Raw genomic sequence first — 57,671 nt, 5'->3', positions numbered from 1 at the left:
ATCGCCGACAAGCCAACTTCAAAGCGTTGTTTTGTTTGCTCTAATTGGCGGCCTACTGCTGCTTTTTCTGCACGCACGAATTCTAAATTATCTTGTGCACGTAGCACTTCGAAATACGCTTTCGATACGCGCAAAATCAAGCCTTGTTGTGTCGCTGCGTATTGTGAGTCTGCTTGACGAGCTTTTTTCTCCGCTGTATCTAGGCTAACCCAGCTTGAGCGTTGGTAGAGTTCTTGTGAAAAGTTAACGCCTGCAGAGAAGATATCACTTTCGCGTGGATCTTGATCACTACGGTTTACATTGTAGCCAGCCGTCAGATTAATCTGCGGTAAAAGGGTACTGCGGCTTGAGGTAACCGCTTCAAACGCAGCATCACGTTGAGCAGCTACGCTGAGCAATTGGGGATCATTGTCTTTCGCTTGGTTATAAATCTCTGCCAGGTTTTCTGCCCAAACGGCAGAACTTAGTGTGCCTAGCGCAGCACTAACAAATAATGGAAGCAGTTTTTTCATCGGTCCTATTTCCTGACGTGATGTGAAAGGATTTATGCCTCAAGAGTTTAACTCAAATTGGTGCTAATTCACTCGAAACTTTGCACTTTTTTACACTTAGCTGTCCATCTGTGCAATAAAAATCATGAGCCACTTAAAAAATACGATAAATTTTGTATAAAAAATTGAGCCTTAGCTTGGTAGTCGGCAAATTCCACGAGTAAACTATTAAGTTCGTCAATAGGAGGTGCGAATGCAACACTCGAAACCCAAAACAATCTCTTTTAATAAGAAAGATGTCGAAATCCTTAATAAAGAGACACTGTTTAAAGGCTTTTTCCGTATGGTGAAGTACCGCTTTAAGCATAAGCGTTTTGCGGGAGGCTGGAGTGAGCCTATAGAACGAGAAATGTTTGAACGTGGTCATGCTGCTGCCATGTTGCCGTACGATCCTATTCGTGACCAAGTGGTGATCATCGAGCAGATCCGCGTGGGAGCATTAGAACATGAACAGCCTTGGCAACTGGAAATTGTGGCTGGGGTGATTGATACCGCAGAAAGCTCAGAGCAAGTGGTACGCCGCGAAGCGGTGGAAGAAGCCGGGTTGAAAGTTGGAAGAATAGAGAAAATTACATCCTATTACCCCTCTTCCGGAGGATGTTCTGAAAAATTGGATGTTTTCATCGGTGAAGTCGATTGCTCTCAAGCGGGTGGCATTCATGGTTTAGACTGTGAAGGAGAGGACATTAAAGTGCATGTGATGAGTCGGGCAGACGCTTACCAATTGGTCAAACAAGGCCAGATTGAAAATGGCGCATCAATTATTGCACTGCAATGGTTAGAGTTAAATTATCAGCAACTGCTGCAACAGTGGCAGCCCAGCCATAAGTGATGAGTCAATTGACAGTAAAAAAACCGTATCACGTCGATCTTCGTGAGTTGATGCGCGTGTATGAAACCAACTATGCCAAACTGAATGCTCTGCTGCCCACACAGCCGGAGGTCGGTGATATGCGTTGTTATCAAGCTGCTCAAATGACTTATCAGTTGCAAGTGCTAGAGGTCACAAAGTACACAACTTTGTTGGAGATCTGTCAAAGTGATGACTTGTCAGTATTTCCATTACCTACCATGTCTGTCAGGCTGTACCACGATGCTCGCGTGGCCGAAGTTTGTGCCAGTGAGTTATCAGGGCGAGTGCAGCCGCGTTATGACTATCCGAATGAAAACATGGTGCAACCGGATGAAAAAGCGCAACTGAATCGCTTTTTAGGTGATTGGCTGACCTTTTGTTTAAAACATGGCATTAGCCGTAGTCCAATCCCATTATCACAATAGAGAACAGAGTTAGGTTTACCGATTTTGAAAGTGTCGTCTCAATCAGCGGGTTCATCCATCAAACTTATTCAGATCACGGATACCCATTTGTTCGCGCCTGAAGAAGGCAGTTTGCTGAGCGTGAATACGTCTGACAGTTTTGCAGCTGTAGTTGCGGCTATTGGCGAAGAAATGGTGGAGTTTGATGCCGTACTCGCCACGGGCGATATTTCGCAAGATCATACGCCAGAGTCCTATCAGCGTTTTGTCGCTGGTATTCAGCCGTTGCACAAAGCGTGTTTCTGGCTGCCCGGTAACCACGATTACAAACCGAGTATGGATAGCGTATTCCCCGCGAGCCAAATACATGCGACAGAGCATGTGTTATTGGGTGAGCATTGGCAGATGGTTTTACTCGACTCACAAGTTGTGGGCGTTCCCCACGGTAAACTGAGCCAACAACAACTTGAGCTACTGGACAGTAAGCTCGCCGAATACTCTGGACGTCACACATTAGTGTTGCTTCATCATCACCCACTTCTCGTTGGGAGTGCTTGGCTTGATCAACACTCACTCAAAGAGAGTGAGCGTTTTTGGGATGTCGTTGCGCAGCACTGTAATGTGAAAGCCATTTTGTGCGGGCATGTTCATCAGGAGATGGATCGCCTTCACCTGGGAGCGCGAGTGATGGCAACACCTTCTACTTGTGTGCAGTTTAAGCCCAATTCACAAGATTTCGCGTTAGATAACTGCTCACCCGGTTGGCGTGAATTAACATTACACGCGGATGGTCAAGTGAGCACCCAAGTGAAACGGCTCAAGCAAGGCCGATTCTTACCTGATTTTAACTCGAACGGATACTGATATGACTGCCCGCCCTGCATTGCTGCTTTACATCCACGGTTTTAACAGCTCACCTTTGTCACACAAAGCGCAAGTGATGCAGCAGTATTGCCAGCAATATCGGCCCGATATCAAAGTCGTGGTGCCTAAGTTACCGAGCTTTCCGGCGCAAGCGGCGCAGCATCTGTTGTCTGTCGTGGAGCAATATCGCGCGCAATATCGGATCGGGTTGGTCGGTAGTTCATTAGGTGGTTATCTCTCCACTTGGCTAAATGCCCAATTTGGCTTGCGTGCAGTGCTGATTAATCCCGCAGTGAAGCCATATGAACTGCTAGCCAATTTCCTCGGTGAACAGGTTAACCCTTACACTCAAGAGCGTTACGTGCTCGAAGCGTGTCATATTGATGAGTTGAAATCGCTCGATACACCAGTGCTGAAGCAGCCAAGCGATTTTTGGCTACTGCAGCAAAAAGGCGATGAAGTGCTGGATTACCGACAAGCAGTCGATAAATACCAAGCCGCTAAACAGACGGTGGAAGAGGATGGTGACCACAGTTTTGTGGATTTTGAGCGTTATCCAGCACAGATTATTCAATTCTTAGAGCTGTAAGTTTCGGCTGGCTTCGGCGGTTTTCTGCCCTGCGCAGTGTTTTGCTGCGCAAAGCCTCATAAATTTACCTGATCCTTGCGCTGTATCCTTGACATAAAGGGGCAGCTTCCAGACTATGTTCCCCTTATACTTTGGCGTAAAAGCAGCAACCAGTTTGAAAAGTGTGAGGCGAGATTAAATGGCTCGTATCACTCCAATTCTGTGGCTTAACTTGCTTAAGTGAACACCTGAAATAATGCGATTATTCGCACAAATTATGCACAAAAAAACAGGTTTTCATTTAGCGCTGATAAAGTTACCAATCATGAGCAAATAAAGCATTCCGTATTATGACTGAACAATATAATGCTGGCGCCATTGAGGTTCTCAATGGCTTAGAACCAGTGCGTCGCAGACCGGGAATGTATACCGACACCACGCGTCCCAACCACCTTGGGCAAGAAGTGATCGACAACTCTGTCGATGAAGCGCTGGCCGGATACGCCTCGAAAATTCAGGTAATTCTCCATGCCGATCAATCACTTGAAGTAATTGATGATGGGCGAGGCATGCCTGTCGATATTCACCCAGAAGAAAAAGTCTCTGGGGTGGAGCTTATTCTGTGCAAACTGCACGCCGGTGGTAAGTTCTCCAACAAAAACTACCAATTCTCCGGTGGCTTGCACGGGGTAGGTATTTCGGTGGTGAATGCTCTGTCGAAACGCGTGGAAGTCGCCGTGCGCCGTGATGGTCAAGTGTATGAAATTGCCTTTGAACATGGCGATAAAGTGACTGAACTGGCCGTTACTGGCACGTGTGGCCGCCGCAATACCGGTACTAGCGTCCATTTCTGGCCAGACACCAAATACTTCGACTCACCGAATTTCTCCGTATCGCGCCTAGTGAATAACTTGCGCGCCAAGGCCGTGCTTTGCCCTGGCTTAGAAATCATCTTTACCGATAAGGTCAACAACAACGAGCATCGTTGGCTGTACGAAGATGGCCTAAAAGATTATCTGGCCGAAGGGGTGAAAGGTTATACCTTACTGCCGGAAGAGCCGTTTACTGGCGAATTTACCGCGCAAACCGAAGCAGCAACGTGGGCTGTGATTTGGTTACCCGAAGGTGGCGAGTTGATCACCGAAAGCTACGTTAACCTGATCCCGACCGCGCAAGGCGGTACCCATGTCAACGGCTTACGCCAAGGCTTGTTGGATGCGATGCGCGAGTTTTGTGAGTTCCGCAATCTGCTGCCACGCGGTGTGAAATTGACAGGCGAAGATGTGTTTGACCGTTGTGCTTATGTACTGTCGATCAAGATGCAAGATCCGCAGTTTGCAGGCCAAACCAAAGAGCGCCTCTCTTCACGTCAATCGGCGGCGTTTGTGTCTGGCGTGGTGAAAGACGCGTTCAGTTTGTGGCTTAACGAAAAACCGCAACTGGCAGAGCAGTTAGCCGAAGTCTGTATTGCCAACGCGCACAGCCGGATGCGAGCTAGCAAGAAAGTGGTGCGTAAGAAGATCGCTTCAGGTCCTGCCTTACCAGGTAAATTGACTGACTGTACAGTGCAAGACCTTAACCGCACTGAACTCTTCTTGGTGGAAGGGGATTCGGCGGGCGGCTCGGCAAAGCAAGCGCGTGATCGTGAATTCCAAGCGGTAATGCCACTGCGCGGTAAAATCCTCAACACGTGGGAAGTTTCTGCCGATCAGGTACTGGCTTCACAAGAAGTGCACGACATCTCGGTGGCTCTGGGGATTGATCCGGACAACGACAACCTCGAAGCACTGCGCTACGGCAAAGTGTGTATTCTTGCGGATGCGGACTCCGATGGTCTGCACATCGCCACGCTATTGTGTGCGCTGTTTACCCGTCATTTCCGCGCGCTAGTGAAAGCGGGTCACGTTTATGTTGCCATGCCGCCACTCTACCGCATCGACTGTGGTAAAGAAGTGTTCTACGCACTGGATGATCAGGAAAAAGAGGGCGTGTTAGAGCGCCTGAGCCAGAAAAAAGCCAAAGTGAACGTGCAACGCTTTAAAGGGTTGGGTGAAATGAACCCGCTGCAACTGCGTGAAACCACGATGGATCCCAACACTCGCCGCTTGGTGCAACTGACCATTGATGATGCCGAAGCGACCGACGAGATGATGGATATGCTGCTGGGTAAGAAACGTGCGGATGACCGCCGTACTTGGCTGCAACGCAACGGCGATATGGCAGAGGTGTAACAAATGTCTACAGAAATCAGCTTTGATGGCGTTGAACAGCTGCCGCTGCGCAAGTTTACCGAAGACGCTTATCTCAACTATTCGATGTACGTCATCATGGACCGTGCGTTGCCTTACATTGGCGATGGTTTAAAACCGGTTCAACGACGTATTATCTATGCGATGTCCGAGCTGGGCCTTTCCGCATCGGCTAAATACAAAAAATCGGCACGTACCGTGGGTGACGTGCTTGGTAAATATCATCCACATGGCGATTCAGCCTGTTATGAAGCCATGGTGTTGATGGCGCAGCCATTCTCCTATCGCTATCCGTTGGTGGATGGTCAAGGTAACTGGGGTGCGCCGGATGATCCGAAATCATTCGCGGCCATGCGTTATACCGAAGCCAAACTGTCAAAGTTTGCCGAGATTTTGCTTAGCGAATTAGGCCAAGGCACGGTGGATTGGCAACCAAACTTTGACGGCACCATGCAAGAGCCGAAAATGTTGCCTGCGCGTTTACCGCACATTCTGCTCAACGGTGTCACCGGTATCGCGGTAGGTATGGCGACCGACATTCCACCGCACAATGTGCGTGAAGTGGCGGAGGCAACTATTCACCTCATTGATAATCCAAACGCGCCGCTGACCGATTTAATGCAATACGTCAAAGGCCCAGATTTCCCGACCGAAGCAGAAATTATCACCCCAACGGTTGAGCTAGAGAAGATCTACCGTTCGGGGCGTGGCAGCGTAAGAATGCGTGCTGTGTGGTGCAAAGAAGGTTCGGACATCGTGATCACCGCGCTGCCGCATCAGGTCTCGGGTGCGAAGCTGCTGGAGCAGATCGCCGCGCAAATGCGCGCCAAGAAGCTGCCGATGGTGGAAGACTTGCGCGATGAATCGGATCATGAAAACCCAACGCGTATCGTGATCGTGCCGCGTTCAAATCGAGTCGATTGCGATCTGCTGATGAACCACTTGTTCGCCTCAACGGATCTGGAAAAAAGTTTCCGCGTTAACCTGAACATGATTGGTCTCGACAATCGTCCTCAGGTTAAAGGTTTAGTGCAAATTCTGAGCGAGTGGATCAGCTTCCGCCGCGAAACGGTACGCTCACGTTTGCAATACCGCCTCGATAAAGTGCTGGCTCGTTTGCACATTTTGCAAGGTTTGTTGATCGCATATCTCAACCTTGATGAAGTGATTGAGATCATCCGCAACGAAGACGATCCGAAAGCGGTGCTGATGGCGCGTTTCGATCTGACCGATATTCAAGCTGACGCGATCTTAGATACCAAGTTACGCCACTTGGCGAAACTGGAAGAGATGAAGATCCGCGGTGAGCAAGATGAGCTGGAAAAAGAGCGTAAAAAGCTGGAAGAGTTACTCGGCTCGGAACGTCGCCTCAATAATCTGCTCAAAAAAGAGATCAAAGCGGATGCCGACAAGTTTGGCGATGATCGCCGCTCACCACTAGTCGAACGCGAAGAAGCTAAAGCGCTAACCGAGCGTGACTTGATGCCAAGTGAAGCGATCACCGTAGTGCTGTCTGAAAAAGGCTGGATCCGTCACGCCAAAGGTCATGATGTGGATTGCCAAAGCCTGAACTACAAAGCAGGTGATAACTACCTGACCCATGCCTGTGGTAAGAGTAGTCAGCAAGCGGTGTTCTTGGGTAGCGATGGCCGTAGTTACTCGCTCGAATCCCACACGCTACCATCGGCGCGTGGTCAAGGTGAACCGATTACCGGGCGTTTGAATGTGGCTGAAGGCACCACGATTCGCCAAGTGGTCATGGGCGAAGAAGATCAGCTCTGGTTGGTGGGTTCAGATGCCGGCTACGGCTTTGTGTGTAAAGGCGATGATCTACTGTCGAAAAACCGCAGCGGTAAAGCGCTGATCAACTTGCCGGAAAATTCGGAAGTGATGACCCCACAAGTGATTGCCGATCTGGATAAGGATGAGATTCTCGCGATTACCAACCAAGGCCGTATGCTGCTGTTCCCGATTAAGGATCTGCCGCAACTGAGCAAAGGTAAAGGCAACAAGATCATCAACATTCCTGCGGCGAAAGCCAAAACCCGTGAGGAAGTGTTGTCTAACCTGATGGTGTTGCCACAAGGCGCTTCAATTACCCTGTATGCGGGTAAACGTAAGCTAGGCTTGAAGGTGAGCGATCTGGATAACTTCCGTGGTGAGCGTGGCCGCCGTGGTGGCTTGCTGCCTCGTGGTTTACAGCGTGTGACCGCGATTGAGATTGAAAGCTCAGCTGAGCCGAGCAGCACTGATAACAACGAAGAAGAATAGACAAGAGGAGCCATTTGGCTCCTCTTTCTTTACTCTCAAACCCGAGAATTAATACTGATCTTCTGACCAACCATCGCTGTCTGACATATCAGGCGCGCCGGGTATGGCTTTTTCTTCATCTGCCCACTCACCAAAATCAATCATCTGGCACTGTTTGCTGCAAAATGGGCGGTGTGGGCTCTGTTCACCCCATTCCACGTCAGTGCCACATTGTGGGCATTTTACGATAGTGAGTTTTTTGGTCATAACACTGTCCTATTGAAAATAGCTGTAACGGCTTACTTTTCATTAAAGCTAAGTTCGTAAAGTTCTTTCGAGAAAAAAGTAGTGAGGCTTTAGCAGCACACCGCCAAATCAAAGGCGATATCTTGAGTGCAGGCTTGCCCGTTGTGAAAGTCGATAAATTTGATGGCAAAACGGTTCTTATGTCCAGAAATCATCGGGTAAACACCGTATTCAAGTGGAATCGCAAGGCGCAGGATGTTGGCATCTTCCGCATCGCTTTGGTAGAAACCGTTGCTTGCCATGCGTGAGCGATAGTGGCCAGTTTCACGAGTCAACTTAAGCCACAGCTTGAGTGCGTTCGAAAGCGGCGTGAGGGTTTGCATCCATAGTTGGGCATCATGCGTTTTGCGCTCCAGTGGTAAATGCAACCAGTAGTGCAGCGCCGGCAAATCAAAGCAACATGAACCACCCGGTAGATTAAAGCGCTGACGAATTGCGCTGAGAAAGCGATCTTCTTTGAGTGATTGGCCAAAACGCTCAGCACTCATTAAATCACGATGCACTTCATCGACTTCGGCTAGAAGAGAGTTAAGCATCTCTTGATCCACCCCTTCCACATTCAGCCAGCTGCGATAGGTTAAGCGCTGCTTTTCCATATCTTTAGCTAGTTCACTTTTCAGCTGAATTTGCTCAAAAATTTCGAGCATATCGAACAGCGAACGGAAGAAAAGTTGATGTTGAAAACCATCACTGAACGCGGAGGCACGCTCCATCTGATTGAGCAATGCTTCGACACGCAGGTAGATGCGTGTTTTTTCATTGAGAGGGTGTTCAAACTGGTGCGTGATCATTGAGCTAGCCTTGGATTCTTTGCACTTATTCTCACAAATTTTGCCTGCTCATGGCTAGATACTTTTGGTGCAATAGTGTGATTTGAGGCAAAAGTTTCTGGTTTTCTGCGTTATTTTTGAGCACATCATCAGCCATTGCCAAACGCTGAGCACGCGAGGCTTGCGCAGCAAGGATAGCCTCAGCTTGTTCGCGAGATACCTTATCGCGCGCCATGGTGCGCTCAATTTGCACTTGTTCATCGACATCGACCACTAACACGCGATCGGCCATGGTTTGCAATTGATTCTCGACCAGCAAAGGCACAATCAACAGCGCATAAGGTGAAGTGGTTTGGGTGAGCGCTTGGCGCATACCTTGGCGGATCATCGGATGCAGCAGTTGGTTGAGCCAGACTTTTTCATCCGGATCGGCAAAGATGCGTTCACGCAGCGCGGCACGATTGAGAGAGCCATCAGAGTGCAAGACCGATTGCCCAAAATGGGCGGTAATCGCTTTTAATCCTTCGGTTTCCGGTTCAACCACTTCACGTGCGATCACATCGGCATCGACCAGATCAATGCCAAATTGTTCGTGAAACAGGTTGGCGATGGTGGTTTTGCCACTGGCGATACCGCCAGTTAATGCCACGACAAAACTCATAGCGGTTGTCCTACCCAAACGGTGAAGTACCAATTAATCACCTTCTCGCCCCACAGCAAGGCAAACCACCCGGCGATAGCCAAATAAGGACCAAATGGAAAGGCCATATCGATGCCTTTTTTCTGCTGGCGCAGTTGGATTAAACCGAAAATTACGCCGACTACGGATGAGAGCAGCACGATAACCGGCAACAGCTGCCAACCCAACCAAGCGCCCAGTGCCGCGAGTAATTTGAAGTCGCCATAGCCCATGCCTTCTTTACCAGTCAGCAGTTTAAACAGCCAATAAATCGACCACAGCGAGAGATAGCCCGCCATAGCTCCGATCACCGCATCACTGAGTGAGACTGGAGAAAAGCCAAGCAGTGCCAGCGCAATACCGCCCCACAGTAAAGGCAGCGTTAATTGGTCGGGCAGCAACATGGTATCGAGATCGATAAAGGTCGCCGCAATCAATACATAGCTGAAAAACAGCAGCGCCACGGTAAACACTCCGAATGGAAAGTGAGTAGCAATCACTAAGCTCATGAGGGCAGTGAGTAGCTCAATCAAGGGATAACGAGCGCTGATCGGTGCTTTACAGTGTGAGCATTTACCGCGCAGCGCCAACCAACTGAGCAGTGGAATATTATCAATCACGCGAATCGGTGTTTGGCAGTGTGGGCAGGTTGAGCGTGGCAAACTGAGCGTGAGCTGTCCCTCTGGTGGCGTGATGCCATATTCAGGAAAACTCGCCGCACATTCCGCGCGCCATTCACGCTCCATGATTTTGGGTAAGCGGTAGATCACCACATTGAGAAAGCTACCGACAATCAAGCCAAACAAAGTGGCGAAAACAGGAAATAACCAAGGGTAGTAGTAAAACAGTTCCATCCATTGTGCTCTAAGCAAATTGAGGGCGCGCTCAAGGGCACGCCGTTTGATGCCATACTAACCCAATACACTCATTAAGTTAAAGATAGGTAAGTACATCGCCACCACCAAGCCGCCCACCACGATGCCCAGAAAAACGATGATCAGCGGCTCTAATATTTTGCCTAAGTTATCGACCGTATTATCGACTTCAAATTCATAGATGGTGGCGACTTTGTTGAGCATGTCATCCAATTGGCCAGATTCTTCACCAATCATCACCATTTGTAGCACCATCTCAGGGAAGGCTTCGGTATTACGCATGGCGATATACATGGGCATACCGGCGGCGGTGTCACGGTGTACCTCGTTGATCGCGGTTTCAAAGTGCACATTGCCTGAGGTTTTTGCCGTGGTTTTCAAACTGGCGAGGATCGGAATCCCCGCAGCAAAGCTGGTGGCAAGCGTGCGGCTGAATTTCGCGATGGAGGCTTTGGCGAGTACATTGCCAATAATCGGAAATCTCAGCCCTAAGCGACTGGTTTTTAGACGGATCTGGAAGGAGTTTTTACGCAGCGCTTTCAAGCCAAAAATGGCTGCTACGATGGCGATAAATGCCCATAAACTGTAAGCCTGCACCCAGTGTGAGAGCTTCAGCACTTGCTGTGTAAACCAAGGCAGTTCAGCACCAAAGCCTTTAAACATGCTTTCAAACTCTGGGATCACCATGGTCAACATCAAGTAGGAAACCCCAAGCGCGACCAACACCACCATGCTGGGGTAGATGAGCGCTTTAATCACCTTCGCGCGCAACTGTTCACTTTTCTCGCGGTAGGTGGCCAGACGCTCAAACACTTCGGGTAGATTTCCTGACATTTCTCCCGTTTCCACTAAGTCGACATACAAGGTATCAAAATGGGCGCTGGCGGTGCGCATCGCCTTGGAAAGCGGCGTGCCCGCTTCCACGCTTTTGGTGATTTGCGCCAGAATCGATTTCATCTCAGCTTTACGGTGATTATCGCCCACCAACTTGAGGGCTTGTACAATCGGTACGCCCGTAGTCAGCATGGTGGCTAATTGGCGGGTAAGAATGGTGATGTCTTTCGTCTTGACACGATGGGTCAGGCGAGAGAGGAGAGAAACGCTGCCCTTCTTGAGTTTTTTGATTTGGATATGCTGCTCTTTGAGCTTATCGCGAACCTCCAATTCGTTTAAGGCAAGCATTTGACCCGACACTTTTTTGCCGTTGCTGTTGATGCCTTTCCAGCGATAGTTTTTTAAGGCTACATGTTTGGTTGCTTTCATGTTTCGGCTCGCCATGTCATGGGTAGAGTTACAAGGTATAAAAAATGAAACGGTTAAAAATAGAGCACGCGTTGTAGCTCGGCAAAGCTGGTGATGCCCTCACGTAGTTTTTCTAAGCCGGATTCTTGCAAGCTTTGCATGCCATTGGTTTTGGCTAAACGTTCAATTTTGTGAATGGTGGCACGTTGCATAATGGCTTCTGCCAGCTCGGTATTAAACGCCATCACTTCATAGATGCCGACGCGCCCTGAATAGCCGCCCGTACACTCGTTGCACCCTGCGGCATTGGCTTCATACAAGATTTCATTCGGCTGAAACGCAAATTGGCTTTGCAATAGGACGGAAGGATGCACTGCGATTTTGCAGTGTTTACACAAGCGGCGCGCGAGGCGCTGGGCAATGATTAAACTGAGTGAAGACGCGAGGTTAAATGGCTCCACCCCCATATTGGCTAAGCGAATCACGGTTTCAGCGGCCGAGTTGGTGTGCAGCGTGGAAAGCACTAAGTGACCGGTCTGCGCGGCTTTAACCGCGATTTCGGCGGTTTCCAGATCGCGGATTTCGCCGACCATCACTACATCAGGGTCTTGGCGCAGAAACGAGCGTAGCGCCTCGGCAAAGCCAAAGCCGATTTTTGGCTGCACTTGCACTTGGTTAATCCCAGAGAGGTTTATTTCCACCGGATCTTCCGCGGTCGAGATATTGATCTGTGACGTGTTAAGAATGCGCAGCCCAGTATAGAGCGAAACGGTTTTGCCGCTGCCGGTGGGGCCTGTCATCAAAATCATCCCTTGCGGTCTTTTGAGGGCATTGAGATAGAGCTGCTTTTGCTGCGGGTTGTAGCCGAGCTTATCAATATCCAGATTGGCGGCGCTGCTATCGAGCAGACGCAGCACGATTTTTTCGCCCCATAAAGTGGGAAGCGTGGAAACGCGCATATCAATCGCGGTATCGCGGCTCAGGCGCAGTTTAATTCGCCCATCTTGCGGCAAGCGGCGTTCGGCAATATCTAATTTGGAGAGAATTTTAATCCGTGCGGCTAAACGGCGGCTTAAATGGCTGGCGGGTTGCTGAGTTTCGACCAAGATCCCATCGCAGCGCAGGCGAATTCGGTATTGGTTTTCATAAGGCTCAAAATGAATATCCGAGGCACCTTTACGCACCGCATCGAGTAATATTTGGTTGATAAAGCGACTGACAGGGGACTCATCTTGGCTGAGATCTTCGATCGATTGCAGCTCGTCATCGCCGACTTTAACCAGATTGGCGAGCTCATCTTGGCTGATCTCTTTGCCTTGATTGGCGGCGCCTTGAATCGAACGACCATACAAACGGCGGATGGCCGCTTGTAGCGCACGGTGATCGGCCAGTGCCAGTTCAACTTGCAGCCCAGTGGCAAAACGAAATTCTTCTTCGGCTTGCAGTAAGGTCGGGTCTGAGACGGCGAGCAGTAATAAAGTGCCTTGCTTGGCAATCGGCAAGGCATCGTAGCGGGTAATCAGTTCACGCAGCCCAAGCTGTTGGCACAGGCTGGCGTAGTCGTAGCGGCTGAGGTCGGTTTCCGGCAAGCCGAAAATATGGCTCAGTTGTTCGGTCAGTTCTCGGGGGTGAAAAAAACCTAAACCAAGCAGCGCATCGGGCACCGAAGTTCCCGAAGCGCTGACTTGGGTAACCACCGCTTGTTCTTGCGTTGCGCTGATTAACTCAGCCTGACGCAAGATAGCAACAAGGTTGGTGAGCATAAAATATTGATTATTTATTGATTTTGTCTATGGACCACAACTATCAATATCTAGATCAATTAGTTTCGCATTTACAGTTCTAGTGCAAGACCAGCCATCATTATCTCTTGCGAGGGTTATTACCCCATCAGCCAAATTCCCTGTTGATGGAAAAGTAAAAATCAAAGAGTTGTCCCCAGTGGTTATCTCTCCTAGTGGGTTTGCATCAGTTTTTGTGCCTAAATCAGCAAGTGAAGTTGTTGCTGTGATATCACCTTCCTCTTGGATGTGTAATTCCGCAGGAGTTTGCAGAGCCTTCAAAGTGGCAATAGCAGAAGATGCTTCGCTTTTGGTAACATAATCCTGATATGCTGGAATAGCGATAGCAGCCAACACACCAATAATCGCTACCACAATCATCAATTCAATTAAGGTAAAACCTTGCTGTTGTTTGTTTTTATACGCTTTCATAATTCCCTCCGTAGGTGTTTGCGTATTAAGCGCAGTGAGCATATGCCTTGCTACACAAGGGGGGAATCGAGTCGCGAGCGCTCTTCGAGTGAGTTAGGGTTTTAACCTATTGATTTGCATGATGAATACAAAAAACTTCGAGGCACTTAAAAACTTATGTGACTAAATGAGTTATTAGAAACAAAAACAGGAGACTTGATGCCTCCTGTTAACTGTTTGAAATGTTTGAAGTTAGTCTCAAGTGTTACGACTTAAAACGCATCGAGAGATCGAGGGCTTTGAGGTGTTTGGTCAGTGCGCCGACCGAGATGTAATCTACGCCGGTCTCGGCACACTCTTTGAGATTATCCAGCGTGATATTGCCGGAGTTCTCCAGCGCGGCGCGCCCGGCGTTAATCTTTACCGCTTCACGCATCATCTCAAGGCTAAAGTTATCGAGCATAATGATGTCGGCACCGGCGCTGATCGCCTCTTCCAATTCCGCCAAGGTTTCGGTTTCCACTTCGACGGGTTTACCCGGATTGAGCTGCTTGGCGGTGGTAATGGCCTGACGGATCCCGCCACAAGCAATAATGTGGTTTTCTTTAATGAGGTAAGCATCAAACACGCCGATGCGGTGGTTATAACCGCCGCCACAAGCCACGGCGTATTTCAGGGCGCTGCGTAGGCCGGGAATGGTTTTACGAGTATCGAGCAAACGGCACTGGGTGCCTTTGAGCTCTTGCACATAACGCGCAGTAGCCGTGGCGCAACCGGAAAGGGTTTGGATAAAGTTCATCGCGTTGCGCTCACCGGTGAGCAGAATACGCGCAGGCCCGGTTAAGGTACACAAGGTTTGGTTAGGCGAGAGCGTATCACCATCTTGTACATGCCATTCAATGCTCACTTGGCCGCCGAGCTGTTTAAACACTTCATCCGCCCACAACTGGCCACAAAACACGCCCGCTTCACGAGTGATGATGGTTGCCGTATTGATGCGATCGGCGGGGATGAGGCTTGCCGTGATGTCCGCGGCTGGGTCGAGCGTTCCCCCTAAGTCTTCTTTTAATGTGTCGATCACGCTGCGAGTAATATCGGCAGGCAGTTGCTGTTTCAGGTACGCAAGGCGATCCTGACTGTTGTGAGTTTCTTTCATCGCAAGTCGAATTTCCGTGTTATTTGCTGTGTTAAACCAAACCACGCCATGATACTGACTGTTGCCTAAGAATTCAGCCTCTAATCTCGCATTTCGCTGTTAGCTAGGTAAAATCAGCGTCATTCAAGTATCCGTTTCTCATTGAAGTTGCCGCGGTGTTGGTTAGGTTTGTTCATCATCATCATCATCATCATCATCATCATCATCATCGCGTTGGTCGATGTTGGAGATAAACCCACTGTCAGCTACCTGCAACTCTCCGTTGTTTGAGGATATAGAGACGAATAAGGTGGCCATTCGATGAAAGCCCAAGGCAAGGAGAAGAAATGATTGATAGCCAAGGTTGGTACAGCCATGCCAGAAAAGTCCCTTCTCCGCATTGTGATGCACGCAGTGATCGGGAAGATGTTTCATTGTTGGTGGTGCACAACATCAGTTTGCCCCCCGGCCAGTTTGGCGGCCCGTACATTGAGCAGTTTTTTCTGGGCGAGCTGGATGCCAATCAACATTCGTTTTTTAAGGTGATCGCCAAAATGCGCGTCTCGGCGCACTGCGTGATCCGCCGTGATGGTGAAGTGGTGCAGTTTGTGCCGTTTCATCTGCGCGCGTGGCATGCGGGTGTATCCTCTTTTGCCGGTCGAGCCAAGTGCAATGATTACTCGATTGGCATTGAGCTAGAGGGGAGCGATTTTGTGCCGTATACCGATGCGCAATATCAAGCGTTGACTGAGCTGACCCAAGCTTTGATGGTGCATTACCCGCACATCACTCTACCGCGCATTACGGGGCATCAGTATATTGCGCCGCTACGCAAAACCGACCCCGGTTTGGTGTTTGATTGGCGGCGTTTTCGTGCGGGATTGGTTTCCCTATAAATAAAGTGTTACTCCCTCCCTGATTAGGGGAAGGAGTTTTTAACGGCTCAGCCTGTTTAAGCTAAATCGCGTCGTGATACTCGGTCAGCACTTGCTCGACCCAAGTCGCGATGCGTTCGTCACTCAAGTCGTATTGCGAATCTTCATCCAGCGCGAGGCCGACAAAATGGCTGCCATCTTCAGTCAGGGCTTTAGAGGCTTCAAATTCATAGCCTTGAGTTGGCCAGTAGCCGATGATATTAGCTCCGCTCTTCTTGATCTGGTTGTGCAGTAGTCCCATCGCATCCAGGTACCATTCGCCATAGCCTTCTTGATCGCCTAAGCCGAATAACGCGACGTACTTGTTTTTTAGCGACACGCCATCGATGTGATCCCATACCGCACTCCAGTCTTCTTGAATTTCACCGAAATCCCACGTTGAAATGCCCAACAGTAAAAGGTCGTAATCACTCATTAAAGTGAGGGAGGATTCTTTTACGTTGTGGATGTCCACCAACTCTTCACCTAACATGGCGCGAATTTTCTCCGCGGTCATTTCGGTATAGCAGGTAGTTGAGCCATAAAATAGACCAATCTTCATCAATAATTTGTATCTGTCTGCGAAGGAATGGCAAATTCTAACCATAAAAATGATCGGAATGCAGCCAATATCCTGCATCACACGCGTTTTTATGCTATTAAACCCGCTGTAAATAGAGTGCTAAAGCTGAGGACAGAGTGAGCGAAGCCTTATCTCCCGACCAAGGGTTGGTGGAACAATTTTTAGATGCGATGTGGTTTGAGCGCGGTTTGGCAGAAAATACCGTAGCCTCATATCGCAATGATTTAAGTAAACTACTCGGCTGGATGGCGCAGCATCAGTATCGGCTCGATTTTATTAGCTTTTCGGGACTGCAAGAGTACCAAATCTGGTTGACGGAGCAGGATTATAAACCGACCTCGAAAGCGCGTATGCTGTCAGCGATTCGCCGGTTGTTTCAATACCTGCACCGTGAGAAGGTACGTGCCGATGACCCAAGTGCACTTTTAATCAGCCCGAAATTGCCAACGCGCTTACCGAAAGATTTGACTGAAGCGCAAGTTGAAGCGCTCTTAAGTGCGCCGGATCCACAAACACCGATAGAGCTGCGCGATAAAGCCATGCTCGAATTACTGTATGCGACCGGGTTGCGGGTGACCGAATTAGTGTCGCTGACCATGGAAAACATGAGCTTACGCCAAGGTGTCGTGCGGGTGATTGGTAAGGGCGGTAAAGAGCGTTTAGTCCCAATGGGTGAAAATGCTGTTGAATGGATTGAAACTTTTTTGCAGCAGGGACGGTCTTTACTCCTTGGGGAGCAGACATCGGATATCGTATTCCCGAGCAGTCGTGGTCAACAAATGACTCGGCAAACCTTTTGGCATCGTATTAAGCACTATGCGGTGATTGCGGAGATTGATGTTGAACAGCTTTCCCCACACGTATTGCGCCATGCATTTGCTACTCACTTGCTCAATTACGGGGCGGATCTGCGCGTGGTGCAGATGCTGCTTGGGCATAGTGATTTATCGACCACACAAATTTATACTCATGTCGCGACTGAGCGGCTTAAACAACTCCACAACGAGCACCATCCAAGGGCTTGAAAATAAGGTGATTTTCATGAGCGTACTGCGCCGACTAACATGGCTGGCATTTCCTTTACTGAGTATGGCATTCAACGTACAAGCGAGCACTGCACCCACCGAGTTCAACAAAGCCGAACTTGAGCAGCGCTTTGCCAAACTGGGATTACAGATTCAAGACATTAAACCCGCAGATATGGATGGTTTGCTCGAAATACAAACGTCAGGCGGTATTCTTTTTTCTTCGCCGAATGGAGAGCACTTCATCGCGGGGACGTTGTACGCACTGGATGCCAATGGCGGCTACGTTGATGTTGTGGCTCAACGCCAAGCGCCATTGAATGCGAAGAAGTTGGCCGCGTTGCAAGACACTATGATTGAGTACAAAGCGCCGAATGAAAAATACGCAATCACCGTGTTTACCGATATCACGTGTGGTTACTGTGTGCGACTGCACAGTCAGCTCAAAGAATACAATGACTTAGGCATTACCGTGCGCTATTTGGCTTACCCACGCCAAGGGCCTAAAGGCCAAGTGGCTGATCAGATGGCGGCCATCTGGTGTTCAAATGATCCGAAAGCGGCGATGCACGATGCGAAAACCAATCGTAAAACCATCACTGCCGATAAAGATATTGCTCAGTGCCAGAAGACGATTGAGCAGCACTATATGCTAGGTCATGAGCTTGGCATTAGCGGTACTCCGGCGATCTTCCTGCCTAATGGTGAGATGGTTGGCGGTTACTTGCCTGCGCCACAACTACTGCAACGCCTGCAAGCCACTCAATAATCTCCAACCGATTAAGGAATCAGGCCAAAGGCAACTTTGGCCTGTCACAGCATGATAGAAATACAGCGACGTCCAGACCCCGATCTTTCTCTTCTTCCTGACCATATCGACCCGCTATTGCGCAGGCTTTACCTCAACCGTGGTGTGCGTGATATCGCGCAACTCGAAAAAGCCGCCAAAGCACTGCATTCCTTTAAGCAACTGCATGGGATTGAACGTGCGGTCGAATTGCTGTTTGCCGCGATTGCCGAGCAAAAACGCATCATAGTGGTGGGGGATTTTGATGCCGATGGCGCAACCAGTTCGGCGCTTTCGGTGCTCGCGCTACGTATGCTCGGCAGCCACAACGTGGATTACTTAGTGCCGAACCGTTTTGAAGATGGTTATGGCCTGAGCCCCGAAGTGGTTGATCAAGCGATTGAGCGCGGCGCAGAGATGATCATGACAGTGGATAACGGCGTTTCTTCGCTGGAAGGTGTGCGTTACGCCAAGCAGAAAGGCTTGCAAGTGTTGGTGACCGATCACCATCTACCGGGACAGCAATTGCCTGAGGTCGATGCCATGGTGAACCCGAATTTGCAGCAGTGTGCTTTTCCTTCTAAGGCGCTGGCTGGGGTAGGGGTGGCGTTTTATTTGATGATGGCACTTTGCGTGCACATGCGTCAGCAAGGTTGGTTTGCTGCACAAGGCATTGCTGAACCGAAACTGATGGAGTTGATCGATTTAGTGGCGCTTGGCACGGTGGCGGATGTGGTGCCGTTGGATGACAACAACCGGATTCTGGTGCATCAAGGTTTGCAGCGTATTCGTGCGGGCTTAGCGCGTCCCGGGATTCAAGCACTGATTGAAGTGGCTAAGCGCGATGCGCGCCGTTTGGTGGCTGCCGATTTTGGTTTTGCGCTCGGGCCACGAATTAATGCAGCAGGGCGTCTGGATGATATGTCATTCGGCGTTGAGCTTTTGCTGTGTAATAACATTCACGCGGCGCGGCGTATGGCCAGTGAACTGGACGGTCTTAATCAAACCCGTAAAGAGATTGAAGAGGGGATGAAGCAAGAGGCAGTCGCGTTTTGTGAGCGTTTGCAACTGAGCGATGATCGCGAGCTGCCTTACGGCTTGGTGCTATTTCAGCGCGATTGGCACCAAGGGGTGATCGGCATTCTCGCTTCGCGTATTAAAGAAAAATACCACCGCCCCGTGATTGCGTTTGCTGAAGGTGGCGATGGCAAGCTTAAAGGCTCGTGTCGTTCGGTTCCTGGCCTGCATATGCGTGATGCGTTGGATAAAATTGATACGCAAAATCCGGGCATCATTCTCAAGTTTGGTGGCCACGCGATGGCGGCGGGTCTCACTATTGAAGAGCAAAATTTTGAGCGTTTTTGCCGACTGTTTGACCAAGTGGTGCGTGAAGAGCTGGATGAAGCGGCACTTAAAGGCATTATTCTCAGTGATGGTGAGCTGAAACCAGAAGAGTTTTCGCTGCATACTGCCGAATTACTGCGTGCCGGTGGCCCGTGGGGACAAGCGTTTCCTGAACCGCTGTTTGATGGTGAATTTAAAGTGCTACACCAAAAACTGGTTGGCGAAAAGCACCTCAAACTGATGTTAGAGCCGCTGTATAAAGGCTTCCCGACCAATGTGATGATCGATGGCATTGCGTTTAACGTTGATCTGCGCCGCTGGCCGGATGCGTCGGTAAAAACGATACGCTTAGCGTACAAGCTGGACATCAACGAGTTTCGCGGTAATCAATCATTGCAACTCATGATTGATTATCTAGAAGCGAAGTAGAGCTTCCCCCTTTCGGCAAAGGGGGAAATTGATTCGTGAGTGCAATGCTCCGCTCTTGTCATTTTTTACTTGTTGCCTTCATCTTTATTCAAAAATTGTCATCAATTGACACTTCTAGCCCATTAAAGCCCCACCTGTATATAAGTTGTAATTGGTCTTACCAATAATTTTGCTGTTTTAATCAACTATTGTTGCTGGATTGTTAGAGCGTGAGCGGTTCTATGATTTAGGTCAATTTTCGGCTGGACACTGGCGTTTTAATTATGTTAATTTCTGCACCAACATAAAATTGGTATTACCAATTGCCAGCAAGAAGAATAAGAGTAGAAGAACAATAAATTATGGCTTATCAAAGGATTCGTCAGCCAAAGCTCTCCGATGTGATTGAACAAGAACTGGAGAGACTGATAGTGGAAGGAACACTCTCACCCGGTCAGCAACTTCCTCCGGAACGCGAGCTAGCCAAACAGTTTGAAGTGTCTCGCCCCTCGATCAGAGAAGCCATACAACGCCTGGAAGCCAAACGCTTGCTCACCCGTCGTCAAGGTGGCGGTACATTCGTTAGCGACCGTATTTGGCAGAGCTTTTCTGATCCTCTGCTAAATTTATTGTCTAGCCACTCCGAAACTCAACTGGATCTGCTGGAAGCGCGTCATGCACTGGAAGGCATTTGCGCCTATTTTGCGGCGTTGCGTGGTACCGAAGAAGATTTTGCTCGCATTCAACATTGTGTAACGCGTATTGCAGAAGCACAGGCATTGAACAATGTGGATGAAGAAGCGGAGCGCGTGATGGCCTTTTTGATCGCCATTACCGAAGCGGCGCACAACGTTGTGCTACTGCACATCGTACGCAGCTTGAGCCCACTGCTTGAGCAGAATATTCGCCAGAATTTTAAACTCTTACATCGCCGCCCTGAAGCGGTAGAGAAAGTAAGCAAACACCGGGCTAACATTGTGGATGCGATTGTTTCGGGTCAGCCGGAAAAGGCACGTGAAATGTCCCATTCTCACTTAGCTTATATCGAAGAAACGTTGTTGGATTTGACTCGTGAACAGACTCGCCGTGAGCGATCTCTGCGTCGAATTCAGCAGGGTAATGAGCCGCAATAGCGGCCATTGCGATTCAACTTAAATCCAACCAACAGAAGGATAGATCGCCATGTCTGACATGAAGCATGACGTAGATGCACTGGAAACTCAGGAGTGGCTTGCTGCCCTTGAATCCGTTGTCCGTGAAGAAGGCGTAGAACGTGCGCAGTACCTGCTTGAGCAAGTGCTAGAAAAAGCGCGTCTGGATGGGGTAGACATGCCAACTGGCGTGACGACTAACTACATCAACACCATTCCTGCGGCACAAGAACCTGCTTACCCAGGTGACACCACGCTCGAACGTCGTATCCGTTCAATCATTCGCTGGAACGCGATCATGATCGTGCTGCGTGCATCGAAAAAAGATCTGGAACTGGGTGGCCACATGGCTTCTTTCCAATCTTCAGCTGCTTTCTACGAAACCTGTTTCAACCACTTCTTCCGTGCTCCAAATGAGCAAGACGGTGGTGACTTGGTTTACTATCAAGGTCACATCTCTCCAGGGATCTACGCACGTGCTTTCGTTGAAGGCCGTTTGACTGAAGAGCAACTGGATAACTTCCGTCAGGAAGTGGATGGCAAAGGCATTCCTTCTTACCCACACCCGAAATTGATGCCTGAATTCTGGCAATTCCCGACCGTATCTATGGGTCTGGGTCCAATTTCTGCAATTTATCAAGCTCGCTTCCTGAAGTATCTGAACGGCCGTGGCCTGAAAGACACCACGGCACAACGCGTATACGCGTTCCTTGGTGACGGTGAGATGGACGAGCCAGAATCACGCGGCGCGATCTCTTTCGCAGCGCGTGAGAAGCTGGATAACCTCTGCTTCCTGATCAACTGTAACCTGCAACGTCTGGACGGCCCTGTTATGGGTAACGGCAAGATCATCCAAGAACTGGAAGGTCTGTTCCGTGGCGCTGGCTGGAACGTAGTGAAAGTGATCTGGGGCAACGGTTGGGACAAACTGCTGGCGAAAGACACCACTGGTAAACTGCTGCAACTGATGAACGAAACCATCGACGGCGACTACCAAACGTTCAAATCGAAAGATGGCGCGTATGTTCGTGAGCACTTCTTCGGTAAGTACCCAGAAACAGCAGCACTGGTTGCTGACATGACTGATGATGAGATTTTCGCTCTGAAACGCGGTGGTCACGAATCATCTAAAGTGTACGCAGCGTACAAAAACGCTCAAGAAACTAAAGGCCGTCCAACCGTTATCCTAGCGAAAACCGTTAAAGGTTACGGCATGGGTGATGCCGCTGAAGGTAAGAACATTGCGCACCAAGTGAAGAAGATGGATATGACCCATGTTCTGGCGATGCGTAACCGCCTTGGTTTGCAAGACCTGATTTCAGATGAAGCAGTCAACGACCTGCCTTACCTGAAACTGGAAGAAGGCTCAAAAGAGTACGAATACCTGCACGCTCGTCGTAAAGCACTGCACGGTTACACTCCTCAACGTCTGCCTAACTTCACTGGTGAGTTCGTTGTGCCGGCTCTGGAAGAGTTCAAGCCGCTGCTGGAAGAGCAAAGCCGTGAAATTTCTTCAACCATGGCGTACGTACGTTCACTGAACATCCTGCTGAAAGATAAGAACATTGGTCAAAACATCGTTCCAATCATCGCAGATGAAGCACGTACGTTCGGTATGGAAGGTCTGTTCCGTCAAATCGGTATCTACAACCCACACGGTCAGAACTACACCCCACAAGATCGTGATATCGTTTCTTACTACAAAGAAGCGACTTCAGGTCAGGTACTGCAAGAAGGTATCAACGAGCTGGGTGCAATGTCATCTTGGGTTGCGGCTGCAACGTCATACAGCACCAACAACCTGCCGATGATCCCGTTCTACATCTACTACTCTATGTTCGGTTTCCAACGTGTTGGCGACATGGCGTGGATGGCGGGCGATCAACAAGCGCGTGGCTTCCTACTGGGTGCTACTGCAGGTCGTACAACGCTGAACGGTGAAGGTCTACAGCACGAAGATGGTCACTCGCACATTCTGGCAGGCACAGTACCAAACTGTATCTCTTACGACCCAACCTTCGCTTACGAAGTTGCGGTAATCCTGCAAGACGGTATCCGTCGTATGTACGGTGAGCAAGAGAACGTGTTCTACTACCTGACACTGATGAACGAAAGCTACGCTCACCCAGCAATGCCTGCTGGCGCTGAAGAAGGTATCCGTAAAGGTATCTACAAGCTGGAAAGCTATTCGTCTCAAGGAACGGCTGGTAACAAAGCAAAAGTTCAACTGATGAGCTCAGGCACCATCATGAACGAAGTGCGTAAAGCAGCACAAATTCTGAGTGAAGAGTACGGTGTAGCGTCTGATGTTTACTCTGTGACTTCATTCAACGAGCTGGCGCGTGATGGCCAAGCGTGTGATCGTTTCAACATGCTGCACCCAGAAGCAGAAGTGAAAGTCCCTTACATCGCACAAGTGATGGGTACTGAGCCTGCTATCGCAGCGACTGACTACATGAAGAACTACGCGGATCAAGTACGTGCGTTCATTCCTGCTGAGTCTTACAAAGTGCTGGGTACGGATGGTTTCGGCCGTTCAGACAGCCGTGAAAACTTGCGTCGTCACTTTGAAGTGAATGCTGGTTACGTGGTAGTCGCAGCGCTGAATGAACTGGCTAAACGTGGTGAAGTTGAGAAATCAGTGGTTGCAGAAGCAATCAAGAAATTCGACATCGATACTGAAAAAACCAACCCGCTGTACGCTTAATTGAAGGTAGGAAAAGTAATGGCAATCGAAATTTATGTACCTGACATCGGTGCGGATGAGGTTGAAGTCACTGAGATTCTCGTCAAAGTCGGCGACAAAGTGGCTGAAGAGCAATCTCTGATCACGGTTGAAGGCGACAAAGCTTCTATGGAAGTTCCTGCTTCTCAAGCGGGTATCGTTAAAGAGATCAAAGTGGTTGCAGGTGACAAAGTGTCTACTGGCTCTCTGATCATGCTATTTGAAACAGTAGCTGAAGCGGAAGGTGCAGCAGCGGCTGCACCAGCTCCTGTGCCTCAAGCAGCTGCACCTGTTGCTGCGGCTCCAGCGGCAGCTGCACTGAAAGAAGTGCAAGTACCAGACATTGGCGGTGATGAAGTTGAAGTGACTGAAATCATGGTTAAAGTTGGCGATGTGGTTGCTGAAGAGCAATCTCTGATCACCGTTGAAGGCGACAAAGCGTCAATGGAAGTACCAGCACCTTTCGCAGGTACGGTTAAAGAGATCAAAATCGCCGCTGGCGACAAAGTATCAACTGGCTCACTGATCATGGTGTTTGAAGTAGCAGGCGCTGCGCCAGTTGCAGCACCAGTTCAAGCTTCGGCACCAGCGGCAGCCGCTGCTCCAGCCGTTGCAGCACTGAAAGAAGTTCAAGTACCTGATATCGGCGGTGACGAAGTGACCGTAACGGAAATCATGGTTAACGTGGGCGACAGCATCAGCGAAGAGCAATCATTGATCACAGTAGAAGGCGATAAGGCTTCTATGGAAGTACCAGCACCCTTTGCTGGAACTCTAAAAGAGATCAAAGTAGCAGCAGGCGATAAAGTGAAAACTGGCTCGCTGATCATGGTGTTTGAAGTTGCTGGCGCAGCGCCAGTAGCGGCACCTGTTCAAGCTTCTGCACCAGCGGCAGCACCTGCTCAAGCAGTAGCTCCTGCGGCGGCTGCACCTGCAGCAAGTGGCGAATTCCAAGAAAACCATGAGTACTCACACGCTTCTCCAGTAGTGCGTCGTCTGGCTCGTGAATTTGGCGTTAACCTAGCCAAAGTAAAAGGCTCTGGCCGTAAGAACCGTATCCTGAAAGAAGACGTACAGAGCTACGTGAAAGAAGCGCTGAAACGTCTGGAATCTGGCGCGCAAGCAACCGCTTCAGGCAAAGGTGATGGCGCTGCTCTGGGCTTATTGCCTTGGCCAAAAGTGGACTTCAGCAAGTTCGGTGAAACCGAAGTGCAACCACTGTCTCGCATCAAGAAAATCTCTGGTGCTAACCTGCACCGTAACTGGGTGATGATCCCGCACGTGACCCAATGGGACAATGCAGACATTACTGAGCTAGAAAAATTCCGTCAAGAGCAAAACGCGATGGAAGCGAAGCGCGACACAGGTATGAAGATCACACCGCTGGTGTTCATCATGAAAGCCGCTGCGAAAGCGCTGGAAGCTTTCCCTGCGTTCAACTCTTCTCTGTCTGACGACGGCGAAAGCTTGATCCTGAAGAAATACGTGAACATCGGTATCGCAGTGGATACACCAAATGGTCTGGTGGTTCCTGTGTTTAAAGATGTGAACAAGAAAGGCATCTACGAGCTGTCCAAAGAGCTGGCTGAAGTCTCGAAGAAAGCCCGTGGCGGTAAGCTGACTGCAGCTGATATGCAAGGTGGCTGTTTCACTATCTCTAGCCTAGGCGGCATTGGCGGTACAGCGTTTACCCCAATTGTTAACGCACCAGAAGTTGCTATTCTGGGTGTGTCTAAGTCTGAGATGAAGCCAGTGTGGAACGGCAAAGAGTTCGCGCCACGTCTGCAACTGCCACTGTCACTGTCTTACGATCACCGCGTGATCGACGGTGCAGAAGGTGCACGCTTCATTACTTACCTGAACGAGTGCCTAAGCGACATCCGTCGTCTGGTACTGTAAGCGCATTCTCGGGTGGCGAAAGCCACCCGATTTAATGGTTATCTCCCAATTTGACGTTGAAACTGATTTTCCGTTGAATTGTTGTCTAGCTCACAGGCTACATGGATTTACTTTTCACACCATTAACATCTCTGTAAACTGTTGCGGTCTGAAAGTAATCGTTTTACATGATTGATTTGAAACATTCGTTTTTGATTCGTTTGTAAATAAAACAACTAGATAGAACACCCATCAGCCTGTTAGGGATATTGACTACAAGAGGTCGAAATGAGCAAAGAAATTAAAGCCCAAGTCGTGGTGCTTGGTGCCGGTCCTGCTGGTTACTCCGCCGCATTCCGCTGTGCAGACTTAGGTCTGGATACCGTCATCATCGAACGTTACAACACGCTAGGTGGTGTGTGTCTGAACGTTGGTTGTATTCCTTCTAAAGCACTGCTGCACGTTGCAAAAGTGATTGAAGAAGCTAAAGCGCTGACTGAGCACGGTATCGTGTTTGGCGAGCCAAAAACAGACATCGACAAAGTTCGTCTGTGGAAAGAAAAAGTGATCAATCAGCTGACCGGTGGTCTGGCTGGTATGGCAAAAATGCGTAAAGTGAACGTAGTGAACGGCTACGGTAAATTCACTGGCCCGAACACCATTGAAGTGGAAGGCGAAGAGGGTAAAACTGTCGTAACTTTCGATAACGCGATCGTTGCCGCAGGTTCTCGTCCAATCAAACTGCCATTCATTCCGCATGAAGACCCACGTATTTGGGATTCAACCGATGCGCTGGAACTGAAAGAAGTGCCTGGAAAACTGCTGATCATGGGCGGCGGTATCATCGGTCTCGAAATGGCGACGGTTTACCACTCACTGGGCTCTAAAATTGATGTGGTTGAGATGTTTGACCAACTTATCCCTGCTGCGGATAAAGATATGGTTAAAGTCTATACCAAACGCATCAAAGATAAGTTCAACCTGATGCTGGAAACCAAAGTTACCGCAGTTGAAGCGAAAGAAGATGGTATCTACGTTTCAATGGAAGGTAAGAGCGCACCAGCACAAGCTGAGCGTTACGATGCGGTTCTGGTTGCGATTGGCCGTGTACCAAACGGTAAACTGCTGGATGCTGAGAAAGCGGGTCTGGAAGTGGACGAGCGTGGCTTTATCCGCGTGGATAAGCAAATGCGCACTAACGTTCCGCACATCTTCGCGATCGGTGACATCGTGGGTCAACCAATGCTGGCACACAAAGGCGTGCATGAAGGCCACGTAGCGGCAGAAGTGATCTCTGGTAAGAAGCACTACTTCGATCCAAAAGTGATCCCATCAATCGCTTACACCGAGCCAGAAGTTGCTTGGGTTGGTAAGACAGAAAAAGAAGCGAAAGCAGAAGGTATCAACTATGAAGTTGCGACTTTCCCATGGGCAGCCTCTGGCCGTGCGATTGCTTCTGACTGTGCAGACGGTATGACTAAGTTGATCTTCGATAAAGAGACTCATCGTGTGATCGGTGGTGCTATCGTAGGTACTAACGGTGGTGAACTGCTGGGTGAAATCGGTCTGGCGATTGAGATGGGCTGTGATGCAGAAGACATCGCACTAACCATTCACGCTCACCCAACGCTGCATGAGTCTGTTGGTCTGGCGGCTGAAGTATTCGAAGGCACCATCACTGACCTGCCAAACGCCAAAGCGAAAAAGAAAAAGTAATTTCTGATCCGCTTGGTTAAAGGAAGAAACCGCTGCGTGCAGCGGTTTTTTTTCGCTTTTGATTCCAAATTGAATGCAAAGTAAGCAGTTAAACCGAGATTTGGCGGGCTAGCCGATTGTTTCTGGACTCTGTTCACACTTCTCGCTACAATCCGCCGCGGAGTTGACTGGGTAGTCGCTGCCTTATTGACGTCCCTTGGCCTATCGCCAGGGAGACTGATAAGGGGGAGGAAAGTCCGGGCTCCATAGAGCAGGGTGCCAGGTAACGCCTGGGGGGCGCAAGCCTACGACAAGTGCAACAGAGAGCAAACCGCCGATGGCCTCTCCTTCGGGATGGGATCAGGTAAGGGTGAAAGGGTGCGGTAAGAGCGCACCGTGCGACTGGCAACAGTTCGTAGCAGGGTAAACTCCACCCGGAGCAAGACCAAATAGGCCTCCACATAGCGTTGCTCGCGTTAGGAGGCGGGTAGGTTGCTTGAGCCAGTGAGTGATTGCTGGCCTAGAGGAATGGCTACTACCGCGCAAGCGGAACAGAACCCGGCTTATATGTCGACTCCACCTATTGCAGACCCATCATAGCCTCGTGTTATGGTGGGTTTTTTGCTTTTTGCTGACTCAGGTAACAGCAAAACCATTAAACTTAGCGCAAAGTCACGTCCTGTATACGCTTATGGCTAGCGGTAGTGTCTGAAATCGGTACACTAACCCATATGACGGGCATGCCCAGCACAACGAGAAAATCATGACTGCATCTTTCCAACACATCTCTGTATTACTGAACGAATCGATTGAAGGATTGGCGATTAAGCCGGATGGTATCTACATCGACGGTACGTTTGGTCGCGGTGGTCACAGTCGTACCATTCTTGCGCAGTTAGGTCCACAAGGTCGTCTGTACAGCATTGATCGTGATCCGCAAGCCATTGCTGAAGCGCAGAAGATTGATGATCCGCGTTTTACCATCGTCCATGGTCCTTTCTCTGGGATTGCGGAATACGCACAGCGTTATGATTTAGTGGGTAAAGTCGATGGTGTGTTGTTCGATCTCGGCGTTTCTTCACCACAGTTGGATGATGCGGAGCGCGGCTTTAGTTTTATGAAAGATGGCCCACTCGATATGCGTATGGATCCAACCAGCGGCATGCCGGTTTCTGAGTGGCTTGCCCAAGCGGATTTGGATGACATCACTTGGGTGATTCGCGAGTTTGGTGAAGACAAACATGCGCGCAGAATTGCCAAAGCCATTGTCGAATATCGGGAAAACGAGCTCAACGAGCCCTTGACGCGTACCAGCCAGTTAGCAAAACTCATCTCCGACGCAGCACCGAAGAGTTTTAAAGAGAAAAAGCACCCTGCAACCCGTGCTTTTCAGGCTTTTCGGATCTACATCAACAGTGAATTAGAAGAGATTGATACCGCATTGCGCGGCGCTTCGGACATTCTGGCTCCACAAGGCCGCCTGTCTGTGATCAGCTTCCATTCATTGGAAGATCGCATGGTGAAGCGCTTTATGCGTAAAGAGAGCCAAGGCCCACAAGTGCCGCACGGCATCCCTTTGACCCAAGATCAAATTCGTGCGCTGGGTAGTGCCAAGATGAAAACCGTGGGTAAGGCACTCAAGCCATCGGATCAAGAAGTGGAACTCAACCCACGTTCACGTAGCTCAGTGCTGCGTGTGGCTGAAAAACTGTAGAGGGTTATGATGCCTCGCCAGTCTCCGCCGAATCTTGCGAAATTAATTGCCCTCGATCTACTCACCGTAGGTCGGGTGCCTTTGTTGTTTTTGGTGCTGATTTTCAGTTGTGCGATGGGCGTGGTGTTTATGACTCACCATACCAGACAGGCGATCAGCGAAAAAGACCAAGCCTTTATGGAGCGTGAGCGGCTCGATAACGAGTGGCGCAACCTGATTTTGGAAGAAACTGCTTTGGCTGAACACAGTCGAGTACAACAACTAGCCAGAAAAGATCTGGAGATGAAGCGTCCGGATTCAGATAAAGAAGTCGTGATCAATCTTAAATGAAGAAGAAAACCGCCCCAGCTAAATCCTCCAAAGTTTCTCCCCGTGTGACCACGGCTGAACCCGCGCCAATCTTTATTCGTTGGCGTTTTTATCTACTGCTGTTTTTTGTGTTAACCGCTTTCTGTGGCTTGGTGGCTCGGGTGGCGTATATTCAGATCATTGAGCCGGATAATCTGATTAAAGAAGGTGATTTACGCTCAATTCGTGCCAAAACTTTGCAATCTGCTCGCGGTATTATTTCTGATCGCAATGGAGAGGCTTTGGCGGTGAGTGTTCCGGTTGAAGCGGTCTGGGCCGATCCTGTCACCATTTACAAAGAAGGTGGATTGGTCGAGAAAGATCGTTGGCATGCACTTGCGGATGTGCTCGGATTAGATCGCCAAGAAATGATGAAAAAAATCGAGGATAATCGTTCTCGTCGTTTTATTTATTTGCAGCGTCAAGTTAGCCCTGCGATGGCGAAATACATCCGAGAACTTAAGCTCTCTGGCATTGGGTTAAAAGAAGAGTCTCGCCGTTATTATCCTGCGGGAGAGGTGAGTGCTCATTTAGTCGGGGTGACTGGGATTGACGGTCATGGCCTCGAAGGGGTAGAGCGAAGTTTTGATTCTACGTTAACTGGCGAGTCAGGCAGAAGCGTGACGCGTAAAGATAAGTTCGGTCGAGTCGTTGAAAACATTGCCCTAGAAGAGCGAGAAGAAGGTAAACCCATTCAGCTCACTATTGACCAGCGCTTACAAGCGATCGCTTTTCGTGCTGTTAAACAGGCAATGGCGGATTACCGTGCCACGTCTGCATCTGCGGTGATGTTGGATGTGAAAACGGGGGCTGTGCTAGCGATGGTTAATGCGCCGTCTTACAACCCGAATAATCGAAGTGACTGGCAAAGTTTTAAAATGCGTAATCGGGTGATCACCGATGCGTTTGAGCCTGGCTCAACGGTTAAGCCTTTTGTGGTGTTAGCCGCGTTGGCAAACGGTGTCGCGGATAAAAACACCATCATAGATACCGGTGATGGCACCATGCAAATTGGAGGTAGTCGAGTGCGGGATACCTCCAAAGTTGGCAAAGCCGATCTCACGCTGATTTTGAAAAAATCGAGCAACGTGGGCGTTGCTAAATTAGCGTTGGACATGCCGTTGGAAGCGTTGCTCGGTATGTACAACTCGGTTGGGCTTGGTGAAATGTCAGGCTTGAATCTGATTGGTGAAACGCTAGGCATTTTCCCTAGCCGCCGTCGTTGGTCACAGTTTGAAATTGCGACCTTGTCGTTCGGCTACGGTCTTGCGATCACTCCTATCCAACTGGCTCATGCCTATGCCACGCTAGGCAATCATGGCAAATATCAACCGATTCACGTTGTGGAAGGGAATCGGCTCGGTGAACCTCGCCAGGTGGTGGATGCTAAATACGTCAATCAAGTGCTCGAAATGTTGGAAACGGTCACGCAACCCGGCGGTACGGCAACCCGTGCGGCGGTTCCGGGGTATCGCATTGCGGCCAAATCAGGTACGTCACGTAAAGCGATTGCTGGCGGTTATAGTGATGAATATTTTGCCTATACCGCAGGGGTGGCTCCGGTGAGCGACCCAAGAATTTCACTGGTGGTCATGGTCAATGAGCCGCAAGGCGACTCTTACTATGGCGGCGCAGTGGCCGGTCCGGTTTTCTCGGAAATCATGAAAGGCGCATTACAAATCCTCAATATTGCTCCGGATGAAAACCGCTTCCAAAACAAATAATAGTGTGAGACGGAACATGAACACGCATACAGCGCTCTCCAAACTGATCGCTCCTTGGTTTGAGTTGACTGACCCTAAATTGGCGTCTCTGGTCATTACTCATCTAGAACTGGATAGTCGCCAGATTAAGAGCGGTGATACCTTTGTTGCGATTCGAGGCCATGCGGTCGATGGTCGCCAATTTATTGATAAAGCCATTGCACAAGGTGCTAATGCCGTGTTGGCAGAAGCGGATGCTCACCACGCTCACGGGCAGATTGAGTACCGTGAAGCAGTACCAGTGATGTATTTGAGCGAGCTTGGTCAGCATTTGTCGGAAATGGCAGGACGTCTTTATGGCGGCCACCACAATCAACTGATTGGCGTAACGGGTACCAATGGTAAAACAACCATCACGCAACTGATTGCTCAGTGGCTAGAATTACTGGGCCATAAGGCAGCAGTGATGGGTACGACAGGCAATGGCTTTTTAAATGCGCTTGAGCCGGCGGCGAACACCACAGGTAACGCGTTACAAATTCAAGCCACACTGTGGGATTTAGCTGAGCGCGGCGCGCAGTACACCGCACTCGAAACCTCATCACACGGTTTAGTGCAAGGGAGAGTGAAAAAGCTCAATTTCGTGGCTGGAGTGTTTTCCAACTTGAGCCGTGACCATTTGGATTATCACGGAACGATGGAGGCTTACGCCGCCGCGAAATTCTCCCTATTTAGTGAGCATGCTTGCCAAAACGCGATTATTAATGTCGATGATGCGGTCGGCGCGCAATGGGTCAAACAATTGCCGCAGGCGATCGGGGTTTCCTTAGTGACGAAACCGGATACGGCGCAAGCCATCTGGGCGCGCCAAGTGGAATACGCTGAAAGCGGTATCACGCTGAACTTTGACAGTTCGTGGGGAGAAGGCGAACTGCACGCGCCACTGATTGGTGAGTTCAACGCCTGTAACGTATTGCTCGCGTTCGCCACCTTGCTTAGCTTGGGTTTTGAGAAAAGCGCATTGCTCGCCACAGCGCCACAATTGCGCCCTGTCATAGGGCGGATGGAGCTGTTCCAACGTGAGCAAAAAGCCAAAATAGTGGTCGATTATGCACACACACCTGATGCGCTGGAAAAAGCTCTGCGCGCGTTACGTGTGCATTGTGCTGGTCAGTTGTGGGCGATTGTGGGTTGTGGTGGCGATCGCGACCGCGGTAAACGCCCGATGATGGCCGCGATTGCCGAACAGTTTGCTGATCGGGTGATCCTGACCGATGACAATCCGCGCAGTGAATCGCCGCAAGCGATTGTGGCGGATATGGTGGTAGGACTGACTCATCCCGAACGCGCTCATATCGAACATCACCGTTTTCAAGCCGCGAGTTATGCGCTCCAAAATGCAGGAGCGCAAGACATCATCCTGCTCGCGGGCAAAGGACATGAAGATTATCAGGTGCTGGCTAACGAAACGATCCATTACTCGGATCGGGAAACCGCCCAACAGTTATTGGAGTTACACCCATGATCCGCGTAATGCTTTCACAGCTTTGTTCGGTATTGAATGCTCGCTTAATCGGCGCTGATCGCGCGATCAGCGTGGTATCAACAGATAGTCGTCAGATTCCCGCTGAAGCACTGTTTGTTGCTCTGGTCGGTGAACGTTTTGATGCGCACGATTTTGCTTCTCAAGCCGTCATTGGCGGTGCAGTGGCGCTGTTGGTTGAGCGTGAGCTCGATGCTGACTGTTCACAACTGGTAGTGGCGGATACCAAACAAGCCTTAGGTCAACTGGGTGCTTGGGTACATGCGCAGTGCCAAACACCTACCGTGGCGATCACTGGCAGTTGCGGTAAAACGACTGTTAAAGAGATGGTAGCGAGCATTTTAAGCCAGAAAGGCCAAGTGCTTTATACCCAAGGGAACTTCAATAATGACATCGGCGTTCCACTGACGTTGCTGCGTTCAACAGCCGAAGATGATTATGCGGTGATTGAGCTTGGTGCCAATCATATTGGTGAAATTGCTTACACCACAGCTTTGGTTAAACCGGATGTGGCGTTAGTCAATAATGTGGCCGCCGCACACTTAGAAGGTTTTGGCTCTATCGATGGCGTAAAACGTGCCAAAGGTGAGATTTACCAAGGCTTACGAGCAGGTGCTGTGGCGATTGTGAACCTTGAAAGCCATGGTGGAGATCTCTGGAAAACCGATCTGGCTGACAAAACCGTGAAAACATTTTCCACTACCGATCACAATGCTGACTTTTATCCACGCGATGTGCGGTTAAATGCGCTCGGGGTGGCTAGCTTTACTTTGGTAACGCCAATCGGTGAAGTGGACGTTGAGTTGGGTATTATTGGTCAACACAACGTAGCCAATGCATTAGCCGCGGCGGCTTTATCACTGGAAATGGGCGCGAGCTTGGCGGAAATCCGTCACGGTCTGGCACATTTAGCCAAGGTAAAGGGTCGAGTTGACCTTACTCATTTGCGTCAAGATATCACTCTGATTGATGATAGTTACAACGCCAGTGTGCCTGCCATGAAAGCCGCAGTTGACCTGCTGGGCGGCTTTTCAGCCGTACGTTGGTTAATTTTGGGCAATATGGCGGAGTTAGGTGACGAAAGCCTTGCACTTCACCAACAAGTCGGTGAACATGCTGCACCATTCAGTTTTGAGTTTGTCCTGACGTATGGCAAGGATGCAAAAGTGATCAGCGACCTATGCCAGGGTCATCACTTTGCTACCCATCAGGACATGATGACATTTATTGAGCAGCACATAGAACAACAACAGGGTCGCGCTCAAGTATTGTTGGTGAAAGGTGCCAACAGTGCAGGGATGAGTAAGATTGCGGCTGCTCTCAAGGAGAAATTTGCATGATTATTTGGCTTGCTGAACTGCTCCAGCCGTATTTTTCGTTTTTCCGTCTATTCGAATACCTCTCATTTCGCGCTATCGTCAGTATTCTGACTGCGCTTGGGATTTCGTTGTGGATGGGGCCGCGCATGATTAAGCGTCTGCAAATGCTGCAGATCGGCCAAGTGGTACGCAATGAAGGGCCTGAATCGCACTTTAGTAAACGCGGCACCCCAACCATGGGCGGGGTGATGATCCTCGCTGCCATCACCATCACGGTGCTATTGTGGGCTGATCTGACTAACCCCTATGTTTGGGCTGTTCTTGCGGTACTGCTTGGTTACGGTGCGGTCGGTTTTGTCGATGATTACCGTAAAGTGGTGCGCAAAAATACCGATGGTTTGATTGCGCGCTGGAAATACTTCTGGCAATCGGCGATTGCATTGGTGGTTGCTTTTGCTCTGTATGCACATGGTCAAGATACGGCGGCAACGCAGCTGGTAGTGCCTTTCTTTAAAGACGTGATGCCACAACTGGGCTTGATGTATATTGTGTTGACCTATTTCGTGATTGTTGGAACCAGTAACGCGGTGAACTTGACCGATGGTCTGGATGGTCTGGCGATTATGCCGACTGTGTTGGTTTCTGCTGGTTTTGCGGCGATTGCATGGGCAACCGGCAATGTTAACTTTGCTAACTATCTACACATTCCTTACATTCCACATAGCTCAGAGCTGGTGGTGGTGTGTACGGCGATTGTTGGGGCGGGGTTAGGCTTCTTGTGGTTTAACACTTACCCTGCTCAAGTGTTTATGGGCGATGTGGGCGCGTTAGCGTTAGGTGGCGCATTAGGCACTATTGCGGTACTGGTTCGTCAAGAATTTGTGTTGGTGATCATGGGGGGGGTATTTGTGATGGAAACCCTATCAGTGATCCTGCAAGTCGGTTCTTACAAGTTGCGTGGACAACGTATCTTCCGCATGGCGCCGATTCACCATCACTACGAATTAAAAGGCTGGCCAGAACCACGCGTGATCGTGCGTTTTTGGATCATCTCTATTGTTTTAGTTTTGATTGGCTTGGCGACACTCAAAGTACGCTAAGTGGATTAAGGATGTAAATTTCAATGGACCGTTGGCAAGGCATACAGCATGTGGTCGTTGTAGGGCTCGGGATTACCGGGCTCTCTGTCGTTAATTATCTGCGAAAATATCACCCGTTAGTGACCGTGCAGGTCATTGATACCCGTGCAACTCCTCCGGGGCAAGAGCAGCTTTCGTCTGACGTTGCACTGTATCGTGGTGGTTGGAATCTTGAGTGGTTACTCAGTGCCGATTTGGTGGTGACTAACCCGGGCATTGCGTTGGCGACTGCTGAGATTCAACAAGTGCTTGCGGTAGGGATTCCCGTGGTCGGTGATATTGAGCTGTTTGCATGGCATGTGGATAAGCCTGTCATTGCAATCACTGGTTCGAATGGCAAAAGTACCGTAACCGATTTGAGTGGCGTACTGGCCAATGCAGCAGGAGTGAAGGCCGCGGTAGGCGGCAACATTGGCGTGCCTGCGCTGGATTTGATTTCTCCAGACGTTGAACTGTATGTACTTGAGCTATCAAGCTTCCAATTAGAAACTACCTCTAGCCTAAAACTGAAAGCGGCCGCGTTTCTCAATCTTTCTGAAGATCATATGGATCGTTATCAGGGGATGGAGGATTACCGCCAGGCCAAACTGCGCATTTTCGGTCATGCCGAAACCGCAGTCGTGAATGCCGATGATACTCAAACTTTCCCTGACCGCGCGGCGCATCTGCAAGTGGTGACGTTTGGTGTCGAACACGCTGCACAATTTAGCGTTGCTCAACATCAAGGTCGCGAATATCTCTTTGCCCATGATGAAGCTGTAATGGCTTGTGACGAGCTAAGTTTGGTCGGCCGTCATAACGTGGCCAACGTACTCACAGTCTTAGCTTTGCTGGATTCAGCCGGAGTGAACTTCCGTTTAGCTTTGGATGCACTCAAGTCTTACACGGGTTTGACACACCGCTGCCAAGTGGTTGTCGATAATCACGGTATTAAATGGGTCAATGATTCTAAAGCGACCAACGTAGCAAGTACGCTGGCGGCTCTGTCAGGTCTTAAAATCGAAGGGCAACTCTATTTACTGGTCGGTGGGGTTGGTAAAGGTGCTGATTTCACACCACTTGCTCCCGTCTTAGCGACATTGCCCGTGCAGTTGTGCTGTTTTGGTGTGGATGGGGACAAGTTTATGCCGCTACATTCTTCTGCTCGTTTCTATGATTCGATGGAGAGCATTATTCGCTCGATTCGTCCACAGTTGAAAAGCGGCGATATGGTGCTGCTTTCTCCTGCTTGTGCGAGTTTTGATCAGTTTAAAAACTTCATGGCGCGTGGGGATATTTTTGCCCAACTCGCTCGGCAATACGCATAAGCGTTAGGTAAGTCACTTGTTTTTATCCCGATCTTTCACAAAACTGAGCCACTGGTTGAGAACTTCCTCACCAGAGGCGCTGTTTGACCGTCAATTGGTCTGGATTGCATTCGGCTTGATGCTGATTGGCCTCGTGATGGTGACATCAGCTTCGTTTCCAATCAGTTCACGCCTGACCGATCAACCTTTCCACTTTATGTTCCGCCAAGCCATCTTTCTGCTGCTAGCGATAGGGACCTCGAGTTTGGTTCTGCAAGTGCCCTTAGAGCGTTGGATGAAATACAGTTCATTACTGCTTGGTATCTCTTTCATATTACTGATTATTGTGTTGCTAGCGGGGAAGTCAGTGAATGGTGCATCACGTTGGATACCACTGGGTCTTTTTAACCTCCAACCCGCAGAAGTGGCCAAGTTGTCACTGTTCATTTTTATGTCCGGTTATCTGGTGCGTAAACATGATGAAGTTCGCCAGACGTTCTTTGGTGGCTTTTTAAAACCTATCATGGTGTTTGGTACGCTCGCGGTGTTGCTGCTTGGTCAGCCAGATTTAGGGACAGTGGTCGTGATGTTGGTGACACTGTTTGGCATGCTATTCATTGCGGGGGCTAAGCTATCCCAGTTTTTGGCTCTAGTGGTCGCTGGGGTGCTTGCAGTGGTCGCATTGATTGCCGCCGAACCTTATCGTGTACGCCGTGTGACCTCATTTCTGGATCCATGGGAAGATCCATTTGGTAGTGGCTATCAGCTCACTCAATCCTTGATGGCATTTGGTCGCGGTGAATGGTTTGGGCAAGGGTTAGGCAATTCGATTCAAAAACTCGAATATTTACCCGAAGCGCACACTGACTTTGTCTTCGCAGTATTGGCGGAAGAGCTAGGCTTTGTTGGTGTTGTGTTGGTATTGGTGCTGATTTTTAGCCTTGTATTGAAAGCGATCTTTATCGGCAAAAAAGCATTTCAACATGATCTGCAGTTTGGGGGGTATCTTGCTTTTGGTATCGGTATCTGGTTTGCCTTCCAAACTCTGGTTAACGTTGGGGCTGCCGCAGGTATGGTGCCCACCAAAGGTTTAACCTTGCCACTGATCAGTTACGGTGGTTCCAGTTTAATTATTATGTCAGTGGCGGTATCGATTCTGCTGCGAATTGATCATGAATGCCGTATTGCGGCCCGTCACACTCCAGAAGAAATTACAGCCGATGAATAAGAGTAAAAAGTTAATGGTGATGGCGGGTGGAACCGGCGGTCACGTGTTTCCTGGCTTAGCGGTTGCGAAACAACTACAGCAACAAGGTTGGCAGATCCGCTGGTTAGGCACCGCCGATCGTATGGAAGCCGAATTAGTCCCTAAACACGGTATAGACATTGACTTTATTCAGGTCAAAGGGCTGCGTGGTCAAGGGCTTGTACGTTTGCTTAAAGCGCCTTTTCAAATCGTGAACGCGATTTTACAAGCGCGACGTCATTTACTGGCTTATAAGCCAGATGCCGTGCTAGGCATGGGGGGATATGTAAGCGGCCCTGGTGGGATTGCTGCTTGGTTGCTGGGTATTCCAGTGGTGTTGCATGAACAAAACGCTGTCGCTGGTCTGACTAACCAATGGCTGGCTAAAATTGCTCGCCGTGTGTTTCAAGCTTTTCCGGGCGCATTTGCGAATGCACCGGTAGTTGGAAACCCTGTGCGCCAAGATGTGGTGCAACTTACTGCACCAGAGCAACGTTTTGCGCTGCGTAGTGGTGCGATCCGAATTTTGGTAATGGGCGGCAGCCAAGGCGCTCGCATTTTGAATCAAACTATGCCAGCGGTAATGGCAGCGCTAGGTGAGGGTTATGAAATCCGCCATCAAGCAGGAAAACACAACCAACAAGACGTCGCAGAGGCTTATGCGGCAGCTGATGTTGTAGACGCACAAGTTACCGAATTTATCGATGATGTAGCCGAAGCTTACGCTTGGGCGGATTTGCTGATTTGCCGTTCAGGAGCGCTGACGGTTTCTGAAATTTCTGCTGCGGGCGTTGGTGCGATTTTTATTCCCTTCATGCACAAAGATCGCCAACAAGCCCTGAATGCTGACCATTTAGTGGCATGTGGTGCTGCAAAAATGATTGAACAGCCAGAGTTGAGTGTGGAAAAACTTACTCAAATGGTACGTGAATTGGATCGCCTACAACTTTTGACGATGGCACAGAAAGCACGCCAAGCTGCGAAGCTTGATGCTGACAAGGTGGTGGCGCAAGCGATCATCGCCATGACGGAATAACGAGAACAGAATTATGACGATTAAACATACCCAAGACCTCGCACAAATTCGCGCTATGGTGCCAGAGATGCGCCGTGTTAAAGCGATCCACTTTATCGGTATCGGTGGTGCAGGTATGAGTGGGATTGCTGAAGTGCTGCTCAATGAAGGCTATCAAATTTCAGGCTCGGATCTGGCGGCCAATGCGGTGACAGAACGTCTGGCTCAAAAAGGAGCAACGATCTTTATTGGCCATGAAGCGCAAAATATTGAGCGTGCAAGTGTAGTGGTCGTATCCACCGCCATTAACGAACTGAATCCAGAAATCCAAGCCGCGCGTGAAAAGCGTATCCCTATTGTGCGCCGCGCCGAAATGCTAGCCGAGCTAATGCGTTTCCGCCACGGTATCGCGGTCGCCGGAACGCACGGTAAAACCACTACAACAGCACTGGTGACACAGATTTACTCTGAAGCAGGGCTCGATCCTACATTTGTGAATGGTGGACTAGTTAAAAGTGCTGGGACCAATGCGCGCTTAGGTTCTAGCCGTATTTTGATCGCTGAAGCAGATGAGAGTGATGCTTCATTCCTGCATCTGCAACCTATGGTGACCATTGTCACCAATATCGAAGCCGATCATATGGATACTTACGGTGGCGATTTCGAAAACCTCAAACAGACCTTTATCGACTTTCTGCATAACCTGCCTTTTTACGGCCAAGCGATTTTGTGTATTGATGATCCAGTGATTCGTGAGCTTATTCCGCGTGTTAGCCGCCAAGTGATCACTTATGGATTCTCAGAAGATGCCGATGTGCGTATTGAAAATTACCGCCAGAATGGTCAGCAGGGCCAATTTACCGTGGTACGTAAAGGCAAAGCGAATTTAGAGATCACATTGAATATTCCTGGGCGCCATAATGCACTCAATGCTTCGGCGGCTATTGCAGTCGCGACCGAAGATGACATTAGCGATGAAGCGATTTTACGTGCCATGGCCAATACCCAAGGCACAGGCCGTCGTTTTGATCATCTAGGTGAGTTTGAAACTGGTAACGGTGTTGCTATGTTGGTGGATGATTACGGTCACCATCCAACCGAAGTGGATGTCACCATCAAAGCCGCGCGTAATGGCTGGGCTGAAAAACGTTTAGTGATGATTTTCCAGCCGCATCGTTACACACGAACTCGCGATCTGTATGACGATTTTGCCAACGTACTTGAGCAAGTCGATGTGCTGATCATGCTAGATGTGTATTCAGCGGGAGAGAAGCCAATTGCTGGTGCTGATGGTCGATCCTTGTGTCGTACGATTCGTAGCCGAGGTAAAATTGACCCGATCTTTGTGCCGGATAGCCAGACATTGCCTGCGGTGCTTGCCAATATCTTGCAAGAGGGTGACTTAGTATTGACGCAAGGCGCGGGTGATGTCGGGAAAGTAGCAAGGCATTTAGCGGCTCTTGAACTCAATATTGCGAACATGCAACAGATATAAGCAACCGAAAGGTTGTCTCATTGGTGAATTCCTTGGTATCAAGCCCAGATTTCTGATGTTGGGTATTTGATACTTTGGATCACCTCAGTATAATCCGGAGGTTAAAGTCATTGCTTTTACCTCTATGACGCAACGAAATAGGGAATCAAATTGCCAGTCGTTAACAGGAACACCGGGCTTTGATCAACAAGGTACTTTTAGAAGGCCGTAGAATCACCCGCTCACCACAAGTGAAACAACATGCCTGTGGTGCGAGTTTTTTTCTGGTGGTGCTATTGCTGATAGGTGGTTTGCTGTATTCGACGATCAGTTGGATGTGGGACGAACAACGTCTTCCTCTCTCGAAACTCGTTTTACAGGGTGACTTACAATATGTTTCCTCCCTCGATGTGCAACGAGTATTAGCTCGCTTGGATCATATCGGAACATTTATGTCGCAAGATATTAATGTTCTACAAGAGAGTGTACAGTCGATCCCATGGGTATCTCATGCATCGATTAGGAAGCAGTGGCCTGATACGATTAAAGTTTATTTAACTGAATATCAGGTCGAAGCGCTATGGAATGCCAATGCGTTATTAGATAAAAATGGCACGGTATTTTATGGTGATATTGCGCAAGTAAAAGGCGAATACGTTAAATTATATGGACCTGATGGCACTGCGCCGCAGGTATTAAAAGCGTGGCGAGATTTCAACCCGAAATTTGCTCAGTTAGGTTTAAATATCTCCTCATTAGTATTAAATGAGCGACGAGCTTGGCAAATAATTCTCGACAATGGTATTCGTCTGGAATTGGGAAAAGAGTCATTAGAAGAGCGAATATCGCGATTCTTTTTACTTTATAAACAATTAGGTAATAAAGCTGAACAAGTCAGCTATATCGACCTCAGGTATGATACTGGAGCTGCGGTAGGTTGGTTCCCTGAACAAGAGTTAACACAAGAGAAAAACGATGACTAAGACTGTCGATGACAACATTGTTGTTGGTCTGGACATAGGCACTGCCACCGTCTCCGCTCTCGTGGGTGAAATACTCCCTGATGGTCAAATTAATATTATTGGTGCGGGTAGTAGCCCATCCCGCGGGATGGATAAAGGCGGCGTTAACGATCTTGAATCGGTAGTGAAATCGGTTCAACGTGCGATTGATCAAGCCGAAATGATGGCGGAATGTAAAATCAGCCAGGTATTCCTTTCGATTTCAGGTCGACACATTGCCAGTCGCATTGAGAAAGGAATGGGGACAATTTCAGATGAAGAAGTCTCTCAAGAAGATATGGATCGCGCGATCCATACAGCAAAATCAATCAAAATTGGTGAAGAACAACGCATTCTGCATGTTATTCCGCAGGAATTCACCATAGATTATCAGGAAGGCATCAAGAACCCACTCGGTTTATCTGGGGTTCGCATGGAAGTGAGTGTGCACCTGATCACTTGCCATAATGATATGGCAAGAAACATCATTAAAGCAGTTGAACGCTGTGGGCTAAAAGTTGAACAATTAGTCTATTCAGGCCTAGCGGCTAGCAACGCGGTGATTACGGAAGATGAGCGCGAGCTCGGTGTCTGCGTGGTTGATATTGGTGCGGGCACCATGGATATCGCGATCTGGACAGGTGGCGCATTGCGTCACACTGAGGTTTTTTCGTACGCTGGAAATGCCGTCACGAGTGATATTGCCTTTGCTTTTGGTACGCCAGTCAGTGATGCGGAAGAAATCAAAGTAAAATATGGCTGTGCGCTGAGTGAATTAGTCAGCAAAGATGACACGGTGAATGTTCCCAGTGTTGGTGGACGTCCATCGAGAAGTTTGCAACGCCAAACCTTGTCGGAAGTCATCGAGCCTCGCTACACTGAGCTGATGGGCTTGGTCAATCAGACTGTGGATTCGGTACAAGAATCCCTGCGTAAAGATGGTATCAAGCATCATCTGGCAGCCGGAGTGGTGTTAACCGGCGGCGCAGCACAAATTGAAAGTTTAGTAGAATGCGCAGAGCGCGTATTCCGCAATCAAGTTAGGGTGGGTAAGCCGCTTGAAGTGAGTGGGCTTACCGACTACGTAAAAGAGCCGTATCATTCTACGGCAGTGGGATTACTTCATTACGCAAGAGATAGTCAAATCAGCGATGATACTGAATATCAAGAACCAAAACGTCCTTCAATGACGGGGTGGGTCGGCCGCTTGCGCAACTGGATACAAAAAGAGTTTTAACCTGAGAGACAGGAAAAACGGAGATAACACATGTTTGAACCGATGATGGAAATGTCTGACGATGCGGTAATCAAAGTCGTTGGAGTAGGTGGTGGCGGCGGTAACGCTGTTGAACACATGGTGCGTGAATCCATCGAAGGTGTGGAATTCATGAGTATCAATACTGATGCTCAGGCACTGCGCAAAACAAGCGTTGGTACTGTTATCCAAATTGGTGGCAATATCACCAAAGGTCTAGGCGCAGGTGCTAACCCACAAGTTGGCCGTGATGCAGCGCTAGAAGACAAAGAACGCATTAAAGAATTCCTTACTGGTGCCGATATGGTGTTTATCGCAGCAGGTATGGGTGGCGGTACAGGAACCGGAGCTGCCCCAGTGATTGCCGAAGTGGCAAAAGAGTTGGGCATTCTAACGGTTGCTGTGGTAACTAAACCTTTTAGCTTTGAAGGCAAAAAGCGTTTGGCTTTTGCTGAGCAGGGGATTGAAGAGCTATCTAAGCACGTTGATTCACTGATCACGATACCAAATGAAAAGCTGCTCAAAGTGTTAGGTCGTGGTATCACGTTACTGGAAGCCTTTGCGAGCGCGAACAACGTACTTAAAAATGCAGTGCAAGGCATCGCAGAGCTGATTACTCGCCCTGGCATGATTAACGTCGACTTTGCGGATGTACGCACCGTGATGTCGGAAATGGGTCATGCCATGATGGGTAGCGGTGTTGCAAGAGGTGAGGACCGTGCGGAAGAGGCCGCTGAAATGGCGATTTCTAGCCCACTACTGGAAGACATTGATCTTGCTGGTGCTCGTGGTGTTCTTGTGAACATCACCGCTGGTATGGATATGCGACTGGATGAATTTGAAACTGTAGGCAATACTGTTAAAGCTTTCGCTTCTGACAATGCAACAGTAGTGATCGGTACTTCGTTAGATCCAGATATGGCTGATGAAATCCGTGTAACGGTTGTGGCAACAGGTATTGGTACCGAGAAAAAACCTGATATTACGTTAGTGGCAGGTGGTAAAGCTAAAGTTGCTGCTGTTTCAGCTCCTGCAGTGGCTCGTGTTGAAGAGAAATCGGCACAGCCTTTGCATGAAAGAGTTGAAGTCAAAACTCAACCAGCAGCAGCGCCTTCGCACTCTTCGGCAAGTCAGAGTGTCGCGCCAAAGCCAGAAAAAGAGAGCGGATATTTAGATATTCCAGCTTTCCTGAGACGTCAAGCTGACTAAAATATCAGCACAATTTGACAGTGTTCAAAATTCTGGTAGGATGTCGGTCGGTGTTGTGCCGACCGTGCATTGTGGCTAAAAAAATCGAGGCAACTAGATGATCAGACAACGTACTCTTAAAGAAATAGTGAAAACAACTGGGGTGGGTTTACACTCTGGTCGTAAAGTTACGCTGACTCTTCGCCCAGCCGCAGCCAATACGGGGATCGTGTATCGCCGTACTGACGTCAACCCACCGGTTGATTTTCCTGCCGATCCGGCATCTGTGCGTGACACAATGCTTTGCACCGCTTTGGTGAATGATCAAGGCGTGCGCATTTCAACGGTTGAGCACCTGAATGCAGCTTTAGCTGGCATGGGTATCGATAACGCGATTATCGAAGTGGATGCGCCTGAAATCCCGATCATGGATGGTAGTGCTAGTCCCTTTGTTTATCTACTGCAACAAGCAGGTATTGAAACGCTGAATGCACCAAAACGCTTCATCCGCATTAAGAAGCCTGTACGCATTGAAGACGGTGATAAATGGGCTGAATTTGTGCCATTTAACGGCTTCCGTATGGATTTCGAAATCGAATTCAATCACCCAGCGATTGAAGGCGATGATCAGCGTCTTGTGTTTGATTTCTCCTCACAAGGTTTTGTGAAAGAAATTTCTCGTGCGCGTACTTTTGGTTTCATGCGTGATATTGAATATCTGCAGTCTCAAAACCTCTGCTTAGGTGGTAGTTTTGATTGTGCGATCGTTTTGGACGATTATCGTATCCTGAACGAAGAAGGCTTGCGTTTCGATAACGAATTTGTGACTCACAAAGTATTGGATGCGATTGGTGACTTGTACATGGCTGGTCATGCGATTGTTGGTGAGTTCCGTGCTTATAAATCAGGTCACGGTTTGAATAACCAACTGCTGCGTGCAGTGTTGGCTGATCAAGAAGCATGGGAATGGGCGACCTTCGAAGAAGAAGTGGGTTCACCAGTTGCTTTTGCTGAGCCGAACATGGTGCTGGCGTAAGCCATTCATAAAGAACAAGCATAATAAAGCCAGACTGATGTCTGGCTTTATTTTTTCTTTTAAATTCAATTGTATTGAAGTGGGGGGCTAGATAAGTTCAACCTTCTCACTCGTCTTTTTGATTGGCTTTCGCTAAACGTGCCAAGCTTTGTAAGCGTTTTTTCACTTTATCTGAGGCTTGATCGGCAACCGCGAGCAGTACATGAGCGGCATTTTCAGATAAAGGTGGGCGAGGATTTGCCGTCGAGGCCTCTCCAGAAGGCTGTTTGGTCTGCCGATACAGCTCTGGGTTGACTCGTACCTCGATGCTGATCAAATGGCCAAATCCGTTTTGCCGTAACTGAGTCAGAATGTGTAATCGCTCATAATCCACTTTCATTTTAAGTGCTGCACTCGCGGCTTCGAGTACCAAATTTCCCCCTCGTACATTTGCAGCGCGCACTTGTGCTTTTAACCCTTTGGGTAGGATTTCTTGTAATTGGCGATTGATCTGCAAAATAGCTTTAGCATGTTCTTGGATCTGTTTGAGTTTGGATGCCTGAATCAAGTCATCAGTGGCCGTCGGTCGATGATCTCGCATCGGACTCTCCTTTGATTGGGGGGACGGTTATTCTAGCGCGCTTCTTAGCGCATCGAAACGTACATCTTAGATTGCATCGTTCCTTTAAAAAGCAGCAGAAACCTTGTAAACATTGGGCTTAGTGCACAAAACCGCAAGCTCGTATTCAACAAATCATCGAGAACCTTGGTTGTTGAGACAAAAATTCCTTAAACTAGGCAGCACTTAATTAACTGCGTGCCTTGAAAATAAACGCTGTCATCACAATATCTCACACAGATGACTTATCTCAGTACCCTTAGTGGAAAATAGGTAGAGACTAAAGACATTCCAAGGTCGATAGACAGCGATTTAGCACAGAGAGATTCACTACAAATGATAACTAAGCTACTGACAAAGGTGATTGGCAGTCGCAATGACCGCACACTGCGCCGTTTACGCAAGATTGTAAAAGAGATTAATAACTACGAACCTGCCTTTGAAGTTCTCTCCGATGAAGAGCTAAAAGCCAAAACAGTAGAATTTCGTCAACGTATTGAACAAGGTGAAAACCTAGACCAACTTCTACCAGAAGCGTTCGCGACCGTTCGTGAAGCCTCTAAGCGTGTGTTTGGTATGCGCCATTTCGATGTACAGCTGATTGGCGGTATGGTGCTGCATGGTGGTCAAATTGCTGAGATGCGTACCGGTGAAGGTAAAACCTTAACTGCAACGCTTGCAGCTTACCTGAATGCTCTACCTGGCAAAGGTGTACATATTGTTACGGTCAACGATTACTTGGCCAAACGTGATGCGGAAACCAATCGAGCTCTCTTCGAATTTCTAGGCATGACGGTGGGTGTCAACGTTCCAAACATGCCGCAACCTGCTAAAAAAGAAGCCTATCAAGCGGATATTTTGTACGGAACCAATAACGAATTTGGTTTTGACTATTTGCGCGATAACATGGCATTCCGCCCTGAAGATCGGGTGCAACGCGCCCGCTTCTTCGCAGTTGTCGATGAGGTGGACTCAATTTTAATTGATGAAGCTCGTACTCCGCTGATTATTTCTGGTCCTGCGGAAGACAGTTCTGATCTCTACATTCGTATCAACAAACTGATCCCACAACTGCAAAAGCAAGACCAAGAAGACTCTGAAGAATACCGCGGTGATGGTCACTTCACGGTTGATGAAAAATCTAAGCAAGTACATCTGACCGAAACGGGTCAAGAGTTTGTTGAAGAACTGCTAGTGAAAAATGGCATGATGCAAGAGGGGGATACCCTTTACTCTCCTGCGAATATTAGCTTATTGCACCATGTTAATGCGGCGCTGCGTGCCCATGTGCTGTTTGAAAAGAACGTCGATTACATCGTGACACCGGATAATGAAGTGGTGATCGTTGATGAACACACTGGGCGTACCATGCCGGGGCGTCGTTGGTCCGATGGTCTGCACCAAGCGGTAGAAGCGAAAGAAGGGGTGAAGATCCAGAACGAAAACCAAACACTGGCATCGATTACTTTCCAAAACTTCTTCCGTTTGTATGAAAAACTATCAGGTATGACAGGTACAGCCGATACCGAAGCGTTCGAGTTCCAACAAATCTATGGTTTAGAAACGGTCGTTATCCCAACCAATAAACCTATGGTGCGTAATGATATGCCAGATGTGGTGTATCGTTCTGAAGCAGAAAAGTTTGCCGCGATCATTGAAGATATCAAACTTCGTGTTGAAAAAGGCCAACCGGTACTGGTCGGTACGGTTTCGATTGAAAAATCGGAATTACTGTCAAATGCGCTGAAAAAAGCGGGCATTAAACACAATGTTCTGAACGCGAAGTTCCACGAAAAAGAAGCGGAAATTGTTGCCGAAGCGGGTAAGCCAGGTGCTGTGACTATCGCAACCAACATGGCGGGTCGTGGTACGGACATCGTGCTGGGTGGTAGCTGGCAAGCCAAAGTTGAGAAGTTAGAAAACCCAACCCAAGACCAGATCAATGAGATTAAAGCTGAATGGAAGCAAGTACACGATCAAGTGTTGCAAGCTGGCGGCCTACACATCATTGGTACTGAGCGTCACGAATCTCGCCGTATCGATAACCAGTTACGTGGTCGTTCTGGTCGTCAAGGGGATGCAGGTTCTTCACGTTTCTACCTCTCAATGGAAGATACGTTACTGCGTATTTTCACTTCCGACCGTATGGCGGCTTTGATCCAAAGTGGTATGGACGAAGGCGAAGCGATTGAATCAAAAATGCTCTCTCGCTCGATTGAAAAAGCACAACGCAAAGTAGAAGGTCGTAACTTCGATATCCGTAAACAGTTGCTAGAATACGATGACGTGGCGAACGATCAGCGTAAAGTGGTTTACGAATTGCGTGACGAGCTGATGAGCGCAGACGACATCAGCGACATGATCGCGCAAAACCGCGAAGATGTGCTCAATGCGGTGATGGATGAGTACATTCCGCCACAATCTCTGGAAGATATGTGGGATATCAAAGGATTGGAAGAACGCTTGAAGAACGATTTCGATCTGCCACTGCCGATCCAATCTTGGTTAGATGCTGACAACAAGCTGTATGAAGAAGCGCTACGTGAGCGCATCATCGAACAAGCAGTTGAGGTTTACAAAGCCAAAGAGCAAGCGGTTAGTCCTGCGGTGATGCGTAACTTTGAAAAATCTGTGATGCTACAAACGCTTGATACTCTTTGGAAAGAGCATTTGGCGGCGATGGATCACTTGCGCCAAGGTATCCATCTACGTGGCTATGCGCAGAAGAACCCTAAACAAGAGTACAAGCGTGAATCGTTTGAACTGTTTGAGGAACTGCTTGAAACATTGAAATCCGATGTGATCACCGTGTTGTCAAAAGTTCGTGTTCAGCAGCAAGAAGAAGTTGAACGAATGGAAGCTCAGCGCCGTGCTCAAGCTGAAGAAGCGGCGCGTCATGCGCACGCACAACACGCAAGTGTTGATGAAGCTGAGCAAGAGGAGTCGAACCAACCTATGGTGCGTGATGAGCGTAAAGTGGGGCGTAACGAACCTTGTCCATGCGGTAGCGGTAAAAAATACAAACAGTGTCACGGGCAAATTAACTAAGCCAGTTTCACCTTATCAAATAAAAGAGTCGCTAAGGCGACTCTTTTTATACCCAAACAACTTGAAGTTGCAGCCAACATCGCTGCGGCTTCGAGTAGGAAGGGTATAGAACTGAAATTCACGTCAGCCAGAAATACAGGAGTCGCCCCTTGAAACGCATCCATATTGTTGCAGGGATCATCTTCAATTCAGATCAGAGCGAAATTTTCATCACCAAGCGTCCAGACCATCTGCATAAAGGCGGTTTTTGGGAGTTCCCCGGTGGTAAGGTGGAAGCTGGGGAAAGCCGAGAGCAAGCCATGATTCGCGAGCTTGACGAAGAGATTGGTATAACAGTGACGGAACAACAACCATTCCAACACTTTGATTATGACTACACAGATAAATCGTTGAGCTTTGATTTTATGTTGGTTACTGCTTTTGAAAATCAACCTCATGGCCGTGAAGGTCAGCAAGGTGGTTGGGTGAAAATTGCCGATTTGGCTAATTACCGTTTTCCTGAGGCGAATGAACCGGTACTGCATCAAGTCATTGCTCAGTTTGGTTAAGTGGATTTTTCCGTGCTCGGTAAAGTTGTCAGGCTAGCCAGAGTGGAAGATAGTTGGTAGTTTAAGTCTACAAATTGGAACTGCCTTAAGGCAGTGGAGAATGGAGACAGCAAGATGGTTAGAATTGCGATTGCGGGTGCCGCAGGACGTATGGGACGCAATCTGGTAAAAGCAACACACCAGAATCCGCTTTCCGAATTGGGCGCGGGCTCTGAGCGTCCAGAATCCTCATTAGTGGGCGTTGATATTGGTGAGCTGTGTGGTATCGGTAAACAAGGTATTGTTTTAGTCGATAACCTAGAGCAAGCCGTTGAACAGTTTGATGTGATTATTGATTTCACTGCGCCCGCCAGCACCTTGGCTAACTTAGCCTTGTGTGAGCTGCATGGTAAAAAACTGGTGATTGGCACAACGGGCTTTACCGATGCTCAGCGCCAAACTATTGAACAAGCAGCAAAGAAGATCCCGATTGTCATGGCACCCAACTACAGCGTTGGTGTCAACTTGGTGTTTAAACTGCTGGAAAAAGCCGCCAAAGTGATGGGTGACTACTGTGATATCGAAATCATTGAAGCTCATCATCGCCATAAAGTCGATGCGCCTTCTGGTACGGCAATTGGTATGGGTGAGGCAATCGCTCATGCGATGGGCAATCAACTGAGTGATGTAGCGGTGTACGCGCGAGAAGGGATCACTGGCGAGCGTTCACGCAATGAAATTGGTTTTGCCACAATTCGTGCGGGAGACATCATCGGTGAGCATACCGCCATGTTTGCCGATATTGGTGAGCGAGTGGAGATTACCCACAAAGCCACTGACCGAATGACGTTTGCCAATGGTGCGGTCAAAGCTGCCATTTGGCTCGCGCAGCAACCCGCCGGTTTCTACACCATGACCGATGTGCTCGGATTGAATGACCTCTAAATACATAATTATGCGCCAGCGAACTGCTGGCGTTTTTTTTTATCCTTAAAAGTTGATTAAAAATCTTCTCATCCATTCTTTGCTAAATTCAAGCTTGTTTTGTTGTTATTTTGGTTGTTTTGTGCTTGTTTTTTGGTTTTTGCTCCGTTTGTAACTAAAAACTTGGCCTATTAACGATTGCTTTATGTATGGTTGTTTTTTTGCCACCTATTTCCATTTTTAAAATGTTCTTTCTCACTGAGTGGGGGGTGAATAGACAAGAATGACTGAGTAAAGATGTTTTTTTGATGGTTTTGATGAATAAATTCATCAGAGTCTCGTAAAGATAAATTAAATTTTCAGACTTGTGTTGACAGTCTTCGATCACATCCCTAGAATATCGCCAATTTGTCTATAGCATCCTAATGCATGATTTAGTGGCTAATAGGAAGACGAATTTGCAAAATAATTTATTTTTTATGCATTTTTATTCTGGAGGTTGTCTTGAGTAAATCAGCACTGTTAGTCCTAGAAGATGGGACAGTGTTCCGCGGAGTGTCCATCGGGGCAGATGGTATTTCCGTCGGTGAAGTTGTTTTCAATACCTCGATGACGGGGTACCAAGAAATCCTCACTGATCCTTCTTATTCCCAGCAAATCGTTACTCTTACTTATCCTCACATTGGCAATACCGGAACCAACTCCGAAGACGAAGAATCCACTGCGATTCATGCTCAAGGCCTTGTGATTCGTGATCTCCCTCTTATCGCTTCTAACTTCCGCAGTGAACAATCCCTCTCTGATTACCTCAAATCGCAAAACATAGTCGGCATTGCTGATATTGATACCCGTAAGCTGACACGCCTCCTGCGTGAGAAAGGCGCACAAAACGGTTGTATCATGGCTGGCGATAAATTGGATGAGGCACTAGCACTGGCGAAAGCGAAAGAGTTTCCTGGCCTGAAAGGCATGGATCTCGCGAAAGTGGTTTCCACCAAAGAAGCGTATGCGTGGAAACAAGGCTCATGGACGCTAGAAGGCGGCCTACCTGAAGCGAAAGCGGACAGCGAACTGCCTTACCATGTTGTGGCTTACGATTTTGGTGCGAAGCGCAACATCCTACGCATGTTGGTGGATCGTGGTTGCCGCTTAACTGTGGTACCGGCGCAAACCTCAGCCGAAGACGTGCTCGCCCTTAATCCAGACGGTGTGTTTCTATCCAATGGCCCAGGCGACCCAGAGCCATGTACTTATGCGATTGAAGCCACACGCGTTTTCCTTGAGAAAAACATTCCTGTTTTTGGGATCTGTCTAGGTCACCAAATTCTGGCACTCGCCTCCGGCGCGAAAACAGTAAAAATGAAGTTCGGTCACCATGGTGCAAACCATCCAGTGAAAGATTTGGATCGCGGTGTGGTGATGATCACCTCACAAAACCACGGTTTTGCAGCCGATGAAGCGACTCTGCCTGACAACCTGCGTGCAACCCACAAATCGCTGTTTGATGGTTCACTGCAAGGGATTCATCGTACCGACAAGCCTGCATTCAGCTTCCAAGGCCACCCAGAAGCAAGCCCAGGTCCACACGATGCAGCACCGCTGTTTGACCACTTTATTGAACTGATTAAACAATTCCGCGCTTAATTTGGAGTAGTAGATAATGCCAAAACGTACTGACATTCAAAGCATCCTTATCCTTGGTGCGGGTCCAATTGTTATCGGTCAGGCTTGTGAGTTTGACTACTCAGGCGCGCAAGCGTGTAAAGCCCTGCGAGAAGAGGGTTACCGCGTTATTCTGGTTAACTCAAACCCTGCCACCATCATGACAGACCCAGAAATGGCTGATGCGACTTATATCGAGCCAATCCACTGGGAAGTCGTGCGTAAAATCATTGAAAAAGAGCGCCCAGATGCGATTTTGCCCACCATGGGCGGCCAGACTGCGCTGAACTGTGCGCTGGCACTGGAAAAACATGGCGTATTGGCTGAGTTTGGCGTGGAAATGATCGGCGCAACCGCCGACGCGATTGATAAAGCTGAAGACCGCTCACGCTTTGATAAAGCGATGAAATCAATCGGTCTGGAGTGTCCTCGCGCTGATACTGCGAAAAGCATGGAAGAAGCGTACAAAGTCCTCGATATGGTGGGTTTCCCATGTATCATCCGTCCTTCTTTCACTATGGGTGGCAGTGGCGGCGGTATTGCTTACAACCGTGAAGAGTTTGAAGAAATCTGTACTCGCGGTCTGGATCTTTCACCGACCAATGAACTGCTGATCGACGAATCGCTGATTGGTTGGAAAGAGTACGAGATGGAAGTGGTGCGTGATAAGAACGACAACTGCATCATCGTCTGTGCGATTGAAAACTTTGACCCAATGGGCATCCACACCGGTGACTCCATCACGGTTGCACCAGCACAAACACTGACTGACAAAGAATATCAAATCATGCGTAACGCCTCTTTGGCGGTACTGCGTGAAATCGGCGTAGAAACTGGTGGCTCAAACGTTCAGTTTGGTATCAACCCGAAAGATGGTCGCATGGTGATCATCGAGATGAACCCGCGTGTTTCTCGCTCTTCTGCTCTGGCTTCAAAAGCCACTGGTTTCCCAATTGCGAAAGTGGCGGCCAAGCTAGCGGTGGGCTTCACACTGGATGAGTTAATGAACGACATCACGGGCGGCGCAACGCCAGCATCGTTCGAACCCACCATCGACTACGTAGTGACTAAGATTCCTCGTTTCAACTTCGAAAAATTCGCCGGTGCCAATGACCGTCTGACTACACAAATGAAGTCAGTGGGTGAGGTGATGGCGATTGGCCGTAACCAACAAGAATCACTGCAAAAAGCATTGCGTGGCTTGGAAGTAGGTGCTGCTGGTCTGGATGAGAAAGTGGATCTAGACGCGCCTGACGCACTGACCAAAATTCGTTATGAGCTGAAAGAAGCAGGCGCAGAGCGTATTTGGTACATCGCGGATGCCTTCCGTGCTGGTATGTCAGTGGATGGGGTATTTAACCTGACCAACATTGATCGCTGGTTCCTAGTGCAAATCGAAGAACTGGTGAAGCTGGAAGCGGAAGTGAAAGCCGGTGGTTTTGCGGGCCTGAACCAAGACGTACTGCGTAAGATGAAGCGCAAAGGCTTCTCTGATGCGCGTCTGTCCAAACTGCTGGGCGTCAGCGAAAACGAAATCCGTCGCCTGCGTGACCAATACAACATCCACCCAGTGTATAAGCGTGTGGATACCTGCGCGGCAGAATTTAAGTCAGATACGGCTTACATGTACTCCACTTATGATGAAGAGTGTGAAGCCAGTCCGACTGACAAAGACAAGATCATGGTGCTGGGCGGTGGTCCAAACCGTATCGGTCAAGGTATCGAGTTTGACTACTGCTGTGTACACGCCGCGCTTGCCCTGCGTGAAGATGGTTACGAAACCATCATGGTTAACTGTAACCCAGAAACCGTATCAACCGATTACGACACCTCAGATCGCCTCTACTTTGAGCCTGTAACTCTGGAAGACGTGCTGGCTATCGTACGTGTTGAGAAGCCAAAAGGCGTGATCGTGCAGTACGGCGGTCAAACACCACTGAAACTGGCGCGCGCGCTGGAAGCGGCGGGTGTACCTGTGATTGGTACCAGCCCAGATGCGATTGACCGTGCTGAAGACCGTGAACGTTTCCAACAAGCGGTACAGCGTTTAGGCCTCAAACAGCCAGACAACGCGACCGTGACGGCAATCGAGCAAGCGATTGAGAAGTCGCGTGAAATCGGTTTCCCACTTGTGGTTCGCCCCTCTTATGTTCTGGGTGGTCGTGCGATGGAGATTGTGTACGATGAGCAAGATCTGCGTCGTTACTTCAACGAAGCGGTGAGCGTATCGAATGAATCACCAGTTCTGCTGGATCGCTTCCTTGATGATGCCACCGAAGTGGACGTGGATGCGATCTGTGACGGTGAGCGCGTCGTGATTGGCGGCATCATGGAGCACATCGAACAAGCGGGTGTTCACTCTGGTGACTCAGCCTGTTCTCTGCCGGCTTACACCTTGAGCCAAGAGATCCAAGACAAGATGCGTGAGCAAGTTGAGAAGCTGGCATTTGAATTGGGTGTTCGTGGTTTGATGAACATTCAGTTTGCGGTCAAAGACAACGAAGTTTACCTGATTGAAGTTAACCCACGTGCTGCGCGTACTGTGCCGTTTGTCTCCAAAGCAACCGGTGCACCGCTGGCGAAAATCGCGGCGCGCGTAATGGTTGGACAAACTCTTGAGCAACAAGGCTTCACCAAAGAGATCATTCCTCCTTACTACTCAGTAAAAGAAGTGGTTCTGCCGTTCAACAAGTTCCCAGGTGTTGACCCACTGCTTGGCCCTGAAATGCGCTCAACTGGTGAAGTGATGGGTGTTGGTGCGACGTTTGCTGAAGCGTACGCCAAAGCAGAATTGGGTAGTGGCTCTGTTTACCCTGAAGGTGGCCGTGCGCTGCTTTCGGTTCGTGAAGGTGACAAACAACGTGTGGTGGATCTGGCTTCTAAGCTAGTGAAACTGGGTTACCAGTTGGATGCCACTCATGGTACAGCGGTGATTCTGGGCGAAGCGGGCATCAACCCACGACTGGTCAACAAAGTGCATGAGGGTCGTCCACATATTCTGGACCGTATCAAGAACCACGAGTACACCTACATTGTGAACACGGCTTCTGGTCGTCAAGCGATTGAAGACTCAAAAGTGCTGCGTCGTGGTGCTCTGTCACACAAAGTGAACTACACCACGACACTGAATGCTGCGTTTGCTACTTGTATGGCACACACAGCAGATGCCAAAGCATCGGTCACTTCAGTGCAAGAGCTGCATGCGCGTGTAAAAGCTAGCCAAGCTTAATTGGTATTACAACAAGAGAGGCTCAAGGCCTCTCTGACAACCTCTTTGCCCGCTCGTCAGCGGGCTTTTTTATTTTTGAATCTCCCCGATCTTTGCATATGTCATCCTGAATGTTGATTGATGAAAAATGGGAATAGGTTGTCGTCTTGTGTTTCGCTGTTTTCACTTTTTCAGCAGTGTTACTGTTGAGTTTTATTGTTCAATGCGTTGATAAAAAATGGAACTTTCACTGGAAGTATTAGGCCTGCTGTTTTTGGTGGCAGGGATTGCAGGATTCATTGATGCTATGGCAGGCGGTGGCGGTTTGCTGACCTTGCCTGCTTTGCTTGCGGCAGGTGTGCCGCCAACACAAGCCTTAGCCACCAATAAGCTACAAAGTTCGTTTGGTAGCTTTTCTGCCACCCTCTATTTTGTACGCAAAGGCGTTGTGAGCCTGAAAGCGATGCGACTGGCAATTGCTTGTACTTTCGTTGGTGCAGCGCTTGGCGCAGAAGCGGTGCAATATATTGATGCGACTTTGCTGACCAGCCTCATCCCCCTATTATTGCTCGGTATCTCGCTCTATTTCTTACTGGCACCGACAACAAAAAACCACAGTGGCCCAGCACCTTTATCCGAAACCGCTTTTGCTTTCACAGTGGGTTTTGGTATCGGTTTTTATGATGGTTTTTTTGGCCCCGGTACAGGCTCAATTTTTACCGTCTGCTTTGTGGCTTTGGGGCATTTTAGTTTGGTGGAAGCCACCGCTCGCACTAAGGTACTCAATTTTACGTCCAACATTGCCGCGTTGACCTTTTTCTTAATCGCGGGTTTACCCATCTGGCAAATTGGCTTAACTATGGCGGTCGGCGGATTTATCGGTGCTCGTATGGGCGCGAAAGTTGTGATCAGCAAAGGTCAGCGTTGGATTCGGCCTCTGGTGATCACCATGTCTATGTTGATGGCGCTAAAACTGCTTTGGGAACAGCATCATGCAGCGCTATTATCAATGCTTGGACTCTAGTAGTGCGATAACGACTGGCGCGCAGGCAAATATGAATTGGCCGACTGAGGTCGGCGAGTTCTTCAAAATCAAAGCAATAGTGTGGTTCAATTTTCAGTGTGCTCACTATCGATCGTGGCACTAGGGCTGGTAACATACCGCCGAGCGCGAGCTGCGCAGCCGCGGTGTAAGAGTCCATCTCCATCGCAGGACGAATACCTTGTTTGTGCAGCATGGCAGCTTGATAGGTGTTCGAGGGATTAGCTAAATCATTGGTAATCAACTCGCTTGGCAGTGAGTGCAGAGCTTCTTTGCTGACAACAGTAAAAGGTTCATCACCTAAATGGAAAGTTAATAAGCCATGATTGGCGGGTAGATAACCTGCACAAAATCCCAAGGTTGCTTTACCTGACTGCACATTTTCGACAATTCTTGGGGTGTGGTTGGTGGTGATCACAAGGTGCGGATCCTGCTGGCGATAGCGCCCCATCACCTCCCCAAGATAACCCGCTACCAAGGTTTCTGAGCAATCCATGCGAATGGGGGTATTGTCTTCCAGTGTTTGCTGCTCAAAGATCAGGCCATGTAACTCATTAAAGGTCGGGCCGATGCTAGCAATCAACTGTTCGGCATCAGCCGTTAATTTGATGTGTCTTCCCGCAGGAGCAATCAATTTCCTCCCCAGTTTTTTCTCTAAATTCGCAATGCGTTTACTGACCGCCGACTGGCTGATATAGAGCTGGCTACCGGTACGGCTCATGGTTTTTTCTTTGCTAAGTACCAGTAGGGTTTCAATACCTTCGAGTAACATGCTTTGATGACAAATAGGAATAGATGCTTTGAATTGTATGTGGAATTCAAAGTTAGGTCGTGCGTCAAGCTCACAAAGTCAGTTTAGGCTAAAGAAAGTAATGAATTTACGGAAGGAGTGCTCCCCACCGCTGGGCGATGGGGACCTAATTGAGCTATTTCGTCAGGGCAAAAGTGGGCAGAGAAAGATGCCAACGAATGGCACCAAGGCGGATGAGCAAAGTCGTGAACACGCCTGATAACAGAGCGGTTGAACTGCTATAACCCATCGCCAGTGCGGTAGTGTGGAAAATGCCACCGATAATACAGGCGGTTGCGTACACTTCACTGCGCAGCACCATAGGAATTTCTCGGGCGAGGACATCGCGGATAATTCCACCGCCGCAGCCCGTTATCACGCCCATAATGATCGCGATTAAAGCAGAATCTTGATAGATCAGCGCTTTTTCAACCCCGATCCCAACGAATACGGCTAAGCCGATCGCATCACTGACGGGCAGAATCCACCATGCGAGCCTCTTTGGACGGCGCACCAACAACATAGTCAGTGCACAGGTGATCATAATTACCCATAGGTAGTTGGTGTCTTTGATCCAAAATACCGGAGTGGCTCCCAATGCCATATCACGAATGGTTCCACCACCGATCGCAGTGACACTGGCCAGAACCATAATGCCAAACGGATCCATTTTTAGGCGCCCCGCTAAGAGCACTCCAGAAACTGCAAACACGGCAGTACCAAACATATCAATCAGATAAAGCAGAGAATTATCCAAAGCAGTCTCACTATCTATAGAACTATTAAAAGTATAGAGCGGGCAAATTGGGGCGAATTTTACGAGATTTTATCCACTAAAGTTACTGCTTTTGTGCAATTTTGAGGTACTGACACACTTGTTCAACCGCATCTAACGTTCTTGGTGTCGGGCGGTTTAGCCAGTCGGAATTGAGCGCCCAAACTTGTTCATTTTCTACCGCTTTGAGCTGAGTTTTCCACGTTTGCCACATATGACCATTCGCCATGGCATGGGGAGAGGTAAATATCACATCGGGTTGCTTCACCAGAACTTGCTCTATGCTTACTTGTGGATAAGGGGCGGCACTGTCGGCAAAGATATTTTGGCCACCACATAGATTAAAGACTTCGCTTGGCCAATATCCTTGAGCCAACGTAAT

49 protein-coding genes, 1 other RNA gene and 1 pseudogene (2 of these 51 running past the window's edge) are annotated in these 57,671 nt (G+C 48.9%); 35 read left to right on the top strand and 16 right to left on the bottom strand.

Annotation, left to right across the window (positions count from 1 at the left end):
- Positions 1 to 512: the beginning of an outer membrane channel protein TolC gene (gene tolC, locus VOA_RS01445; protein ID WP_000735323.1), read on the bottom strand. The gene continues 805 nt to the left of window position 1, outside the view; only the first 512 of its 1,317 coding nucleotides appear in the window; the start codon lies at positions 510 to 512; the stop codon falls past the left edge of the window.
- A gap of 232 nt (positions 513 to 744) precedes the next feature.
- Between tolC and nudF the strand changes: the two genes are divergently transcribed.
- The 6 genes from nudF (at position 745) to parC (ending at position 7,760) form a co-directional block, all read left to right on the top strand.
- A complete protein-coding gene (gene nudF / locus VOA_RS01450) occupies positions 745 to 1,383 on the top strand; it encodes an ADP-ribose diphosphatase (protein ID WP_001164796.1) in 639 nt (212 codons plus the stop codon).
- Positions 1,383 to 1,829, top strand: a complete 447-nt coding sequence (locus VOA_RS01455) for a DUF1249 family protein (RefSeq protein ID WP_000080929.1) — start codon at positions 1,383 to 1,385, stop codon at positions 1,827 to 1,829. Before nudF ends, VOA_RS01455 begins: the two co-directional genes overlap by 1 nt.
- A 30-nt stretch (positions 1,830 to 1,859) precedes the next feature.
- Positions 1,860 to 2,672 carry a 3',5'-cyclic-AMP phosphodiesterase gene (gene cpdA, locus VOA_RS01460; RefSeq protein WP_269667658.1) on the top strand — a complete coding sequence of 271 codons (813 nt, stop codon included), beginning with the start codon at positions 1,860 to 1,862 and terminating at the stop codon, positions 2,670 to 2,672.
- A 1-nt stretch (position 2,673) separates the two neighbouring features.
- A complete protein-coding gene (gene yqiA, locus VOA_RS01465) occupies positions 2,674 to 3,261 on the top strand; it encodes an esterase YqiA (RefSeq protein ID WP_000127001.1) in 588 nt (195 codons plus the stop codon).
- Between the two features lie 329 nt (positions 3,262 to 3,590).
- Positions 3,591 to 5,471, top strand: coding sequence for a DNA topoisomerase IV subunit B (parE, locus tag VOA_RS01470; protein WP_000139791.1), 1,881 nt, complete (start codon positions 3,591 to 3,593; stop codon positions 5,469 to 5,471).
- A 3-nt stretch (positions 5,472 to 5,474) separates the two neighbouring features.
- Positions 5,475 to 7,760, top strand: coding sequence for a DNA topoisomerase IV subunit A (gene parC, locus VOA_RS01475; RefSeq protein WP_000102522.1), 2,286 nt, complete (start codon positions 5,475 to 5,477; stop codon positions 7,758 to 7,760).
- A 48-nt stretch (positions 7,761 to 7,808) separates the two neighbouring features.
- On the opposite strand, the gene yacG is transcribed toward parC, so the two are convergent.
- The 9 genes from yacG to VOA_RS20360 all read right to left on the bottom strand — a co-directional run bounded on the left by yacG (position 7,809) and on the right by VOA_RS20360 (position 15,256).
- Complete coding sequence (gene yacG, locus VOA_RS01480) at positions 7,809 to 8,006, bottom strand: DNA gyrase inhibitor YacG (RefSeq protein WP_000162865.1); 198 nt, start codon at positions 8,004 to 8,006, stop codon at positions 7,809 to 7,811.
- A gap of 89 nt (positions 8,007 to 8,095) precedes the next feature.
- Entirely contained in the window at positions 8,096 to 8,836 is a 741-nt protein-coding gene (zapD, locus tag VOA_RS01485; protein WP_000628073.1) for a cell division protein ZapD, read from the bottom strand.
- 31 nt (positions 8,837 to 8,867) lie between these two features.
- Positions 8,868 to 9,476 (bottom strand): dephospho-CoA kinase, encoded by a 609-nt coding sequence (gene coaE, locus VOA_RS01490; protein ID WP_000011546.1) that lies wholly within the window; start codon positions 9,474 to 9,476, stop codon positions 8,868 to 8,870.
- Positions 9,473 to 10,348: a prepilin peptidase gene (locus VOA_RS01495; RefSeq protein ID WP_000418765.1), complete on the bottom strand. Its 876-nt coding sequence runs from the start codon at positions 10,346 to 10,348 to the stop codon at positions 9,473 to 9,475. Before VOA_RS01495 ends, coaE begins: the two co-directional genes overlap by 4 nt.
- A gap of 57 nt (positions 10,349 to 10,405) precedes the next feature.
- Complete coding sequence (locus VOA_RS01500; RefSeq protein WP_000648398.1) at positions 10,406 to 11,632, bottom strand: type II secretion system F family protein; 1,227 nt, start codon at positions 11,630 to 11,632, stop codon at positions 10,406 to 10,408.
- Positions 11,633 to 11,685: 53 nt separating this feature from the next.
- Positions 11,686 to 13,374: a type IV-A pilus assembly ATPase PilB gene (gene pilB / locus VOA_RS01505; RefSeq protein ID WP_000957199.1), complete on the bottom strand. Its 1,689-nt coding sequence runs from the start codon at positions 13,372 to 13,374 to the stop codon at positions 11,686 to 11,688.
- Positions 13,375 to 13,401: 27 nt separating this feature from the next.
- Positions 13,402 to 13,824, bottom strand: a complete 423-nt coding sequence (locus tag VOA_RS01510) for a pilin (protein WP_000649334.1) — start codon at positions 13,822 to 13,824, stop codon at positions 13,402 to 13,404.
- 244 nt (positions 13,825 to 14,068) lie between these two features.
- Positions 14,069 to 14,959 carry a carboxylating nicotinate-nucleotide diphosphorylase gene (nadC, locus tag VOA_RS01515; RefSeq protein ID WP_000665268.1) on the bottom strand — a complete coding sequence of 297 codons (891 nt, stop codon included), beginning with the start codon at positions 14,957 to 14,959 and terminating at the stop codon, positions 14,069 to 14,071.
- A 162-nt stretch (positions 14,960 to 15,121) separates the two neighbouring features.
- Positions 15,122 to 15,256, bottom strand: coding sequence for a hypothetical protein (locus tag VOA_RS20360; RefSeq protein ID WP_269667657.1), 135 nt, complete (start codon positions 15,254 to 15,256; stop codon positions 15,122 to 15,124).
- Positions 15,257 to 15,285: 29 nt separating this feature from the next.
- Between VOA_RS20360 and ampD the strand changes: the two genes are divergently transcribed.
- Positions 15,286 to 15,834 carry a 1,6-anhydro-N-acetylmuramyl-L-alanine amidase AmpD gene (gene ampD / locus VOA_RS01520; protein ID WP_000567322.1) on the top strand — a complete coding sequence of 183 codons (549 nt, stop codon included), beginning with the start codon at positions 15,286 to 15,288 and terminating at the stop codon, positions 15,832 to 15,834.
- 61 nt (positions 15,835 to 15,895) lie between these two features.
- On the opposite strand, the gene fldB is transcribed toward ampD, so the two are convergent.
- A complete protein-coding gene (gene fldB, locus VOA_RS01525) occupies positions 15,896 to 16,414 on the bottom strand; it encodes a flavodoxin FldB (protein ID WP_000690115.1) in 519 nt (172 codons plus the stop codon).
- 167 nt (positions 16,415 to 16,581) lie between these two features.
- Here fldB and xerD point away from each other — a divergent pair, with 167 nt between their 5' ends.
- The 22 genes from xerD to lpxC all read left to right on the top strand — a co-directional run bounded on the left by xerD (position 16,582) and on the right by lpxC (position 44,715).
- A complete protein-coding gene (gene xerD / locus VOA_RS01530; protein ID WP_032468424.1) occupies positions 16,582 to 17,460 on the top strand; it encodes a site-specific tyrosine recombinase XerD in 879 nt (292 codons plus the stop codon).
- 16 nt (positions 17,461 to 17,476) lie between these two features.
- Positions 17,477 to 18,229, top strand: a complete 753-nt coding sequence (gene dsbC, locus VOA_RS01535) for a bifunctional protein-disulfide isomerase/oxidoreductase DsbC (RefSeq protein WP_000115058.1) — start codon at positions 17,477 to 17,479, stop codon at positions 18,227 to 18,229.
- Between the two features lie 51 nt (positions 18,230 to 18,280).
- Positions 18,281 to 20,020: a single-stranded-DNA-specific exonuclease RecJ gene (recJ, locus tag VOA_RS01540; protein ID WP_000570141.1), complete on the top strand. Its 1,740-nt coding sequence runs from the start codon at positions 18,281 to 18,283 to the stop codon at positions 20,018 to 20,020.
- 341 nt (positions 20,021 to 20,361) lie between these two features.
- Complete coding sequence (pdhR, locus tag VOA_RS01545) at positions 20,362 to 21,132, top strand: pyruvate dehydrogenase complex transcriptional repressor PdhR (protein WP_000331318.1); 771 nt, start codon at positions 20,362 to 20,364, stop codon at positions 21,130 to 21,132.
- 49 nt (positions 21,133 to 21,181) lie between these two features.
- Entirely contained in the window at positions 21,182 to 23,857 is a 2,676-nt protein-coding gene (aceE, locus tag VOA_RS01550; RefSeq protein WP_001281974.1) for a pyruvate dehydrogenase (acetyl-transferring), homodimeric type, read from the top strand.
- An 18-nt stretch (positions 23,858 to 23,875) separates the two neighbouring features.
- Positions 23,876 to 25,774, top strand: a complete 1,899-nt coding sequence (gene aceF / locus VOA_RS01555; protein WP_000963619.1) for a pyruvate dehydrogenase complex dihydrolipoyllysine-residue acetyltransferase — start codon at positions 23,876 to 23,878, stop codon at positions 25,772 to 25,774.
- Positions 25,775 to 26,041: 267 nt separating this feature from the next.
- The gene (lpdA, locus tag VOA_RS01560; RefSeq protein ID WP_000031534.1) at positions 26,042 to 27,469 is read left to right on the top strand and encodes a dihydrolipoyl dehydrogenase; all 1,428 of its coding nucleotides are present in this window, start codon (positions 26,042 to 26,044) and stop codon (positions 27,467 to 27,469) included.
- Positions 27,470 to 27,628: 159 nt separating this feature from the next.
- Positions 27,629 to 28,030: RNase P RNA component class A (gene rnpB / locus VOA_RS18940), an RNA gene on the top strand.
- A 181-nt stretch (positions 28,031 to 28,211) separates the two neighbouring features.
- Positions 28,212 to 29,162 carry a 16S rRNA (cytosine(1402)-N(4))-methyltransferase RsmH gene (gene rsmH, locus VOA_RS01565; protein WP_000127226.1) on the top strand — a complete coding sequence of 317 codons (951 nt, stop codon included), beginning with the start codon at positions 28,212 to 28,214 and terminating at the stop codon, positions 29,160 to 29,162.
- A gap of 9 nt (positions 29,163 to 29,171) precedes the next feature.
- On the top strand, positions 29,172 to 29,492 hold the full coding sequence (ftsL, locus tag VOA_RS01570) for a cell division protein FtsL (protein WP_001137973.1): 321 nt from the start codon (positions 29,172 to 29,174) through the stop codon (positions 29,490 to 29,492).
- Entirely contained in the window at positions 29,489 to 31,234 is a 1,746-nt protein-coding gene (locus VOA_RS01575) for a penicillin-binding transpeptidase domain-containing protein (protein WP_000730550.1), read from the top strand. Before ftsL ends, VOA_RS01575 begins: the two co-directional genes overlap by 4 nt.
- Before the next feature lie 16 nt (positions 31,235 to 31,250).
- Entirely contained in the window at positions 31,251 to 32,738 is a 1,488-nt protein-coding gene (gene murE / locus VOA_RS01580) for a UDP-N-acetylmuramoyl-L-alanyl-D-glutamate--2,6-diaminopimelate ligase (RefSeq protein ID WP_001091893.1), read from the top strand.
- On the top strand, positions 32,735 to 34,096 hold the full coding sequence (locus tag VOA_RS01585) for a UDP-N-acetylmuramoyl-tripeptide--D-alanyl-D-alanine ligase (protein WP_000621812.1): 1,362 nt from the start codon (positions 32,735 to 32,737) through the stop codon (positions 34,094 to 34,096). Before murE ends, VOA_RS01585 begins: the two co-directional genes overlap by 4 nt.
- A complete protein-coding gene (mraY, locus tag VOA_RS01590; RefSeq protein WP_000587841.1) occupies positions 34,093 to 35,175 on the top strand; it encodes a phospho-N-acetylmuramoyl-pentapeptide-transferase in 1,083 nt (360 codons plus the stop codon). Before VOA_RS01585 ends, mraY begins: the two co-directional genes overlap by 4 nt.
- 23 nt (positions 35,176 to 35,198) lie before the next feature.
- Positions 35,199 to 36,521, top strand: a complete 1,323-nt coding sequence (murD, locus tag VOA_RS01595; protein ID WP_000376393.1) for a UDP-N-acetylmuramoyl-L-alanine--D-glutamate ligase — start codon at positions 35,199 to 35,201, stop codon at positions 36,519 to 36,521.
- A 16-nt stretch (positions 36,522 to 36,537) separates the two neighbouring features.
- Positions 36,538 to 37,728: a cell division protein FtsW gene (gene ftsW / locus VOA_RS01600; protein WP_032468387.1), complete on the top strand. Its 1,191-nt coding sequence runs from the start codon at positions 36,538 to 36,540 to the stop codon at positions 37,726 to 37,728.
- Positions 37,721 to 38,782 (top strand): undecaprenyldiphospho-muramoylpentapeptide beta-N-acetylglucosaminyltransferase, encoded by a 1,062-nt coding sequence (gene murG, locus VOA_RS01605; protein WP_001043214.1) that lies wholly within the window; start codon positions 37,721 to 37,723, stop codon positions 38,780 to 38,782. Before ftsW ends, murG begins: the two co-directional genes overlap by 8 nt.
- Before the next feature lie 13 nt (positions 38,783 to 38,795).
- On the top strand, positions 38,796 to 40,256 hold the full coding sequence (gene murC, locus VOA_RS0118735; protein WP_000152813.1) for a UDP-N-acetylmuramate--L-alanine ligase: 1,461 nt from the start codon (positions 38,796 to 38,798) through the stop codon (positions 40,254 to 40,256).
- Positions 40,257 to 40,435: 179 nt separating this feature from the next.
- Entirely contained in the window at positions 40,436 to 41,218 is a 783-nt protein-coding gene (locus VOA_RS01610; protein WP_000608984.1) for a cell division protein FtsQ/DivIB, read from the top strand.
- Positions 41,211 to 42,473 (top strand): cell division protein FtsA, encoded by a 1,263-nt coding sequence (gene ftsA / locus VOA_RS01615; RefSeq protein WP_000169468.1) that lies wholly within the window; start codon positions 41,211 to 41,213, stop codon positions 42,471 to 42,473. The genes VOA_RS01610 and ftsA overlap by 8 nt, the downstream gene beginning before the upstream one ends.
- 30 nt (positions 42,474 to 42,503) lie before the next feature.
- Positions 42,504 to 43,700 carry a cell division protein FtsZ gene (gene ftsZ / locus VOA_RS01620; protein ID WP_000462810.1) on the top strand — a complete coding sequence of 399 codons (1,197 nt, stop codon included), beginning with the start codon at positions 42,504 to 42,506 and terminating at the stop codon, positions 43,698 to 43,700.
- 97 nt (positions 43,701 to 43,797) lie between these two features.
- Positions 43,798 to 44,715, top strand: coding sequence for a UDP-3-O-acyl-N-acetylglucosamine deacetylase (lpxC, locus tag VOA_RS01625; RefSeq protein WP_000621103.1), 918 nt, complete (start codon positions 43,798 to 43,800; stop codon positions 44,713 to 44,715).
- A gap of 106 nt (positions 44,716 to 44,821) precedes the next feature.
- Here lpxC and VOA_RS01630 read toward each other — a convergent pair whose 3' ends face one another.
- The gene (locus VOA_RS01630) at positions 44,822 to 45,295 is read right to left on the bottom strand and encodes a DUF721 domain-containing protein (protein WP_001204643.1); all 474 of its coding nucleotides are present in this window, start codon (positions 45,293 to 45,295) and stop codon (positions 44,822 to 44,824) included.
- Between the two features lie 354 nt (positions 45,296 to 45,649).
- On the opposite strand from VOA_RS01630, the gene secA reads away from it, so the two are divergent.
- The 3 genes from secA to dapB all read left to right on the top strand — a co-directional run bounded on the left by secA (position 45,650) and on the right by dapB (position 49,833).
- A complete protein-coding gene (secA, locus tag VOA_RS01635; RefSeq protein ID WP_000628947.1) occupies positions 45,650 to 48,361 on the top strand; it encodes a preprotein translocase subunit SecA in 2,712 nt (903 codons plus the stop codon).
- A gap of 149 nt (positions 48,362 to 48,510) precedes the next feature.
- Positions 48,511 to 48,909 (top strand): 8-oxo-dGTP diphosphatase MutT, encoded by a 399-nt coding sequence (gene mutT / locus VOA_RS01640; RefSeq protein WP_000821176.1) that lies wholly within the window; start codon positions 48,511 to 48,513, stop codon positions 48,907 to 48,909.
- 114 nt (positions 48,910 to 49,023) lie between these two features.
- Positions 49,024 to 49,833, top strand: coding sequence for a 4-hydroxy-tetrahydrodipicolinate reductase (gene dapB, locus VOA_RS01645; protein WP_000251584.1), 810 nt, complete (start codon positions 49,024 to 49,026; stop codon positions 49,831 to 49,833).
- A gap of 88 nt (positions 49,834 to 49,921) precedes the next feature.
- On the opposite strand, the pseudogene VOA_RS20455 reads toward dapB, so the two are convergent.
- Positions 49,922 to 50,050 (bottom strand): annotated as a pseudogene (locus tag VOA_RS20455) (1-deoxy-D-xylulose 5-phosphate reductoisomerase).
- A gap of 266 nt (positions 50,051 to 50,316) precedes the next feature.
- Between VOA_RS20455 and carA the strand changes: the two are divergent.
- From carA to VOA_RS01660, 3 genes are all read left to right on the top strand, one after another.
- Positions 50,317 to 51,456, top strand: a complete 1,140-nt coding sequence (gene carA / locus VOA_RS01650) for a glutamine-hydrolyzing carbamoyl-phosphate synthase small subunit (RefSeq protein WP_000045137.1) — start codon at positions 50,317 to 50,319, stop codon at positions 51,454 to 51,456.
- A 16-nt stretch (positions 51,457 to 51,472) separates the two neighbouring features.
- Positions 51,473 to 54,703 (top strand): carbamoyl-phosphate synthase large subunit, encoded by a 3,231-nt coding sequence (carB, locus tag VOA_RS01655; protein WP_001126445.1) that lies wholly within the window; start codon positions 51,473 to 51,475, stop codon positions 54,701 to 54,703.
- Between the two features lie 217 nt (positions 54,704 to 54,920).
- Positions 54,921 to 55,706, top strand: coding sequence for a TSUP family transporter (locus VOA_RS01660; RefSeq protein ID WP_000423587.1), 786 nt, complete (start codon positions 54,921 to 54,923; stop codon positions 55,704 to 55,706).
- On the opposite strand, the gene VOA_RS0118725 is transcribed toward VOA_RS01660, so the two are convergent.
- The 3 genes from VOA_RS0118725 to btuF all read right to left on the bottom strand — a co-directional run.
- On the bottom strand, positions 55,636 to 56,496 hold the full coding sequence (locus VOA_RS0118725; protein ID WP_000923504.1) for a LysR family transcriptional regulator: 861 nt from the start codon (positions 56,494 to 56,496) through the stop codon (positions 55,636 to 55,638). The two genes, VOA_RS01660 and VOA_RS0118725, sit on opposite strands and share 71 nt — an antisense overlap.
- A 154-nt stretch (positions 56,497 to 56,650) precedes the next feature.
- Positions 56,651 to 57,271 carry a TRIC cation channel family protein gene (locus VOA_RS01665; protein ID WP_000370507.1) on the bottom strand — a complete coding sequence of 207 codons (621 nt, stop codon included), beginning with the start codon at positions 57,269 to 57,271 and terminating at the stop codon, positions 56,651 to 56,653.
- A gap of 82 nt (positions 57,272 to 57,353) precedes the next feature.
- On the bottom strand, positions 57,354 to 57,671 hold the 3' end of the coding sequence (gene btuF, locus VOA_RS01670; protein ID WP_000960251.1) for a vitamin B12 ABC transporter substrate-binding protein BtuF. Its footprint extends 513 nt past the window's final position; the window shows 318 of its 831 coding nt (coding positions 514–831); the start codon falls outside the window, past its right edge — the gene reads right to left on this strand; the stop codon is at positions 57,354 to 57,356.

This window comes from Vibrio sp. RC586 (genome assembly GCF_000176715.1).
GTDB lineage: Bacteria > Pseudomonadota > Gammaproteobacteria > Enterobacterales > Vibrionaceae > Vibrio.
This window is presented reverse-complemented; position numbering and strand designations above follow the sequence as displayed.

What these genes read in the sequence shown, in the direction of transcription:
- nudF (WP_001164796.1), top strand. Translation starts at nt 745, where the DNA reads ATGCAACACTCGAAACCCAAAACAATCTCTTTTAATAAGAAAGATGTC.
- murC (WP_000152813.1), top strand. Translation starts at nt 38,796, where the DNA reads ATGACGATTAAACATACCCAAGACCTCGCACAAATTCGCGCTATGGTG.
- ftsZ (WP_000462810.1), top strand. Translation starts at nt 42,504, where the DNA reads ATGTTTGAACCGATGATGGAAATGTCTGACGATGCGGTAATCAAAGTC.
- yqiA (WP_000127001.1), top strand. Translation starts at nt 2,674, where the DNA reads ATGACTGCCCGCCCTGCATTGCTGCTTTACATCCACGGTTTTAACAGC.
- VOA_RS01510 (WP_000649334.1), bottom strand. Translation starts at nt 13,824, where the DNA reads ATGAAAGCGTATAAAAACAAACAACAGCAAGGTTTTACCTTAATTGAA.
- fldB (WP_000690115.1), bottom strand. Translation starts at nt 16,414, where the DNA reads ATGAAGATTGGTCTATTTTATGGCTCAACTACCTGCTATACCGAAATG.
- yacG (WP_000162865.1), bottom strand. Translation starts at nt 8,006, where the DNA reads ATGACCAAAAAACTCACTATCGTAAAATGCCCACAATGTGGCACTGAC.
- VOA_RS0118725 (WP_000923504.1), bottom strand. Translation starts at nt 56,496, where the DNA reads ATGTTACTCGAAGGTATTGAAACCCTACTGGTACTTAGCAAAGAAAAA.
- parC (WP_000102522.1), top strand. Translation starts at nt 5,475, where the DNA reads ATGTCTACAGAAATCAGCTTTGATGGCGTTGAACAGCTGCCGCTGCGC.
- murD (WP_000376393.1), top strand. Translation starts at nt 35,199, where the DNA reads ATGGACCGTTGGCAAGGCATACAGCATGTGGTCGTTGTAGGGCTCGGG.
- aceE (WP_001281974.1), top strand. Translation starts at nt 21,182, where the DNA reads ATGTCTGACATGAAGCATGACGTAGATGCACTGGAAACTCAGGAGTGG.
- murE (WP_001091893.1), top strand. Translation starts at nt 31,251, where the DNA reads ATGAACACGCATACAGCGCTCTCCAAACTGATCGCTCCTTGGTTTGAG.
- VOA_RS01455 (WP_000080929.1), top strand. Translation starts at nt 1,383, where the DNA reads ATGAGTCAATTGACAGTAAAAAAACCGTATCACGTCGATCTTCGTGAG.
- VOA_RS01575 (WP_000730550.1), top strand. Translation starts at nt 29,489, where the DNA reads ATGAAGAAGAAAACCGCCCCAGCTAAATCCTCCAAAGTTTCTCCCCGT.
- ftsA (WP_000169468.1), top strand. Translation starts at nt 41,211, where the DNA reads ATGACTAAGACTGTCGATGACAACATTGTTGTTGGTCTGGACATAGGC.
- parE (WP_000139791.1), top strand. Translation starts at nt 3,591, where the DNA reads ATGACTGAACAATATAATGCTGGCGCCATTGAGGTTCTCAATGGCTTA.
- aceF (WP_000963619.1), top strand. Translation starts at nt 23,876, where the DNA reads ATGGCAATCGAAATTTATGTACCTGACATCGGTGCGGATGAGGTTGAA.
- dsbC (WP_000115058.1), top strand. Translation starts at nt 17,477, where the DNA reads ATGAGCGTACTGCGCCGACTAACATGGCTGGCATTTCCTTTACTGAGT.
- VOA_RS20360 (WP_269667657.1), bottom strand. Translation starts at nt 15,256, where the DNA reads ATGGCCACCTTATTCGTCTCTATATCCTCAAACAACGGAGAGTTGCAG.
- dapB (WP_000251584.1), top strand. Translation starts at nt 49,024, where the DNA reads ATGGTTAGAATTGCGATTGCGGGTGCCGCAGGACGTATGGGACGCAAT.
- murG (WP_001043214.1), top strand. Translation starts at nt 37,721, where the DNA reads ATGAATAAGAGTAAAAAGTTAATGGTGATGGCGGGTGGAACCGGCGGT.
- lpxC (WP_000621103.1), top strand. Translation starts at nt 43,798, where the DNA reads ATGATCAGACAACGTACTCTTAAAGAAATAGTGAAAACAACTGGGGTG.
- secA (WP_000628947.1), top strand. Translation starts at nt 45,650, where the DNA reads ATGATAACTAAGCTACTGACAAAGGTGATTGGCAGTCGCAATGACCGC.
- VOA_RS01585 (WP_000621812.1), top strand. Translation starts at nt 32,735, where the DNA reads ATGATCCGCGTAATGCTTTCACAGCTTTGTTCGGTATTGAATGCTCGC.
- ampD (WP_000567322.1), top strand. Translation starts at nt 15,286, where the DNA reads ATGATTGATAGCCAAGGTTGGTACAGCCATGCCAGAAAAGTCCCTTCT.
- coaE (WP_000011546.1), bottom strand. Translation starts at nt 9,476, where the DNA reads ATGAGTTTTGTCGTGGCATTAACTGGCGGTATCGCCAGTGGCAAAACC.
- zapD (WP_000628073.1), bottom strand. Translation starts at nt 8,836, where the DNA reads ATGATCACGCACCAGTTTGAACACCCTCTCAATGAAAAAACACGCATC.
- lpdA (WP_000031534.1), top strand. Translation starts at nt 26,042, where the DNA reads ATGAGCAAAGAAATTAAAGCCCAAGTCGTGGTGCTTGGTGCCGGTCCT.
- pilB (WP_000957199.1), bottom strand. Translation starts at nt 13,374, where the DNA reads ATGCTCACCAACCTTGTTGCTATCTTGCGTCAGGCTGAGTTAATCAGC.
- recJ (WP_000570141.1), top strand. Translation starts at nt 18,281, where the DNA reads ATGATAGAAATACAGCGACGTCCAGACCCCGATCTTTCTCTTCTTCCT.
- rsmH (WP_000127226.1), top strand. Translation starts at nt 28,212, where the DNA reads ATGACTGCATCTTTCCAACACATCTCTGTATTACTGAACGAATCGATT.
- VOA_RS01660 (WP_000423587.1), top strand. Translation starts at nt 54,921, where the DNA reads ATGGAACTTTCACTGGAAGTATTAGGCCTGCTGTTTTTGGTGGCAGGG.
- pdhR (WP_000331318.1), top strand. Translation starts at nt 20,362, where the DNA reads ATGGCTTATCAAAGGATTCGTCAGCCAAAGCTCTCCGATGTGATTGAA.
- mraY (WP_000587841.1), top strand. Translation starts at nt 34,093, where the DNA reads ATGATTATTTGGCTTGCTGAACTGCTCCAGCCGTATTTTTCGTTTTTC.
- VOA_RS01500 (WP_000648398.1), bottom strand. Translation starts at nt 11,632, where the DNA reads ATGAAAGCAACCAAACATGTAGCCTTAAAAAACTATCGCTGGAAAGGC.
- carB (WP_001126445.1), top strand. Translation starts at nt 51,473, where the DNA reads ATGCCAAAACGTACTGACATTCAAAGCATCCTTATCCTTGGTGCGGGT.
- VOA_RS01495 (WP_000418765.1), bottom strand. Translation starts at nt 10,348, where the DNA reads ATGGAACTGTTTTACTACTACCCTTGGTTATTTCCTGTTTTCGCCACT.
- nadC (WP_000665268.1), bottom strand. Translation starts at nt 14,959, where the DNA reads ATGAAAGAAACTCACAACAGTCAGGATCGCCTTGCGTACCTGAAACAG.
- VOA_RS01630 (WP_001204643.1), bottom strand. Translation starts at nt 45,295, where the DNA reads ATGCGAGATCATCGACCGACGGCCACTGATGACTTGATTCAGGCATCC.
- ftsL (WP_001137973.1), top strand. Translation starts at nt 29,172, where the DNA reads ATGCCTCGCCAGTCTCCGCCGAATCTTGCGAAATTAATTGCCCTCGAT.